Below are 41,899 nucleotides of genomic sequence, written 5' to 3'. Positions count from 1 at the left end.
CCGCCGTATACTTTTGCAAGTACGTTAGTGATTGCTGCAGTTAGTGTAGTTTTACCGTGGTCAACGTGGCCGATTGTACCAACGTTTACGTGCGGTTTTACGCGTTCAAACTTTTCTTTTGCCATCTTAAAAAATTCCTAATAAAGAAATTAAAGCCTGACTCACTATTGAGCCAGACAAGCTAAAATTATATAACAGCGCGAGCTGAAATTATTGTATCTGCGACATTTTTAGAGGCTTCAGCGTACTTCACAAACTCCATAGAGTATGAGGCACGGCCCTGTGTTGCAGATCGTAAAGCAGTTGCATAACCAAACATTTCAGAAAGAGGAACTTGCGCATTAATTTGCTTAAGTCCACCTAATGCATCTTCCATGCCTTCGATTATGCCGCGGCGACGGTTTAAGTCGCCAACTACATCACCCATATTTGAATCAGGAGTGAGTACTTCAACCTTCATTACTGGCTCTAAAAGTACAGGGTTAGCTTCAAGCGCCCCGTTTTTCATTGCCAGTGAACCTGCTATTTTAAATGCCATTTCATTCGAATCTACATCATGGAATGAACCATCATATAAAGTCGCTTTAACGCCAAGTAATGGGTAGCCTGCCAGTACACCTTGAGACATTTGCTCTTGGATACCTTTGTCTACCGCAGGAACGAATTCTTTAGGAACTGAACCACCTACGGTTTCGTTAACGAACTCGTAAATTGGTGACTCATCATCCGTAATATCCATCGGTTCAAGTTTAATCCAAACGTGTCCATATTGGCCACGACCACCTGACTGACGTATAAACTTCCCTTCAACCTTAACAGTTGAACGAATAGCTTCTCGGTATGAGACCTGCGGCTTACCAACGTTACATTCAACACTGAATTCACGTTTCATACGGTCGACGATGATATCTAAGTGAAGTTCACCCATGCCAGAGATTATAACCTGGCCTGATTCTTCGTCAGTTTGTACGCGAAAAGAAGGATCTTCAGCAGCTAGTTTACCTAGTGCGATACCCATCTTATCTTGGTCAGCTATAGTGCGGGGCTCAACCGCAATAGAGATTACTGGCTCTGGGAATTCCATACGCTCAAGCGTAATAATAGAATTCGGATCACACAGTGTTTCACCTGTTGTTACGTCTTTAAGACCAATAGCTGCCGCGATGTCGCCTGCGAAAACTTCTTTGATCTCTTCACGAGAGTTTGAATGCATCTGTACGATACGGCCAAGTCGCTCACGCTTACTTTTTACTGGATTATATACCGTGTCACCCTGTTTAACAGTACCAGAGTAAACACGGAAAAAGGTCAAGGTTCCAACAAACGGGTCTGTTGCAATCTTAAATGCGAGTGCAGCAAACGGCGCTTTATCATTAGCTGGACGTTCTTCCTCAGTACCATTTTCTAAGATACCTTGGATTTGTTTCACTTGCTCTGGTGACGGCATATATTCAACAACGCCATCAAGCACAGCTTGAACGCCTTTGTTTTTAAATGCGCTACCACAAGTAACTGGAACAATCTCATTTGCTAATGTTCGTTGGCGTAAAGCATTTTTAATTTCTGCTTCACTTAACTCTTCACCTTCTAAGTATTTATCCATTAGTTCTTCTGTTGCTTCAGCAGCGCTTTCAACTAAATGAGCGCGCCATTCTTCAGCTAATTCCAGAAGTTCTGCCGGTATTGCCTCATAAGAGAAAGTCATACCCTGGTCCGCTTCGTTCCAGTTAATCACTTTCATTTTTATAAGGTCAATAACACCTTTAAAGTCGTCCTCAGCGCCTACAGGCAACTGAATTGGAACAGGCGTTGCTCCAAGACGAGATTTCACCTGGCTGACCACTGCTAAGAAGTCTGCGCCCGTGCGATCCATTTTATTTACGAAGATCATTCTCGGAACTTCGTATTTGTTCGCTTGACGCCAAACTGTCTCAGTTTGCGGCTGTACACCAGATGAAGCACAAAGAACAACTACCGCACCATCTAGTACGCGTAAAGAACGCTCTACTTCGATAGTGAAATCTACGTGTCCTGGAGTATCAATAATATTGATACGATGGGCGTCAAATTGAGCATCCATCCCTTTCCAAAAACACGTTGTTGCAGCAGAAGTGATTGTGATACCACGCTCTTGTTCCTGCTCCATCCAATCCATAGTTGCAGCGCCATCATGTACTTCACCGATCTTATGAGAAAGACCTGTGTAGAACAGAACACGTTCTGTTGTGGTGGTTTTGCCTGCATCTACGTGAGCAACAATACCTATATTACGATAGCGCTCAAGTGGAGTTGTACGTGCCATATGATCCTCTTAAAGGTTAAAGACAGATTACCAACGGTAATGAGCGAATGCTTTATTCGCTTCAGCCATACGGTGAACGTCTTCACGTTTCTTAACCGCAGTGCCTTTATTATCAGAAGCGTCAACGATTTCTTGAGCTAAACGTAAGCCCATAGATTTTTCGCCACGCTTACGTGCAGCGTCTACTAACCAACGCATACCTAATGCGTTACGACGAACTGGACGTACTTCAACTGGTACTTGATAAGTTGAACCACCAACACGGCGAGATTTAACCTCTACCTGTGGACGGATGTTATCAAGTGCAGTTTCAAAGATTTCTAGGTGCGACTTGCCTGATTTCTCAGCAGCCACGTCTAGCGCACCATAAACAATTTTTTCAGCAGTAGATTTCTTGCCGTCTAACATCACGATGTTAACGAATTTAGCAAGAAGTTCCGATCCGAACTTAGGATCTGGAAGAATTTTACGTTGACCGATTACGCGTCTTCTAGGCATTTTGTATCTCCGGTTTATTCAGGTTTGCTCTTTCGAGTCAATCACCCAAAACAATAATTATAAATATTTAGTGCTTGGCCTTACTAACGGAATACAATTACCCTTTAGGGCGTTTTGCACCGTATTTAGAACGAGCTTGACGACGATCGCTAACGCCTGCACAGTCAAGTGCACCACGAACAGTGTGAAAACGCACACCTGGTAAATCTTTAACACGACCACCACGGATTAGGATTACACTATGCTCTTGAAGGTTATGACCTTCACCGCCAATGTATGAAGTTACTTCGAAACCGTTAGTTAAACGTACACGTGCTACTTTACGTAACGCCGAGTTTGGTTTCTTAGGTGTAGTTGTATATACGCGAGTACATACACCGCGCTTTTGCGGACACGCTTTTAGTGCAGCTGAGTTACTTTTCGTAACCTTGCTACGGCGTGGCTTACGCACTAGCTGGTTAATAGTTGCCATTTAAATAGCTCCTGAAATTAAAATTACTACTGAAAAAAATAAAAAAATCCGCCCTTTATTTACGAGCCTGCATTAAGCACACAAGTAAATGGGTGGCGGAATTTTAATGAGCAAAGTTTAACCTGTCAACCTAAACTAATCGTAAGACAGCATATAACTGCCTTACGATCACTTAATCTATTGATTAAGAACAGTTTATTGATTTCCAGACAAATCAGCATTTAGAGCGTCTGTAAGTGCTTGAGTCGCCTCTTCTGCACTTACTGTTTGCTCTTCTACTACTACTTTGCTTTGTTTACGGCGAGCCATACGTTCTTGATGATACGCAAAACCGGTACCGGCTGGGATCAAACGACCCACAATTACGTTTTCTTTAAGACCGCGAAGCTCATCGCTCTTACCATTCACTGCCGCATCTGTAAGAACACGTGTTGTCTCTTGGAAAGACGCTGCAGAGATGAAAGATTCTGTTGCTAGTGATGCTTTTGTGATACCCATTAACTGGATTTCAAACTTAGCTGGTATCTTACCTTGTTTTTCAAGATCACGGTTTGCGATATTAACGCGCGCCACTTCGATTTGTTCACCGGCTAAGAAGTCAGTATCACCGCCGTGCATAATGGTACATTTACGTAACATTTGACGGATAATTGTTTCAATGTGCTTGTCATTGATCTTAACGCCTTGCAAACGGTAAACCTCTTGCACTTCGTTAACGATATAGTTAGCAACATGAGTCACACCACGTAGGCGTAAGATGTCATGCGGTGATTCAGGACCATCGGCAATAACTTCACCTTTAGACACTTGCTCACCTTCAAACACGTTAAGTTGACGCCACTTAGGAATCATCTCTTCGTAATGATCACCTTCAGCTGGAGTAATAACTAAACGCTTCTTACCTTTAGTCTCTTTACCGAAGCTAATTGTACCAGTTACTTCAGCTAATATAGCTGGATCTTTTGGCTTACGAGCTTCAAATAAGTCGGCTACGCGTGGTAGACCACCCGTGATATCACGAGTTTTCGAACCTTCTTGCGGAATACGTGCTAACACGTCACCTGGGTTTGCTGTAACGCCGTCAATAACTTCAATCGTAGTGAATGAAGGAAGACGTGTTTCTTGCAGACCGCGCTCTTCACTTTCAATGATAAGCTTTGGTTCTTTCGTATTTACTTTAGCAAGATCTTTTACAACTACACGGGTTAAACCGGTTAGTTCATCAGTCTGTGCTTCAGTATTTGAATCATCGATATCGCTGAACGATACTTTTGACTTATGCTCAAGAACGATTGGGTGACTATGCGGGTCCCAAGTGGCGACGATGTCATTACCTTGAACTTCTGCATTGTCTTGCACTGTTAGTACCGCACCGTAAGGTACTTTATAACGCTCTTTCTCACGACCATGACTATCGATGATAGTAATTTCCGTAGAACGAGAGGTAATAACAATCTTACCGTCTGTGTTTAATACGTACTTAGAGTTATGAAGTTTTAATGTACCGTTAGTTTTAACTTGTACATTATTTTCTGCAGATGCTCTAGATGCCGCACCACCGATGTGGAAGGTACGCATTGTTAACTGTGTACCCGGCTCACCGATTGATTGAGCCGCGATAACACCCACTGATTCACCAGCGTTGATGATGTGACCACGTGCTAGGTCACGACCGTAACAGTTAGCACAAACACCAAAGTCATTATCACATGTGATAACAGAACGTACGCGAACTTCATCTACTGAGTGCTCTTCTAAAAGGTCACACAGTTTTTCGTCAAGCATAACATTACGTTCAACAAGTACAGTATTAGTACCTGGAATTACAATATCTTCTGCAACAACACGACCTAGAACACGTTCGCGAAGTGCTTCTACAACATCACCACCTTCAATAAGCGGTTTCATTGTTAAGCCATCTTCTGTGCCACAGTCATCTTCATTGATTACCAAATCTTGTGCAACGTCTACTAGACGACGCGTTAGGTAACCCGAGTTTGCTGTTTTAAGTGCTGTATCGGCAAGACCTTTACGCGCACCATGCGTTGAGATGAAGTACTGAAGTACGTTTAGACCTTCACGGAAGTTAGCTGTGATTGGCGTCTCGATGATTGAACCATCTGGACGTGCCATTAGACCACGCATACCCGCCAACTGACGAATCTGTGCAGCACTACCACGAGCACCTGAGTCGGCCATCATAAACACTGAGTTAAATGACGGTTGCTCTACTTCTTCACCTTTTGCATTGATAACTGTATCTTTTGACAAGTTAGCCATCATCTCACGTGATAAGTTTTCGTTTACACGTGACCAGATATCGATAACTTTATTGTACTTTTCACCAGCCGTTACAAGACCTGATTGGAATTGTTGGTTGATTTCAGTCACTTCAGCTTCAGCTGATTCAATTATCTGTGCTTTAATCGGTGGGATAACTAAGTCATCAATACCGATAGAAACACCTGACTTCATTGCATAATGGAAACCGGTGTACATAACTTGGTCAGCAAAGATAACTGTATCTTTAAGACCTAGACGACGGTAACACTCATTCAATAAGCCAGAAATCTGCTTTTTACCTAGCGGCTGGTTGATTGACGCAAACGGCATGCCTTTAGGTAAAATTAGAGACAGAATTGCACGACCAACAGTTGTATCGATAACAGTAACAGTGTCTTCTACTATGCCGTCTTCGTTTTTAACTGATTGGCTAATACGTACTTTCACGATTGCGTGAAGGTCTGCATTGCCGCTGCGGTATGCTTTTTCTGCTTCTTTTGGATCTTTAAATATCGCGCCTTCGCCTTTAGCGTTAATGCGGTCACGAGTCATGTAATAAAGACCCAATACAACATCCTGTGAAGGAACGATGATTGGCTCACCATTCGCAGGAGATAGAATGTTGTTTGTTGACATCATTAAGGCACGAGCTTCAAGCTGTGCTTCGATTGTTAACGGTACGTGTACCGCCATTTGGTCACCATCGAAATCGGCGTTGTAGGCCGCACATACTAATGGATGCAAATGAATCGCTTTACCTTCGATAAGCACAGGTTCAAACGCTTGGATACCCAAACGGTGAAGTGTTGGTGCACGGTTAAGTAATACTGGATGTTCACGAATTACTTCGTCAAGTACATCCCATACTTCCGGAACTTCACGTTCAACCATCTTCTTAGCTGCTTTGATTGTCGTAGCCATGCCGCGACGCTCTAATTTGCCATAGATGAATGGTTTGAATAACTCTAGTGCCATCTTCTTAGGAAGACCACATTGGTGAAGCTTAAGTGTAGGACCTACTGTGATTACAGAACGGCCTGAATAATCTACACGCTTACCAAGTAAGTTCTGACGGAAACGACCTTGCTTACCCTTGATCATATCAGCAAGAGATTTAAGAGGACGTTTGTTAGAACCTGTAATTGCACGACCACGACGACCGTTATCAAGTAGCGCATCTACCGCTTCTTGTAACATACGTTTTTCGTTGCGTACAATAATGTCTGGTGCTGCTAAATCTAGTAGACGCTTAAGACGGTTATTACGGTTAATAACACGACGGTAAAGGTCGTTTAGATCAGATGTCGCAAAACGACCACCGTCTAATGGTACTAATGGACGTAGATCAGGTGGCAATACTGGAAGTACTGTCATGATCATCCACTCAGGGTTATTACCTGATTGGTGGAACGATTCCATTAACTTAAGACGTTTAGTGATTTTTTTACGCTTAGTTTCAGAGTTAATTGTTGGTAACTCTTCACGCATCTCAGCAATTAATTGAGCAAGATCAAGTTCACGAAGCAAGTCTAAAACTGCTTCAGCACCCATCTTCGCTTCAAATTCATCACCGTGCTCTTCTAGTGAATCTAAGTATTCTTCTTCACCTAATAGTTGACCACGCTCAAGCGTTGTCATACCAGGCTCAGTTACTACGAATGATTCGAAGTAAAGAACACGTTCAATATCACGAAGCGTCATATCTAGCATTAAGCCAATACGTGACGGTAATGATTTTAAAAACCATATATGTGCAACTGGGCTCGCAAGGTCGATATGACCCATACGATCGCGTCGCACTTTAGTGAGTGTTACTTCAACGCCACACTTTTCACAGATCACACCACGGTGTTTAAGGCGTTTATATTTACCACATAAACACTCATAATCTTTCACTGGGCCGAAAATACGGGCACAGAATAAGCCGTCGCGCTCAGGCTTGAAAGTACGGTAGTTAATAGTCTCAGGTTTCTTTACTTCACCGTATGACCATGAACGAACCATGTCTGGTGAAGCAAGACCAATGCGAATTGCATCGAATTCTTCGGTCTTATTTTGTTGCTTCAGAAACTTAAGTAAGTCTTTCACCTTAGCTCTCCTGTCGGAGTTAATCTTGAGGACGGATAGTCTCGTCCCTACATTCTATTCAGCCATAACAGATGCTGCAGCGTTAACTGCAGCATCTAATTGGCTTAATTTTCTTCCAACTCGATGTTGATACCCAGTGAGCGGATTTCTTTCAACAATACGTTGAACGATTCTGGCATACCTGGTTCCATTTTATGGTTACCATCAACGATGTTTTTATACATCTTAGTACGACCGTTCACGTCATCCGATTTCACTGTTAGCATTTCTTGTAGAGTGTAAGCAGCACCGTAAGCTTCAAGTGCCCATACTTCCATCTCACCAAAACGCTGGCCACCGAACTGTGCTTTACCACCCAGCGGCTGCTGAGTAACAAGGCTGTAAGAACCAGTAGAACGTGCGTGCATCTTATCGTCAACCAAGTGGTTAAGTTTAAGCATGTACATGTAACCAACAGTTACTTGACGTTCAAACTGATCGCCAGTACGGCCATCATAAAGTGTAACCTGACCACTTCGAGGATATCCACCAAGCTCAAGCATGTCTTTGATTTCGCTTTCTTTCGCGCCATCAAATGCAGGAGTAGCTATTGGTAAACCACCTTTTAAGTTTTCAGCTAGACGACGAATTTCGTCATCAGTGAAGCTAGCAATGTCTACAACTTGGCGAGATTCACCAATTTCGTAAGCTTGCTTGATGAATTCACGTAGCTCATGAAGCTCACGTTGTTCTTTCATCATCTCTTCAATACGTTCACCGATACCACGTGCAGCAAGACCCATATGTGTTTCAAGGATCTGACCGATGTTCATACGCGATGGTACACCTAGTGGATTCAATACGATATCTACCGTACGACCTTTGTCATCGTAAGGCATATCTTCTACTGGTACGATAGTCGAGATAACACCTTTGTTACCGTGACGACCCGCCATTTTATCACCCGGTTGGATACGACGTTTAACAGCTAGGTATACTTTAACAATCTTAAGTACGCCTGGTGCTAAATCATCACCTTGGGTAATTTTACGACGTTTGTTTTCAAACTTTTTATCGTATTCAGCTTTAAGCTCATCGTACTGTGCAGCTAGTTGCTCAAGCTCAGCTTGCTTGTCTTCTTCAGCAAGGCTTTGCGTAAGTACTTTTTCAGCATTAAGAGATGCAAGTTTTTCTTCATCAAAACCAGCAGCTATAAGTAGCTTGCGTGCACGGTCTAAAACGCCTGCTTCTAAAATACGGAACTCTTCGTTGAAGTCTTTCTTCGCTTCGCGAAGCTGCATATCTTCAACTTCTAACGCGCGTTTATCTTTTTCAACACCATCACGGGTGAAAACTTGCACGTCAATTACAGTACCAGTTACAGAGTTTGGTACACGTAAAGAGCTGTCTTTAACGTCAGACGCTTTTTCGCCGAAGATAGCACGTAGTAGCTTCTCTTCAGGTGTAAGCTGTGTCTCGCCTTTAGGAGTCACTTTACCTACTAGGATATCGCCGCCTTTAACTTCAGCACCAATATATACAACGCCTGATTCATCAAGCTTGCCTAGCGCAGACTCACCCACATTCGGGATATCTGCAGTGATCTCTTCAGGACCTAATTTAGTATCACGGGCAACACACTGTAGTTCTTGAATATGGATAGTCGTTAGACGATCTTCTTCAACTACGCGCTCTGATAACAAGATTGAATCTTCGAAGTTGTAACCGTTCCATGGCATGAATGCCACGCGAAGGTTTTGACCAAGGGCTAAGTCACCTAAGTCAGTCGAAGGACCATCTGCTAACACGTCACCACGAGTAACCGGTTCGCCAACCATACAAGTTGGTTTTTGGTTAATACATGTATTTTGGTTAGAACGTGTGTATTTGGTTAAGTTGTAGATGTCGATGCCCGCTTCACCAGGGATGCGTTCTTCTTCATGTACATTTACAACGATGCGACTTGCGTCAGCATACATTACTTCACCACCACGTTTAGCAACGATAGTTACACCAGAGTCTTTCGCTAGTGTTAACTCAATACCAGTACCTACTAACGGTTTATCCGCTTTCAATGTTGGTACTGCTTGACGTTGCATGTTTGAACCCATCAATGCACGGTTAGCATCATCGTGTTCTAGGAACGGGATAAGTGCTGCCGCTACAGAGATCACCTGTTGTGGTGATACATCCATATACTGCTGGTCCATGCGACCCATAAAGGTAGATTCACCTTTGTGACGACATGGAATAAGTTCATCAACAAACTCATTGGTTTCAGTTAAGTTTGAGTTCGCCTGTGCGATAACAAACTGACCTTCTTCAATGGCTGATAAGTAATCAACTTCATCAGTTACAACACCATCTACCACTTTGCGGTAAGGTGTTTCTAAGAAACCGTAGTCATTTGTACGTGCGTACGTAGACAACGAGTTAATTAGACCGATGTTTGGACCCTCAGGAGTCTCGATTGGACATACGCGACCATAGTGAGTTACGTGAACGTCACGTACTTCAAAGCCTGCGCGTTCACGAGTTAGACCGCCCGGACCTAATGCAGAGATACGACGTTTATGCGTAACTTCTGATAGTGGGTTATTTTGGTCCATAAACTGTGATAACTGAGACGAGCCGAAGAACTCTTTAACCGCTGCCGAAATAGGCTTAGCGTTAATAAGATCTTGTGGCATTATCGCGTCAAGGTCACCTAAGCTTAAACGCTCACGTACAGCACGTTCAACACGTACTAGACCAACACGGAATTGGTTCTCAGCCATTTCGCCAACACTACGTATACGACGGTTGCCTAAGTGATCGATATCATCAACATCGCCTTGACCGTTACGAATAGCAATTAATACTTTCATAACAGACACGATGTCTTCTTTGCTTAATGTGCCTGGGCCTGTGTCTGTATCGTAACCAACACGGCTATTGAACTTCATACGACCTACAGTAGATAAGTCATAACGCTCTTCAGAGAAGAACAAGTTCTGGAATAAGGCTTCAGCCGCGTCTTTCGTCGGTGGCTCGCCTGGGCGCATCATGCGGTAAATTTCTACTAGTGCTTCTAAACGGCTGCTTGAAGAGTCAATGTTCAATGTATTTGACATGTAAGCACCGCTGTCCACTTCATTGATATATAAAGTATCAATTTTAGTGTGACCAGCTTTAACCAATTCAGCCATTAGCTCTAGAGTTAGCTCGTCATTTGCATTTGCAATAACTTCACCAGTTGACTCATCAACATAGTTTTTAGCTACAATACGGCCAATGATGTACTCATGTGGTACTTCTAATTGCTTAATGCCTTTCTTCTCGATGCTCTTGATGTGGCGAGCCGTAACACGACGACCGCTTTCAACAAATACTTCACCGTCTTCGCTCTTGATATCAAAAGCGGCAGTTTCACCACGTAAACGCGAAGGTACAAGTTCCATAAGAACTTTACCATTCGTTACTTCAAACGTAGTGTTATCGAAGAACATATCTAGGATTTCTTCGCTAGAATACTCTAGTGCACGTAGGATGATAGACGCCGGTAATTTACGACGGCGGTCAATACGTACATATAAGTTATCTTTTGCATCAAATTCGAAGTCTAACCATGAACCACGGTAAGGTATAACGCGTGCGTTATATAATACTTTACCCGATGAATGGGTTTTACCGCGGTCGTTATCAAAGAATACACCAGGGCTACGGTGTAGCTGAGAAACGATAACACGCTCTGTACCATTGATTACAAAAGTACCGGTATCTGTCATGAGCGGAATTTCGCCCATGTAAACTTCTTGCTCTTTAATGTCTTTAACTGTGCCTGGTGCTTCTTTGTCCATAACAACAAGACGCAGTTTCACGCGAAGTGGAGCAGAATAAGTCACACCGCGAATTTGACATTCTTTTACATCGAAAACTGGCTCACCAATACGGTAACTTACGTATTGAAGCTCAGAATTTCCCGAGTAGCTTTTAATAGGGAACACAGAACGGAAGGCAGCTTCCAAACCATGATCGCCATCAGCGTCCGGCACTAAGAATTTTTTAAACGATTCTAACTGTGTAGACAGTAAAAAAGGTATATCCAAAACTTGTGGACGTTTACCAAAATCCTTACGGATACGTTTCTTTTCAGAATAAGAGTAAGCCATGGGGTTCCTCAGCTTGCTGATCTTTGACCCGACCTGTTCTTGTAAGAACAGACTTAACTGGCAGCTATGCCAAGATTTTACAACATTTAACTGTTGTTCTAATTAGATCCCACTTTAACACTAGCAAACTATAAAGCGTTGAAAGTAAAGAAAAAATCAGATTTTATTTGAACTAAAAGAGTGCATCACTCTATAGCGCAAAAAGGCCGGTGATTAAATAATCACCAGCCCTTGCCTGATTTCTCAGGCAGCGAACTTAGCAAAAGCTAAATTACTTAACCTCAACTTCAGCACCAGCTTCAGTAAGATCTTTTGCAAGTGCTTCAGCTTCTTCTTTAGATACACCTTCTTTAACAGGTGTAGGAGCAGCTTCAACAAGAGCTTTCGCTTCTTTAAGGCCTAGGCCAGTTGCGCTACGAACAGCTTTGATTGCAGAAACCTTGTTAGCGCCAGCGCCAGTAAGGATTACGTCAAATTCTGTTTTCTCTTCAGCAGCTTCAGCAGCTGGACCAGCTACCATTGCAGCTGCAGCAGTTACGCCGAATTTTTCTTCCATTGCTTCGATAAGAGCAACAACGTCCATTACTGACATTTCAGCAATTGCGTCAAGGATTTGGTCTTTAGATACAGACATTACAAATTTCCTAATAATTAACGGACATTAAGTCCAAATAAATTTTACACCGAAAGTGAGATTAAACAGCTTAAAATTAAGCAGCTTGCTCTTCTTTCTGTACACGTACTGCTTCAATTGTTTTACACAATTTGCCAGCAGACGCTTCTTTCATAGCACTCATTAAGCGTGCAACAGCTTCATCGTATGTAGGTAATGTAGCAAGCATTGCTGCATCAACAACATTTCCTTCAAAAGCGGCCGTTTTAAGCTCGAATTTCTCATTCTTTTTCGCGAAATCTGAAAAGATACGCGCAGCAGCACCTGGGTGCTCTGATGAGAAAGCGATTAAGCTTGGACCAACAAATGAATCAGAAAGACACTCAAAATCTGTTCCTTCAAGAGCACGTTTTGCTAAAGTGTTACGGACAACTTTCATCCAAACACCATTTGCACGAGCTTCTTTACGAAGGGCAGTGATTGCGCCAACTGTTACACCACGAGAATCTGCAACAACTGCAGATAGAGCACCATTGGCTGCTTCGTTGACTTCAGCAACTATTGCTTTTTTGCCTTGAAGATTTAAAGCCATGGGTGTTACTCCTGGTTTAATGGGGGTACCGATTATCGGATTCCCCTGTTCTACTCTTCCCTACCAAACAAGGTAGAGATGCTTTTTACGGCGAGAGCCAGAAGGATTAGGAAAAATCTATCTGGGGTCTACACCGTCTACGTAGGTGAATATTAAGGCCGAAGCCACCTACGGTCTTGGACGGAAGCCCAATTTATCGTTAACCCCAAAGGCTTAACGAAATTATGGACTTCAACCCGAATTCTTTACTTTGCAAATTAATAAATTAATCAACAAAATGGCGCGAAATTATAGTACAAATTTCACGCCATGTAAACACTCAATTAAGCAACAATAGTGCTTAAAGTGTTTTGGTCAACAGAAACACCTGCGCCCATTGTTGTAGAGATAGTTACTTTCTTCAAGTAAACACCTTTAGCTTGAGAAGGTTTAGCCTTCTTAAGCGCAACAATTAGAGCTTCAAGGTTTTGTTGTAACTGCTCTGCAGTGAAATCAACCTTACCAATAGTAGTATGGATGATGCCATTTTTGTCATTACGGTAACGTACTTGACCTGCTTTAGCATTTTTAACTGCTTCTGCAACGTTAGGCGTTACAGTACCAGTTTTAGGGTTTGGCATTAGACCACGTGGGCCTAAGATTTGACCTAGTTGACCAACAACACGCATAGCGTCTGGTGATGCAACAACAACGTCAAAGTTCATCTCGCCTTTTTTAACTAGTTCAGCAAGATCTTCCATACCTACTAATTCAGCACCGGCTTCTTTTGCAGCTTCTGCATTAGCGCCTTGTGTGAATACAGCAACACGAACGTCACGACCAGTACCGTTAGGTAGTACAGTAGCACCACGAACGTTTTGATCAGATTTACGAGCATCGATACCAAGGTTAACGGCAACGTCAACACTTTCTACGAATTTAGCTGTCGCTAACTCTTTTAAAAGAGCAACTGCTTCATTGATTTCGTAATCTTTAGTTACTTCCACTTTTTCGCGGATAGTACGCATACGTTTAGTTAATTTAGCCATTTCTTAGTCCTCTACGTTCAAGCCCATCGCACGCGCAGAACCTGCGATAGTGCGAACCGCTGCGTCCATATCGGCAGCTGTAAGGTCAGTTCGTTTTGTCTCAACAATTTCTTCAAGTTGAGCACGAGTTACTGTGCCTACTTTATCAGTGTTAGGACGGCCTGAGCCTGACTTGATACCAGCAGCTTTCTTAAGTAAGTAAGCAGCAGGTGGCGTTTTCATGTCGAACGTAAATGAACGGTCACCGTAAACAGAGATCACTACAGGAACTGGAGCGCCTTTTTCGATAGACTCTGTACGTGCGTTAAACGCTTTACAGAATTCCATGATGTTTACACCGTGTTGACCTAGTGCAGGACCTACTGGAGGACTAGGATTAGCCATACCAGCGGCAACTTGTAGCTTGATTAGAGCTTCAACTTTTTTAGCCATTATAAATACCTCATTTGGTGGGTCTCAGCCTTGTGCGCGCGAGGACGCGTACTCTAACGGCTTCCCAGTTTAAAAATTGGTTTCGTACTTTTTGCACAGTAAAAAATAAATTTTACCTTAATACAAAAAGGCCGCTGATTATAAGTTAATCAGCGGCCTTTTTCAAGCTTCATGCCAAAATTTAAATAAAAATTAGCGAAGCTTTTTTAATCAATTACTTATCTTGCTCAACTTGACCGAATTCAAGCTCAACTGGCGTAGAACGACCAAAAATAAGTACAGATACTTTTACGCGGCTCTTTTCGTAGTCAACTTCTTCAACTACACCACTGAAATCTGCAAATGGACCATCTGTAACGCGTACAACTTCACCTGGTTCAAATAATGTAGCAGGTTTAGGTGCTTCAGCATTTTCTTGTAGGCGATTAAGAATGCGCTCAGCTTCTTTAGGGCTGATAGGAGCAGGACGATCAGACGTACCACCAATAAAGCCCATAACGCGTTCTGTGCTGTTCACTAAGTGCCAGCTTGCGTCATTCATATCCATTTGTACTAATACATAACCTGGGAAGAATTTACGCTCAGATTTACGCTTTTGGCCAGCGCGCATCTCAACAACTTCTTCAGTTGGTACTAATATCTCACCAAAGCTCGATTCTAGACCTTCGATTTTAATATGTTCAATTAACGTTTGAGCTACACGCTTTTCGTAACCAGAAAAGGCCTGTACTACATACCAACGTAACTTAATTTCTTTGTTCTCGTTCTCATCCGACATGGGATCAGATCTCCAATCCAGTTAAAAAGCCTACAGCGCGGAATAAAATGCCATCTAATCCCCAAAGGATAAGTGCCATAATCACTGTTGCAACCATTACAATTAATGTCGTGTGGGTAGTTTCTTGGCGCGTTGGCCAAATAACTTTGCGTACTTCAATTCGAGCTTCTTTAGCGAAAGCAAGAAAGTTACGTCCCTTAAATGTTTGCGAGGCAATTGCTAATCCGGCCGCTATTGCAACAACAACGCCAATAGCACGTAGTAATACAGATTGATCTGCATACATGTGATTACCAACAACTGCGCCTGCAAGTAGCGCGATTGCTACTAACCACTTTACTGACTCCATCGCACTTGATGGTGTTTCTACATTCGTGCTCATAATATTATTACCTTAACTACAGACACAACAACCCTACACTACGGCAGGGTTAATCCATTAAAATCTAAACTTAAAAACAGACTTAATTTAAACCGGTTTTTAATCTCAGACTACTCAAATAACAAGTAAAACTGGCAGGGGCGGAGAGATTCGAACTCCCAACCATCGGTTTTGGAGACCGCTGTTCTACCAATTGGAACTACGCCCCTGCAAAGTGGATGCCTATTATACTTACGCAGTTCATTAACACAAGCCTAAAAGATACCCACATTGGAAAATCTAATTAATTAATTACATTATTGTTTAAACTGCTAATAATTTAATCGGTTAGATAAACCTACAATCCAAAGATACTGATTATTTCCCTATGGTTTTATAAACGTCACTTAACAAGCTTGAAGCGCCAAACCTAAATGTATTTGCTTGCAAATAATCATCACCCATTATTGCGCGTGCTAGCGCTAAATAATCACTAGCATCGGCCACTGTTTTAACACCGCCGGCCGCTTTAAAGCCCACACGTTTATTTGAGTTTTTAATGGCTGTTAGCATAGTTTTTGTTGATTCAAGCGTGGCATTTACAGCTACTTTACCCGTACTGGTTTTTACAAAATCAGCACCGCCTTCAATTGCAAGCTCCGTGGCTTGAGTAATAAGCGCGTCGGTTTTTAGCTCGCCGCTTTCTATTATTACTTTAAGTTGCGCGCGCGACCCACATGCTTTTTTACTTTCGCTTACATAGTTAACTACAGTTTGAGCATCGCCCGCGATTAACTTTTTATAAGGAATAACCAAATCAATTTCGTCAGCGCCGCGCTCTATTGCAATAAGTGTTTCGTTAATTACATCACTCAGTGGTGCATCACCTGTTGGAAAGTTAGTAACTGTTGCGACTTTAACATGGTTAAGCTCACGCGCTGCGAGTGCTATTTTTGCATCATCAACAAAGTCGCTATAAACACATACAGCGGCAGGCGTGCCTAAGGTAGGATTTATGCTATCAACAAGTGCTTGAATGCTTTTGGTGGTATCGCTGGTGTTTAAGCTTGTTAAATCCATCAGTGCGACTGCTAATGCGGCATCTTTTTGGTGTTGTGTCATTAGAGCTCCGTTGCTTATGTAATACCAATTTTATTAAAAACATGATCATTTTAGCGTATTAAATAACGCACTAACTACGTTAAAAACTATTTATATAGAACAACTATGTATCATAATTTTAGCCTTGTAATTGAGCTATTTTCTCGTCGCTATAATAGATCACTAATTTAATGCAATTGGTATAAGTACAAAATTTGATATGCCTCCATATTAACAAATTAAACCAAACTCGCTATAGCTCATAACCAAACACTATAAGCTGGTTATTTTACTTGTAACTCGGCGCAATCCCTTGTTAACTAGCTCTTAGGCCTAAAAAGCCCACCTATTATAACTTTTGGTTATATCAACTTGGTTTTAATTATTTTTTACTTATTGATAGCCGCTATATTCTGCATATCAGAATAAAGCGTTTTCTTATATTTGAATTTGTTTAGGGGTCTTATTAACGTGCAGTATTTACCTATCTTTACCAAACTCGACAACAAACCAGTATTGGTTGTTGGCGGTGGAGAGGTCGCTTTACGCAAATGTCGCGCGTTTTTAAAAGCGAGAGCAAGCGTTACTTTAGTAGCACCTTGGTTTTGCGACGAACTAAAAGAGCATGCACATAATAATGAAGTAACGCTTATTGATGCTTATTTTGATGAATCGCACCTTGATGGCAAAATGCTTGTTATTGCAGCAACCGACCGCGATGAAGTAAACAACAACGTATTTGAACTTGCCAATGCCCGCAATGTGTTTGTAAACGTGGTTGATGACCAACCTAAATGTACGTTTATATTCCCATCCATTGTTGACCGTGACCCAATTACGATTGCTATATCAAGTGCTGGCACAGCGCCCGTACTTGCACGTCGCTTACGCGAAAAGCTCGAAACACTTATTCCACATCATATTGGCCCACTTGCAACACTTGTCGGTGGCTTTAGAGACAAAGTAAAAAAACGCTTTAAGCATTTTTCAGACCGCCGCCAATTTTGGGAAGGCGTGTTCGACTCATCTGTCGTGAGTAAAGTACAAACCGGCGATACCCAAGCCGCACAGCAGCAACTAGAGCAAATGCTCGATGCGAAAGCAGAACCTGAAGGCGAAGTATATGTAGTAGGTGCAGGTCCTGGCGATCCAGAGCTTTTAACACTTAAAGCACTGCAACTTATGCAACAAGCCGACGTCGTCGTTTATGACTTTTTAGTCTCTGACGAAATTATGGAATTAGTGCGCCGTGATGCTGACCTTATTTGTGTAGGTAAACGCTTAGGCGATCATAGTGTTGTTCAAGAAGATACCAACCAAATGCTGGTCGACCTTGCTAAACAAGGCAAAAAAGTGTGCCGCATTAAAGGTGGTGACCCGTTTATTTATGGCCGTGGTGGCGAAGAAGTACAAGTACTGGCTGCTAACAACGTAAATTATCAAATTGTTCCAGGTATTACAGCCGCTGCAGGTTGTAGTGCTTACGCGGGTATTCCGCTTACGCATCGCGACCATGCACAAGCCATTCAATTTGTAACTGGGCATTGTAAAAAAGACGGTCAAGAACTTGATTGGCAATCGCTGGCAAAAGCAAATCAAACGCTGGCTATTTACATGGGCGTAATTAAATCGCCGCACATACAAAGCGAGCTTTTAAAACATGGCCGCAAAGCCGACACCCCTGTTGCCATTATCGAAAACGGTACACGTAAAAATCAGCGTGTAGTAACAGGCCAATTAGGCGAACTTGCCGACTTAATTGAACGCAATAGCATTATATCGCCTGCGCTACTCATTATTGGTGAAGTAGCCGCCCTGCACTCGCAACTAGCGTGGTTTGGGAAAAACGAGCAAACAAGCAGCTTTGCACAGCCGCTAACAGATGTATCAAATACATAACCGAATTTTAAATTTGTAACTTTTAATCATTTTAGTAGGACGACTAACAATGGCTTTAACTCACCTTCAGCAACTTGAAGCTGAAAGTATCAAAATCATGCGCGAAGTCGCCGCTGAGTTTGAGAACCCAGTAATGCTTTACTCTATTGGTAAAGATTCGTCGGTACTTTTGCACTTAGCGCGTAAAGCATTTTACCCTGCAAAAATTCCGTTTCCGTTATTACACGTAGACACCAACTGGAAGTTTCGTGAAATGATCGAGTTTCGCGACCGTATAGCTAAAGAATATGGCTTTGATCTACTGGTACACAAAAATCCAGAAGGCATTGAAATGGGTGTAGGCCCGTTTACGCATGGCTCGGGTAAACATACCGACATAATGAAAACCCAAGGCTTAAAACAAGCGCTAGATAAATACGGCTTTGATGCTGCATTTGGTGGCGCACGCCGCGACGAAGAAAAGTCACGCGCAAAGGAGCGTGTTTATTCATTCCGCGACAAACACCACCGTTGGGACCCTAAAAACCAACGCCCAGAGCTTTGGAATACCTACAACAGCCAAGTTAATCCGGGTGAGAGCATTCGTGTTTTCCCATTATCTAACTGGACTGAGCTTGATATTTGGCAATACATTTATCAAGAAAACATCGAAATGGTGCCATTGTACCTAGCTAAAGATCGCCCAGTAGTTGAGCGCGACGGTACTTTGATTATGGTTGACGATGAGCGTATGCCTCTTAATGAAGGTGAAGTACCGCAAATGAAATCTGTACGTTTTCGTACATTAGGCTGCTACCCACTTACCGGTGCAGTTGAATCAACAGCCAGTACTTTAACCGAAATCATCGAAGAAATGCTGCTATCTACGTCATCTGAACGTGAAGGTCGTGTTATTGACCATGATTCAGCCGGCTCAATGGAGAAGAAAAAACGTGAGGGGTATTTTTAATGTCTAGCCAAAATAACGATACATTTAACGAAGTAAAAGAAATAGGCATAGACGCCTACCTAGCACGCCAACAAGACAAAAGCTTATTACGCATGCTTACTTGTGGCAGCGTAGATGACGGTAAATCAACACTGATTGGCCGCCTACTGCACGACAGCCACCAAATTTATGAAGATCAGCTAGCAGCCCTTCATAAAGATAACGAAAAAGTAGGTAATGCAGGTGAAGATCTTGACCTTGCTTTATTAGTTGATGGCCTACAAGCTGAGCGTGAACAAGGCATTACCATTGACGTAGCGTACCGTTACTTTTCAACGGCTAAGCGTAAATTTATTATTGCCGACACACCTGGGCACGAGCAATACACGCGCAACATGGTAACTGGTGCATCAACAAGCGATGTCGCCATTATTTTGGTTGATGCGCGTTACGGCGTACAAGTACAAACTAAGCGCCATAGCTTTATTTGTGACTCGCTGGGCATTAAACAGTTTGTTGTTGCCGTTAATAAAATGGATATCGTTGATTTTGACGAAACCGTGTATGAAAAAATTAAGGCAGATTACCTTAAATTTGCTGAGCAACTTAACGTATCAAACATTAAGTTTGTGCCTATGTCGGCGCTTAAAGGCGACAACGTAGTAACGCGCTCTGCACATACACCGTATTACACCGACAAGCCGCTACTAGAGTTATTAGAAGATTCGCCAGCAGCCGAAACAGATACAGGCTTTGAAGCGCGCCTACCGGTGCAATATGTCGTGCGTCCTAACTTAAACTTCCGTGGTTTTCAGGGCACACTGACATCGGGCAAGATGCACGTAGGCGATGCTATAAAAGTATTACCGTCGGGTAAAACATCAAGTATTAAAGAAATTGTTACCTTTGATGGCAACCTAGACAGCGCCGAAGCAGGCCAAGCAATTACCGTTACCCTAAATAACGAAATTGATATTAGCCGAGGGGATGTAATCGTACCTGCAAATTCAACGGCCGCTGTAACTAACCAGTTGCAAGCTAAAATTGTGTGGATGCATGAATCGCCATTAGTGTTAGGTAAAAGCTATAACCTAAAACTAGGTAGCAAAAACACCTCAGCTATTGTTAAAAAGATTGACTACACAATTGATGTAAACACGCTTGAGCACGGCACTAGCGACTCACTGCAGTTAAACGAAATTGCGATTGTAACGCTTGAACTAACCGAAACTATTTTGGCAGACGAGTACCACAGCAATCACGAAACAGGCTCGTTTATCCTAATCGATCGCTTATCAAACCTAACTGTTGCTGCCGGTATGATTGAGCAAGTACTGCAAAGCCAAACAAAGCAAAGTAACTTTAGCGAATTTGAAGTTGAATTTAACAGCTTAGTACGCAAGCACTTCCCGCATTGGCAAGCGCTTGATATTTCTAAGTTATAAGTTAACTTTAGCCTGTTAGGAATTTAAAAGCATGGTAGAACAGCTCGTTTTAACAGGCATTATGCTTACCTTAGTCGGGTGCCTTTTTGGCACCCGTATTAATCCAGCATGGTTATTTGTAAGCGCTATTGGCACCAGCTACTTAGCAGGGCTAATCGATCTTGAAAGTATGTTGATTAATTATGCTAACCCGTCGCTTATCACCTTAGTACTATTGGTGTTAGTATCGACCGCAATAGAAAAAACCACCCTAATTCAAAAGTTAGCGCAATCGCTATCTAAAGGTAGTTTAGTAAAATCGGTAACAAAATTGGGGTTATCAACCGCCTTTTTATCGTCGTTTACTAACAATACCGCCGTTGTTGCATCGCTTATTACCGCGATAAAAGACAACCCTAATCACTCCCCTTCAAAGCTATTATTACCGCTGTCGTACACTGCTATTTTGGGCGGCACTATTACGCTTATTGGTACATCAACCAACTTAATCGTCAATGGCTTTGCAGTTGATGCGGGCATGAAACCGCTAGGCTTTTTTGACTTTACCTTAGTGGGTTTAGGCGCGCTAAGCGTAGGCCTAATTACCATTTTAGTAATGCTTAAATACTTACCCGACAACGGTAAAAGCGACCAAGAAGTCGTGCCTTTTTACCTAGAAGGTAAAGTACAAGCAAACTCAAAATTAATAGGCCAAACCGTTGAAGAAAACGGCCTGCGTGATTTAAAAGACTTATTCCTTGCTGAAATTATTCGCGACGAGAGCCGCATTTGCGCAGTCACTCCGCAGCAAATTATTCAAAAAGACGACGTGCTGCTGTTTGTAGGTGACATAAAATCGGTGCCATTACTTACCCGTTTTGACGGTTTAAAAGTAGTGCACGAGAATCATCAAAAAGACATAGAACACTTAGTAGAAGTAGTCGTAAGTCAATCTTCAAAATTTATTGGTAAAACCGTAAAAGAAGCCCGCTTTAGAGAGCAGTTTCATGCTGCTGTTATTGCCATTCGCCGTGGACATGACCGCTTACAAGGCGGCCTTGGGCAAGTGCAATTACAAGCTGGCGACTCACTTATACTCGCACCAGGCAAAAACTTTTACACTTTGCCTAATTTAAAGCGCGAATTTGTGTATATTTCAGGGTTTGACTTACAAGCCCACCTTGCACCTAAGCAATCAAATATTGTGCTACTAAGCTTTGCCGCAGTACTGGGTTTAAGCATTATTGGCATAGTGCCGCTAGTTAAAGGCTTATTAGTATTACTGATTGGCTTAATGCTCAGCGGCACCATAAAACTTAACGAAGTAAAACGCCGTTTTCCTATCGAGTTATTGGTGGTTGTAGGTAGCGCCATTGGCCTTGCTAAATTAATGATAGGCACCGGACTTGCCGGGCAAATATCCGACGCCATGTTTATGGTACTTGGCGACTTTGGCCCGTACGGCGCGTTTATAGCTATATTTTTAATGACCGTATTATTTACCGAGCTTATAACTAACAACGCAGCTGCTGCCTTGTCGTTCCCTGTTGCTTACTCGCTCGCGGTTGGTTTTAATGTAGACCCACTACCGTTTATTATGGCGGTTGCCTTTGGCGCATCAGCCAGCTTTATATCGCCATTTGGGTATCAAACTAATCTAATGGTTTATAGCGCGGGTAACTATCGCTTAAAAGATTACATAGTGATGGGCTTACCCCTTTCTATTATTTATTCAATCACGGTATTAACCCTGATCCCGCTGGTATTTCCGTTTTAATACCTGCGCTCACAGCATAAGAGACTCTCACTATGGATGAAAATATAGTTTGGCATAACTACGCAACGACAAAAGCACAGCGTAGTGAGCAAAAAAAACATAAGCCCGCTATTTTATGGTTTACCGGCTTTTCAGGCTCTGGCAAAAGCACCGTAGCAAACGCACTAGAAGCGGCGCTTAACCAGCAAGATACGCACACTTACCTGCTCGATGGCGACAACGTACGCCACGGTTTGTGTAAAGATCTAGGCTTTAGCGACGAAGACCGCATTGAAAACATACGCCGTGTAGGCGAAACCGCAAAACTAATGACCGACGCTGGCTTGTTAGTACTTACTGCGTTTATATCGCCTTTTAGAGCAGAACGCGACATGGTGCGTAACTTAGTAGACGAAGGCGAATTTATCGAAGTATTTATCGATACCCCACTGGATGTATGCGAAAGCCGCGATCCAAAAGGCTTATACAAAAAAGCCCGCGCTGGAGAGATAAAACACTTCACTGGTATCGATTCAAGCTACGAAGTGCCAAACAATCCAGAAATAATTTTAGATACAAGTAAAAACACCCTAGACCAATCGGTTACACAACTGATAACGTATCTAAAACAAAAGCACATAATATAGGTTAACCCCATGAATCAAACCGAACTGCTAGAAGAAACCCTCATCCTTGCCCGCAAAGCAGGCCAAGCGATAATGGGAATTTACGAAAAGGATTTTAACGTTGAGTACAAAGCCGATGAAAGCCCCGTAACCGACGCCGATTTAGCAGCTCATAAACTGATTGTGGCAGGGCTTCAACAGCTCACACCTGATATTCCAATACTCAGTGAAGAAAACGCCGACATAAGCTGGGATGTACGCCAAACGTGGAAAAGCTACTGGTTAGTTGACCCAATCGACGGCACTAAAGAATTTATCAAAAAGAACGGTGAATTTACCGTAAACATCGCCCTAATTAAAAACGGCATTCCTATTTTAGCCGTAGTAGATGCACCTGCCCTTGGCGTATCGTACTTAGCCGCCGAAGCCATTGGCGCATTTAAAGATAAAGGCGATGAGCGAATTGAGCTTAAGGTAACTACCAAACCTAACAAAGGGTTAATTCGAGTTGTAGGCAGCCGCTCGCACCCATCACCCGATTTAGCCGAGTTTGTAAAACGCTTTGACGAGGTTGAAATGGTGTCTAAAGGCAGCTCACTAAAACTGTGTTTAGTCGCTGAGGGCAGCGCCGATATTTACCCGCGCTTAGGTCCAACTTGCGAATGGGATACAGGCGCAGGCCATGCCATCGCTGAAATAGCCGGTGCTAAAGTGACCCAACTTGATGGCAGCCCGCTTATTTATAACACCAAAGATGAGTACTTAAATCCGTACTTTATTGTTTCGGTGATAGAGGGATAAGAGCAGTTTTGTGTGGTTAGCTATCAGTTGTCAGTAAAACAAGTGATAGCTGTCATTTAGGCGTGTCGAGTGAATAAGGAGAAGTCGATAATGCTTTAAGCTGTTTGGTACAATGAAAATCAAACACACCTGAAACTTTAGCTACTGAATTAGCATATCAATAAGGTTCGCAATAGGGTTTCGGGTACTATTATAGTGATAATGCTCTTTGGCTTTAAATTCCTCTATCAATAGAGGCTCTTGCGCCCTAAATAATAGGTACTCTTTAGAGTAAATCTGAGTAGTGTCGTTGATCAACTGCACTTGTTCGCTATTTAAGGTAGCAATTGTTACTTCTGAATTTGGCTCGTAGTCACGTGCGACAACCCAAGCGAGTGACAGAAATGGAGTAAATGGTACCAATGAATAAAAATTATTAAAGTTCTGTGTATTTATTGATAAATTACTAAAAAGCCCATCTCCATATATGAATTCATCTTTTTCCGAAGTCAACACTATTAGCTTACCCTTATTTTTTGAGTTATTAATAAGTGTTTTATACTTCTGGTTAATATTAGAAGATATGAGTGATTTCATTTCTGACTTTGAAAGTTTACCTCTTAACCTTTCTATAAGAGCGCTAATTGCATTTCTATATTTAGGAGATCTTACAAGTAAAGATAATAAACACTCTTTACACAGATTCAGTTGCTCACTTTCATCTTGATTAATATTTAGGCTTTTTTCTTCATTAAGACTTACAAGGTATTCAACTACCGATGCCATAGAGTTATCAGGTTTATCAAAGAAGTCTTCAATCGTAGATTCCCAACTATTTTTTTTTGAGAATAACATATTATGCCCATCTGAAATGGAGCAAAATTCCTTAGGCTTTGATCTTATTATATGTCCATCAGCGTCTACTCGATAAACCAAGCCTGCATCGTTGGCCCAAAAATTTGAAAGAGACTTTGGCCACCAGTGGTGCTTCTCGCCTCGAATTAGTTTTCGCTTTGAATTGCTCAAGTTCTAAAATCCTCAAAGACATGCGACACCCCCTATTTTCACGAGAGAATGTTTTTATTTTGTGAATATCTATTAGTAGCAAACAGCGTATGTGATTGCCAATTATAAATATGATATTTAATTAGGGTATTTTACTATGTGTAAAAGAGTGTTGTATGGAGTAAGGCTATGTTTTTATTTTAGGGGCAAAGACAAAAAATAAGGCTTATTCCCATTTACTAATGATGACTGTTATAAAGGTTTTAGGCCGCCATTAATTGAAGGCTTTTAAAACCGATAACCCTTAACGATTTTGCTGGGCGATAAAAGCAAGCGAGTGCTGATTGAATAAGTCAGGGCGTTCCACATTACAAACATGGCCACAATGGTGAATAGTTTGCAGTACGCTATTTTTATGGCGCTTTACCATTTCTTTAACAGGCCCAAGGAACATATGATCTTCCTTACCCATAATGTAAAGAATGGGAATATCAATGTCTTTTTCTTTGAAGTATTGCATTAAAGGATTTACGTCCATGGCTAATTTAAACCATTTTATAAACTCTTTTTGGCACAAGCGTTTTGCTTCACGAACAAACAAAAGTCGAGATTCTTTATGACGCTTTTTCGGCATCATAATAAAAGCAAATAAACGATACAGCCACATATAAGGCAAGAAGTGTTTAAAAGTATTACCTAAATAAACCAATGTATTACTGCGCGTATTAAAACGAGTAACCGCTCCACCTAGCACCATGCTAGAAACATATTGCGGCGCAATTTCAGCAATATTTCGAATGAGTATTGTGCCCAATGAAATACCAACAAAGTGTGCGCTGGTGATATTGTTATGATCTAACACATCAATGATGTCTTTAGAGACATTATTAAATGAATAATTATTATCAACAAAGTTTTGTACTAAGTTATTCGATTTACCGTGACCACGAAGATCTAGCAACAACACATTATATTCTTTTTTATAGGCTTTAAGCTGACGAAACCAAATTGCCGAGCTACCACCTGCTCCATGGACAAATACAACCCATGTTTTACTGGTTTCGTGCGCAAAAGTAGTATGGAAGAGAATCTCTTTGCTCATTGCAGTTAGTGGCCTATTTACTTCGTTTGGCATATTCAATTACAGGAAGTATAACGGAGTTTAATAAAAATCTCTTATGAAGTTCAGATCAATGGCTTCTACTTAACAGCTTTTCGCTGCAGATTCTGATTTTTAAATGAAAGCCAATAAAATGACCTTCCCCTATTTTTACGTTATGAAAACCGCCTACCTCGCCTTTGTTGCTCGCGTGACACTATAGCGTGTTGGGTTTCGCTGCGCTCAAACCAACCTACTTTAAAATTATAATGTGGTGCTGCCGCTTAAGGGTTTGCTCACTTTTACACCGCTGTTTCGTATTCATGACACTTACCCTTCAATTTGGTCTAATTAATTAGTCTACAAATCCTCTCAAAACATGAAATTTTTAGCTAAAAACTATATTCTTGCGCGCGATTATTATTTAAATAATGGATAAACACACACATGACAACATCTCAAGATGCAACGCTTTCAAATGCATCAACAACAGGTGCACACACACCTTCAAACACACCCACTTCTAAATGGAATCTGCACGATACGCAGTGGACTTTAAGCCTTTTTGGTACCGCCGTTGGTGCGGGTATTTTATTTTTACCTATTAATATTGGCATTGGCGGTTTTTGGCCGTTAATTATTTTGGCATGCTTAGCATTTCCAATGACCTTTTGTGCACACCGTGGATTAGCGCGTTTTGTACTTTCATCAAAAAATAAAGATGCCGATTTTACCGATGTAGTTGAAGAACACTTTGGTGTGACTGCGGGGCGGTTAATTTCTTTATTGTACTTTTTATCTATATTCCCAATTTTGCTTATTTACGGTGTGGGCTTAACCAATACCGTTGATAGCTTTATGGTTAATCAAATGGGGATGGAATCACCTTCTCGCGTGTTGCTTTCGGGTGTATTAGTTGCAGGTATGATTAGCTTAATGATGGGCGGCGAGCGCTTAATGCTGCGTGCCTTTGCTATTTTAGTTTACCCGCTTGTGGGTATATTGTTCTTTTTATCACTTTATTTAATCCCAAGCTGGCAAATGCCAGATATGACAATGCCTGAAATGGGCAGCTTTGGAAAAACGTTGTGGTTATCGATTCCTATTATTGTGTTTTCGTTTAGCCACGCAGCGGCTATCTCAAGCTTTGTAAACGTGCAACGCGGTCACTACGGTGAACAAGCTACACATAAGTCTGAGGCGATTTTAAAGCGCACTAGCTTACTACTTATTACCTTTGTACTGTTATTTGTGTTCTCTTGCGTGCTGTCGCTTACAGGCGAGCAAATGGCAGCGGCTAAAGCCGCTAACGTATCGGTTTTATCCTACCTTGCTAATATTACTGATAACTCGTTTATTGCCACACTTGGGCCGCTTGTTGCCTTTATTGCTATTACATCGTCGTTTTTGGGTCACTTTTTAGGGGCACGTGAGAGCTTTACGGGTTTAGTAACTAAACAAACAAGCTTAAGCGCAAAAGCGGCTGATAAAATTGGTGTATTAATTATGTTTTTAGCTATTTGGTTTTGCGCTGTTAAAAACCCAAGTATTTTAGACATGATGGATCAGTTATCGGGCCCTATCATCGCGATGATTTTATTCATCATGCCAATGATTGCAGTTTATAAAGTGCCTGCACTTCATAAATACCGCAACCGTTTAAGCACGCTATTTATATTAGCGGTTGGCTCACTTGCTGTATTTGCACTTATTTACAGCATGATTAATTAATACGCTATATATTCAAAAGCCCAGCTAATTTAATTAGCTGGGCTTTTTTGTTTGTACGCTTTGTCTCAAATTATTTTTTTATAGTGTGGGTTCTGGCATGTTAAGTACAAATTAGCCTAAAAATAGCCCAACTATGCAATACAATAAATTATTACTAATAAGCGCATGTTTGCTCGCAAAACTATTTGTAAGCCCTTTAGTTCAAGCTTCAGAACCTCCAACGATTCTATCAATGAAAGAGCGCGCAGCGTTTATAGATAAAATAACTGAGCTGAGAATCAATAGCTTAATGCCCTCGTTAATGAAGCAGCACAACACTGATATGTGGCTTCTTATAAGCCGCGAATACAATGAAGATCCAATATTAAAAACAATGCTGCCTGCAACATGGCTTTCAGCCAGACGCACCACTATTTTGCTATTTGCACTTAATAAACAAGGTGGGGTTGATGCTTACGCTATTGCGCCTTATAAAATAGGTAATGTATTTAAAAAAGGCTGGGATAAGCAAACACAACCTAGCCAGTGGCAGGCACTCAATACGCTTATTGAGCAATACAAACCTCGCAACATTGCGCTTAATACTTCTACCGACTGGGCACATGCCGATGGCCTTGTGCTAGGCGATTACAAAACCTTAATGGCTAACTTGCCCGCCACTTATCACAATAAAATAATTTCTGCAGAGCCGCTTGCTGTTGCCTGGTTAGAGCAACGCATTCCTGAAGAAGTTAAAATGTATAAACATATTGTGGCTATTGCCCATCATATTATTGCAGAGGGGTTTTCGGGTAAAACAATTACGGTTGGTGAAACAACTAGCGATGACTTGGTATGGTGGTTTAGAGAGCGTGTAAAAGAGCTAAAACTACAAACATGGTTTCATCCAAGCGTTGCTATTCAGCGCGCCGATACGAAGTCGTTTAATCATGAAGAAAGCTTTACCAATGGCTACGATGATAACGTTATACAAGCCGGTGACTTGCTTCATGTCGATTTTGGGATTACTTATTTACGCTTAAATACCGACACGCAGCAGCATGCGTATGTACTCAAAGAAAACGAAACGAGTGCGCCTAGTTACTTAGTTGAAGCACTAAAAAGCGGTAATAAACTCCAAGATATATTTACCAATCAATTTGCGGTAGGAAAAACCGGTAATGAAGTTTTAGCTGCAGCACGAAAAGCCGCTATTGCTCAGGGATTAAAACCCACTATTTATACTCATCCTCTTGGCTATCATGGTCATGCTGCTGGTACTACATTAGGTATGTGGGATTCTCAGCAAGGTGTACCGGGAGATGGGGACTATCCGCTACATTTAAATACGGCTTACTCAATTGAGCTTAACAATGCGGTGTTTATAAAGCAGTGGAATAAAGAAATAAGAATAATGCTAGAGGAAGATGCTATTTTTGATAAAAGCGGTGTCTGGTATTTAAATGGCCGACAAACACAATTATTGCTTATAAAATAAAGAAAAAAATGGCGCTCACTGAGCGCCATTTTTAATTTAATTCGTTGCTATTATTCTGTATCTGGCAGGTTACGGCCATAGAATATTTCTTGCATTTCGCGAGTCAGCTTAGAGCGGATCTCGTCTTCTTCTTCGTCCGATAACTCATCAGTAGAAAGGCCGAATAAATAGGTATTTAAGTCGGTTTCTTTTAACATCATTTTAGTATGGAACAGGTTTTCTTGATACACGTTTACGTCCATCATTTGGTACGCTTCTTTTGTATCTTCTGTCATGAAGTTTTGAATCGAGCTAATAGCATGATCAATGTAGTGCTTAACACCGTTTATGTCGCGGGTAAAACCACGTACGCGGTAGTCTATTGTTACTACGTCTGACTCAAGGCTATGAATTAAGAAGTTTAACGCTTTAAGTGGCGAAATAATGCCACAGGTAGATACTTCAATATCAGCACGGAATGTACAAATACCATCATCAGGGTGAGCTTCTGGGTATGTGTGTACACAAATATGGCTTTTATCTAGGTGTGCAACAACTGAATCAGGTAATGGGCCTGGTGCTTCGTCAGCATCGTAATTTTGCTGCTCTTCTACTGGTTCTTCTGAAACCAAAATAGTTACACTTGCACCTTGCGGTTCATAATCTTGGCGCGCTACATTTAAAATGTTAGCACCAATAATATCAACAACTTCACCTAAAATATCGGTTAGTCTATCTGCACTGTACTGCTCATCGATATATTCAATATATTCTTTACGTTGTTGCTCGGTCTTTGCGTAACAAATATCATAAATACTAAAGCTTAAACTTTTGGTTAAATTGTTAAAGCCATGAAGTTTAAGTTTATCGAAGGGTTTGTTCATAATAAACCAACCTATAAATTAGTGGGTTCTGCACCTGCAGAATGAAAAGTTCGCGGATTTTATACGAATTTTCCTCGTGGAAAAAGCGTTATTTTGCTTGATCTTGCACAACTTCGTGGCTATGCGTAATTTCTACTGTTTTATCAAGCATTAATGCAACCGAGCAATACTTTTCAGCAGAGAGTGAAACTGCACGTGCAAGGTGCTTTTCAGACACATTATTGCCTTTAACAACAAAGTGTAAGTTGATTTTGGTAAACACGCGCGGTGCTGTTTCGGCGCGTTCTGCACTGAGTTGCACTTGCACGTCTGAAAAATCTTGTTTAGCTTTTTTTAAAATACTAACCACATCAACTGATGAGCAACAGCCAACTGACATTAAAACCATTTCCATTGGGCTTGGTGCTGCACTATCGCTGCCGCCATCAAACACAACATTGTGGTTAGAATTAGAACGGCCAATAAACGTATCGCCTTCAACCCATTTTACATTTGCTTGCATTGTTATATCTCAAAAAAATATTTTCTTGATTGTAAGCAACTTAGCCGTAGTTGCAAATGAAAATGCAACGCAGGGCTATAAAATGACTAAGATTGTTGTGCTAAAGCGCTATCAAAGAGGTTTTTCACTAAACCTGCAAATTCATCTATAAAGGCATGCTGTTCAACCGTGACAGGCTGTGAGGTGATGCTGCTGAGGACTTCTTCTAAATCGTAAACTATGCCATCAACTTCACGTACAATTTGACTACGCTGCTCTGTGTTGAGGTCTGTGTGCTGCTCGCAAATAAGCATCACATTTTGTGCAATAACGTCTTCGATTAATTCCATTACTGTTGGAGCGCCTGGTTTTATTTCGCCTGGCTTCTCAAACAATGCTAAATTTTGAGTTAGATACATGATCAAATCATCGTACCCTTGCCTATCTAAAACCATTATGCGAACCACCTAAATATATTTAATTATGCTGATTTAAGCAGAAAGAGTCGATAATTACTAGCCTTGTACGATAGCAATACAAAAAAAGCAGCCGAAGCTGCTTTTATAATGATTAAGTAGTATTACTACTTAATCTATTTTTAAGCCTGGGCTTAGTGTTGCTGGCATCGCTACTTTTTCAAGCTCTACTGAAGCAACTGGGTATGCACAGTAATCAGCTGCATAATACGCGCTAGCTCTGTGATTGCCCGATGCGCCAATACCACCAAATGGTGCTGCGCTTGATGCGCCAGTAATTGGGCGGTTCCAGTTAACAATACCAGCGCGAATACGACGTAAAAAATGGTCGTAATCTGCTGCACTATCACTTAATAAACCAGCCGATAAACCAAAGGTTGTATCGTTTGCTTTATCAATGGCTTGGTCAAAGTCGTCAAAGCGGAATACTTTTAAAAGTGGTCCAAAATGCTCTTCATCTGGGAAGTCACTAATATTTGTACACTCAATAATACCTGGTGTTACAAAGCCAGTATTAGCTGTGTGCTCAAGCTCTACTAATACTTGAGCGCCAAGCTCAACAAGCTCGTTTTGCGCTTTAACCATGCCCGCTGCTGCCGCTGATGAGATCATAGAGCCCATAAATGGCTGGTCTGCATCATCGTAGTTACCTACTTTAATCGCTTTAGTTGCAGTGATAAGGCGCTCTAAAATTACATCGCCTTTGCTACCTTTAGGTAAAAACAGTTTACGTGCACATGTGCAACGCTGGCCGCTTGAGATAAACGCTGATTGAATAATATCGTGAACAACCGCTTTAGTGTCTTCAACGTCAGTAATAATAAGTGGATTATTACCACCCATTTCTAGCGCTAAAATTTTACCCGGTTGACCCGCAAACTGTTCATGTAAAATATGACCAGTACGCGAAGAACCCGTAAAGAACAAGCCATCAATCCCTTTGTGAGCAGCAAGGGCTTTACCCGTTTCTACTTCACCTTGAACAAGGTTGATTACACCGGCTGGTAAGCCTGCTTTTTCCCACAGTTTAAGCGTAAGCTCGGCAACTTTAGGAGTCAGTTCAGACGGTTTAAATACAACCGTGTTACCGGCTAAAAGCGCTGGCACAATGTGGCCATTAGGTAAGTGACCCGGAAAGTTATACGGACCAAATACGGCTACAACCCCATGTGGCTTATGACGGATCATTGCACGGCCAAGTGGCATTGCGTTTTCTACGTCGCCAGTGCGCTCTAAAAATGCTTTTTCAGAAATGGCAATTTTACCAACCATAGCACCCGCTTCTGTGCGAGTTTCCCACAGTGGCTTACCTGTTTCTTGTGCGATAGTAATAGCGAGCTCTTCGCTGTTTTCTTTTAATTGCGCTGCGAATGCTTTAATTATTTCTAAACGCTCAGTAAAGCTTTTATCAGCCCATGCATAAAACGCTTCGCGCGCTGCATTTACTGCGGTGTCTACTTGCGCCGCAGTTGCTGATGATGCCTGCCAAATAACGTCGTTATTTGCAGGATTTACTGAATTAAATTCTGTGCCTTGGCCTTGTGACCATTGACCATTAATAAATTGTGCAGGATGAGTCATATACTTTCTCCTAAATTAAATCGTGGTTGCACTAACAATATCGCCAGTTTGCAAATGCAATGCATCTGCTACTTCTTGCGATAAAATAAGGCTTTTTGCGCGCTCGTCAAATGTCATTGGTGCAACGGTTGCTCTAAAATCTTCAAGCTTTTCGTTAGCTAGTAACACCATGGTGTCGCCAGTCATTTCGCCAATTTCAACGTTAAAGTTATTTGCATTACGAATCGTCGCAATGTTATCTACTTTTGCTTCAACCGTTGGGCCGCCGTCAAAAATGTCTACGTAGCCATTAAACGTAAAACCTTCGCTTTTTAATAACTCGATTGCTGGGCGTGTGTTGTCGTGTACTTTACCTATTACGGCTTGCGCATCTTTACTTAGCAAATTTACATAAATTGGGTATTTAGGCATTAGTTCAGCAATGAAAACCTTTTGGCCAATACCTGTTAGGTAGTCGGCTGTTGGAAAATCCATTGAGAAAAAGTGCTCTTCAAGCCACTGCCAAAAAGGGCTACTGCCGTTTTCGTCAGACACACCGCGCATTTCTGCAATCACTGTTTGTGCAAAACGCTCTTGATGCTGCTTTATAAACATAAAGCGCGCTTTTGAAAGTAGCTTACCGTTACAATTTTTACGATAGCCATCTTTTAAAAACAATGTGCAAAGCTCTGTAGCGCCTGTGTAGTCGTTACATAGCGTTAAAATATCAACCGCTTTGTATACGTCTAACGTGCGTGAAGAGTGAATCACTTTACTTAAGTGATAATGATAAAATGCATCATCAAGCCCTACCGCAGCTTCAATTGCAGACGTACCTACAACATCACCGGTTTCGCTATCTTCAAGAACAAACAGGTAGCCTTCGTCACCGGGTTGTGACGTTTGCTTAGCAAATGAACTTACAGAATGGTCTATTTTCTTTTGCAATAGTTCTTCGTTTAATGGCAAAGACGTAAAACCATGCCCAGATTCGTGGGCAATTTTCAGTAATGCTGAGTAATCATTTTGCTGGATTGGGCGAAGGATCATCATGAGTCCGCTTGCTCCCTTATAAATAACGGTAAATAGGAATTGCAGGGCAAGCGGTGCTTGCCCGTAATTGGTTGGCTTAAGTCGCTTATGCGTTTACTACGCTTGCTACTGCTTTTTCAAAGCGTGCCATACCTTCGCGAATGTCCGCTTCAGGAATTACTAAAGATGGAGTGAAACGTACTACGTCTGCACCGGCAACTAGTGACATAAGGCCTTGCTCAGTACCTGCCACTAAAAACTCTTTTGCACGTCCTTTGTATTGCTCGTTCACTACTGCACCAATTAATAAACCTTGGCCACGGATTTCGCTAAATACGTTGTATTTTTCGTTAACCGCGCTAAGTAGTTCATTAAATAATGCTGCTTTTTCTTTTACGCCAGCCAGTACGTCTGGGGTATTTACTGTATCAAATGCCGCTTCTGCAACAGCACAGGCAAGCGGGTTACCGCCATAAGTAGAACCATGTGTGCCTACTTTAAGGTGCTGTGCAATTTCAGTTGTTGTGATCATAGCGCCAATAGGAAAACCGCCGCCAAGTGCTTTAGCCGAAGTTAAAATATCAGGTACTACGTTTAAGCCTTGGTATGCGTATAAATCGCCAGTACGACCAACACCTGTTTGAACTTCATCAAAAATAAGCAGTGCGTTATGTTTAGTACATAAATCGCGAACGCCTTGAGCAAACTCATCAGTTGGTGAAACAATACCGCCTTCACCTTGTAGAGGTTCCATCATTACGGCACATGTTTTATCGCTGATAAGTGCTTCAAATGCAGCAAGGTCATTGTAATCACAATGTACAATGTCGCCAGGCTTAGGACCAAAACCATCTGAATATGCAGCTTGGCCGCCAACAGTTACGGTAAAGAATGTACGACCGTGGAAACCTTTGTTGAACGCGATGATTTGTGATTTTTCTGCGCCAAACTTATCAAGTGCAAAACGACGCGCTAATTTAAGCGCGGCTTCGTTTGCTTCTGCGCCAGAGTTGGCAAAGTAAACTTTTTCAGCAAATGTCGCATCAACCATTTTTTTAGCTAGGCGAAGTGCCGGCTCATTGGTCATTACGTTAGATAGATGCCAGATTTTTTCGCCTTGCTCTTTTAATGCGCCTACTAATGCAGGGTGGCAATGGCCAAGACAGTTAACTGCAATACCACCAGCAAAGTCGATAAACTCTCGACCTTGTTGATCCCATACGCGAGAGCCTTCGCCTCGAACAGGAATTACGCTTGAAGGTGCGTAGTTAGGAACCATTACGTGATCAAATAATTCGCGATTGACTGTCATTTTATTTCCTCTTAATTGTGAGCAACACAAAACATCAAAATAGGTGTTTGGTTAATATTTGTAACCAACTTTATAGGCAAGATCAGTAACCTGATAATTGCGCAAAATTGCTTTGTGGTTCAATTTTCAGACGCACATTATTTCAGAATTACTGATATCTGTCTCGTTAAAAACTTTCATGTATCCCTTGAAAATAAAGGGCTAAAGATATTATTTCATAGATAGTGAATAACTATTTGCATAGCTATTTATGCTTATTTTTAGGCAACTAACCGCATGAGTACAGAGGCGCACACGCTTTAATCGGCAAATATGTAATATAACAATAAGATGAGAATGAATGGTTAGTCGCAAAAAAATTAACAAAAAATTCAGATTTTTAGTCAATTTGAATAGCTAAATTGGTAAAATTACTCGATTGGAGGGTTTTTAGTTCCGTTTTAGTGAACTTAAAGTGCGAAAACCAGCTTAGAGCTTCATCAGGTTCAATAAGTTGATGTTCTTTTAAATTAAGATATTGAGAATAGCACCGTGCCTTTAGCATTACTTCTGTTAATGGCAGTAATGTATCGACCTTATCTACCCCATTTACTAGCTGCTGCATTACCCCTTTAAACGGTAAATATTTAAAAGCCATTTTGTCTATTACCTTAGCGCTTACTTCTATCGATTTATTGCTAAGTAGAGTGGTTAAAAATAGCGGGTCGGGCTGAAGCTCTAATAAAGCGGTGTGTAAATCTTTTTGGTTTTCATTTCGGGCTAGCTGTACTTTACGTTGCCATATTTGCTCAAACGTTTTTAAGTACAAGCGCACTAATGCAATTCGCCCTACATCTAAAAGCATACCAAGGGTAAATGCATGAACGTCATTTACATTATTAATTTGTGCAATTTTTTGCGCTGCAATCGCGTTTGCCATCGCGCTGTCGCGTAGCCGGCGTTTTAATAACGAAAATGGTTCGGTGCTATGTGGCATCCAATGGCGGGCAGCAAATGTAGGAATAACTAGCTGTAAGTTATCAAGGCCAATATAACGAAGGGCGAGCGATGGCTTATCTACTTTTACAGACGTGTTTTTACTACGTTGATTACGATAGTAAGGTAAATTAACGAGCGTTACTAACTCCCTACCCAACCAGCTTATATCATTAACCAATGGCTCTAAACGCCCTACCGACGCTGACTTTACCGCTAATATATCGAGTATATTGGCAATACCATCTTCAATACCTATGGTGCTATGAATTACGCCATCTATATCTTCGAGCTGCTTATATATAGCTGTTTCAATTGTTTTGTGCAGTTGCTCACTGGCTTGAGCGCGGTACTTATGATGTGCAGTACTGCTTTGCTGGCGTTTATTCTGTGCGGCCACTTCAACCTGCAGCAAGGTACGCTGCTTCATGGGTTCGCCGTAATCTATATCTAATGTATGAATGAAACCAATTTGCTGATGCGCAAAGCTGTGCCCAAGCAATAAGTCATGAGCTCGTTGGCTTAGTATTTTGGCAGTACGCTGCTGGGCTACAAGTTCAGTCATGACATCCATTAATAAAGTATAAAATGCTATGTGTATTATAACATTAGAAGCGAGTTAAAAAGTTATCAAGCAGTTCTAAGCCTTGAGCAGTTAAAATAGCTTCGGGATGAAACTGCACACCTTCGATAGCAAGTTCATTGTGTAACAACCCCATAATTTCGTCAAACTCGCCTTGCTCAGTTTGAGTCCATGCGGTTACTTCAAGCTCTTTAGGCAGAGTTTGCGCTTTAACCACTAAAGAATGATAACGACATACCGTTAACGGATTAGCTAAGCCTTTAAACACCCCTTTATTAGTATGAACTATGGGTGATGTTTTACCGTGCATTACTTTTTTAGCACGAATTACATCTCCACCTAAAGCTTGTGCGATAGTTTGATGCCCCAAGCAAATCCCTAAAATAGGATATTGCCCTTTTAGTTGCTCAACAACATTTAGTGAAATACCCGCTTCGTTAGGGGTGCATGGCCCTGGCGATAACACGATGTGCTGCGGGTTTAACTGTTTTATTTGTGCAATACTTAGCTCATCATTACGTTTTACTAAAACGTCTTGATCTAAACGCTGAAAATATTGCACTAAGTTGTAAGTAAACGAATCGTAGTTGTCGATCATCAACAGCATTACACAACAGACCTTATAAATTATTGACCACTACTTTACACAAGTGGTACTAAGCGCTGCATTCTACCACTATTAATTAACCAACATAAATTAGCAAAAAGCGTTAAAAATTAACTCTTTTAGCTAAAATGCTTAAAAGCCTTTAGCGGGTATTGGTTTACTAACTTGAACTCTGGTTAAGAGATTTACTAACGTATTGAATCATGATGATATTTAAATTTATTTTCTCTAGCCAGAGATTCCTTGCACCTTGAGCAATAATATCGAACCCTAAGCTTTTTACGATTAGTTAATACACCTACGTAGGCTGTATACCCCAACAATAAATTATTGACCTCTAAAGTACGTGCATTTATTGATCGCACTATTAGATACTTTGGTGAAATGCCTTACTGAGCAAAATAAACAGATTGCTTGGGCTACATCAAATTAGCGGCTCGATGGTTGAATTATATCTATGTAAGCCCCAGTGTATTATATGAAAGGCAGTAATTCACTTATACAACTCACTTACTTGTGAGCTCATTTATATCCTACTAAGGAGCGAATATGTTAGGCGAAGACCACTCATTAACAAATGACTTTCCAGAGTACTTAAAGACCATTGCCGAGTTAAATGAAAGCGATACTGAATTTGCAAAAAAAGCAGATAAGTACGACAAGCTAGATAAAGAGATTAGAGTGTTAGAGCTCAAAGATGCGCCCATAAGCGATGAACAAATGCATCTATTAAAACACGAACGTACAGAATTAAAAGATTGGCTATACGAGCGCTTGCAGCAAGAGCAGTAATGCCACTAAAAAAAGAGCTCACTGATGAGGTGAGCTCTTTAGATCAACAATGGGTATTTTCTCTAAAACTTTACAAAGCCACCCACAGGTTTCATAAATACACTGCTTGGGCCTGCAAAGGCTTGTGCAAACTCTTCTGATAATTGACTAAATACCATTACTTTATCCATATCAACTACGCTTAAAAATAGTGGGCCACTTTCGCCCCAACCAGCAAGATGCGCTTTAGCAGCATCTTCATCTTGGTAACGCTCGTAAATATGTACATTGCGCTTGTCTTCACTTACTGTCCACTCATACATTAAAGTGCCCGCTTCACTTTTAGCCAAAGTAACTAATTGTGCCATTACCAGTAAAAACTCATCGTATTTACCTTCTTTAATTTAGCCTTGTACTGTCCAGGTAACATGCTTTTTCATTATGCTTTACCTAATTTAAGCTGTGCTAAAATACTGTCTAACGTATCTACGAGTTGTTGATTTTTAGCATTATTAAGTGCATCAACATGAGGAGGCGCAAAGCGTCCTATATCGTTATCAAAATACAGGCCTGCGGCATCTTTAAATTCATCACTAAGCGCTGCGCGACAAAAAATATCTGCGCCAATTTTTAAATCCCCACCATCTATACCGTAAGCGTCTTTTACCATTTTGCTTCCCAGTAACGATTTAGGGTTTACCGATACAACTAATGGCCCAATATCTTTAAGCTCAAGCCCTAAATGACGTGACCACATAGTAATAGCCAATTTACTTTGTGCATAAGCCGCACTATCAGAAAGTTCAGTGTTACCTATAAGTGCATTTAAGTTAACGCTTGATTGCGCAGCTGATGACACATTAACCACTCGCGAATCATGACCAAGGACAGGTAATAATAGTTTTGTAAGAAGATATGGCGCAATCGTGTTTACAACAAAGCGAGCATCAAGGCCGTCAATTGTTGTAGCATCAACTAATTGATAAACGCCTGCATTATTAATAAGTACGTCGAGCTGGTTATTATTTTCGGCCATATCGGCTAATACATTTTTTGCCAAAGTTTGAACTTGGCTCATATCGCTTAAATCAGCAATATAAGTATGTGTACTTGCATTTGGGTATTGCTCGGTTAAAGCTGCTTGCAGCGCATTGAGCTTTGCTTGGCTGCGGCCATGTAATAATACGGTGTGACCTTGTGCTAATAACATATTTGCAGTTTCTAGCCCAATGCCATCGGTTGCGCCGGTAAGTAAAATTGTTTTGTTCATGTTGATCTCTCCTTACTTTATTTTCGCTATATTAGCACCCCGACTTACTGCTGATAATTAGGCCAATAGTTGAATCAGTTTATAGAATTAATTGATAAAGCTAAGCCTATGTTAGTTAATATAAAAGTATTCCTTTAAAAGGCAGATGAGTGTTTAAGCTGAATATTTTTTATGCTTTTATTTGAATTACTCAGCAATCATAACTATTGTTTTTAAACCACCTTAATAGTAGTATTTATCATATAAATACACTTTTCGAGAAATAACATGAAAGTTTTAGTTACTGGCGGCATGGGTTACATAGGTAGCCACACATGTATTGCATTGCATGAAGCAGGTATTACGCCTGTTATTTATGATGACTTGTCTAATGCAAGTGCGCGGGTACTTGACCAACTCGAAAAGATTACGGGTACTCGGTTTGAGTTTATTTTGGGCGACATTCAAGACGAGCAACAGTTTAAGCTCGCTCTAAAACACACTAAAGCCGAAGCTGTTTTTCACTTTGCAGCTTTAAAAGCCGTTGGCGAATCTACCGAGCAACCGCTGCGTTATTATCAAAATAACGTGTCGGGCACATTAAGCATGCTACAAAACATGCAAGATGAAGGCGTTAACCATATTATATTTAGCTCATCGGCTACAGTATACGGCGAGCCAGACTACCTCCCTATTGACGAAAAGCACCCTATACGCGCAACGAACCCTTATGGTTGGACTAAAGTCATGGTTGAACAAGCCATGCAAGACGTATGTAATGCCAACAGTCAATTTATGGGTATTGCGCTTCGTTACTTTAACCCAGTAGGTGCACACCCAAGTGGTTTATTAGGTGAAAGTCCTAATGGTATTCCTAATAACTTAATGCCATTTATTGCCCAAACTGCAGTAGGTAAACGTGACGTGGTTAATATTTTTGGTGACGACTACGACACCGAAGATGGCACAGGTGTGCGCGACTATATTCATGTTTTAGATTTAGCTAAAGGTCATGTTGCGGCATTTATGCAGCATAAAACAGATACCGCATTTCATGCTTACAACTTAGGCACAGGGCAAGGTTATTCTGTGCTTGATATGATCAACGCATTTAGCGCATCAGCCAATAAAGATATTCCGTATAAGATTGCACCGCGCCGAGCAGGTGATATTGCCTGTAACTACGCCGATGCTACAAAAGCGCAAAACACACTTAACTGGTACGCAGAACTAACACTTAGCGACATGACAAACGACACATGGCGCTGGCAAACTAATTACCCAAGTGGGTTGGAGAGTTAACATGGCTTTATTAGAAAGTACTCACAGACGTAAAAATCCGCTAACGGGTCGTTGGGTATTAGTGTCACCACATCGTAATAACCGTCCATGGTTAGGCGCAACAGAAGCCGTTAACGAAAACGTATTACCAAAACACGATGAAAACTGCCCACTTTGCCCAAGTAATACCCGTGCAAATGGCGACAGTAACCCTGATTATAAATACACACACGTATTTAGAAATGACTTTGGCGCATTAACACCTAATGCCAGCGAGCAATTACAAAGCTTAGAGTCAGACAGTGATTTATTTATTGCCGACGAAGCCAGTGGCGAATGCCGCGTAATTTGTTTTTCTCCAGAGCATAATAAAACACTACCAGAGCTTAGCCAAAACGCATTGCACGAAGTAGTGAAAACCTGGAAACAAAATTACACAGAGCTTGCACAGCAGTACGAATGCGTACAAGTTTTTGAAAATAAAGGCGAGATCATGGGTTGTTCGCAACCTCATCCTCACGGCCAAGTTTGGGCTCACTCGCATTTATCAACCGAAATAGAAGCCGAAGATACCCAGCAGCTCGCCTATTATAAAAAGCATGGCACAGCTATGCTTGCCGATTACGCGCAAAAAGAGCAAGCAGATCAAACACGTGTTGTATTTGAAAACGAACATTGGCTTGTTGTTGTGCCATTTTGGGCAGCATGGCCGTTTGAAACAATGCTAGTAACTAAAGATAACATTCAAAACTTTAGCCAGCTAAACGATGCGCAAACAGACTCTTTGGCTCAGGCACTTAAAGTATTAACCACTAAGTACGACAACGTATTTAATTGCAGCTTCCCATACTCAATGGGGTGGCACAATGCACCGGCTAACAGAGGCTCTGATGAGCAACATTGGCGTTTGCATGCCCATTTTTATCCGCCGCTACTTCGCTCTGCTACTGTTAAAAAACACATGGTAGGCTACGAAATGCTAGGCGAAAGCCAGCGCGATTTAAGCGCAGAAACCGCTGCTTCTATTTTAAAAGCAGCCAGTACAACACACTATAAAGATACAGCAGGACACACAGATGAAGCTTAACGAATTCCAACAACAATTTTTGTCACTGTATGGCGCGCCTGCTCAAGGTATTGCAGCAGCACCGGGGCGTGTAAACCTTATTGGCGAATTTACCGACTACAACGACGGTTTTGTTTTACCCTGTTCGTTAGAGTTTCGTACCCAAGTGATGTTTAAAGAGCGCGACGACAATATTATTACTGTGCATTCTTTAAATTACCCAGGCGAAAAAGACAGCTT

At 41.4% G+C, this 41,899-nt stretch carries 37 protein-coding genes and 1 tRNA gene (1 of these 38 only partly in view); 12 read left to right on the top strand and 26 right to left on the bottom strand.

Annotated elements, in window-relative coordinates; translation table 11 throughout:
• The 14 genes from H5118_RS13075 to deoC all read right to left on the bottom strand — a co-directional run.
• The coding region (locus H5118_RS13075) for a GTP-binding protein (protein WP_033023824.1) at positions 1-125 on the bottom strand (125 nt) is incomplete at its 3' end.
• A gap of 62 nt (positions 126-187) precedes the next feature.
• Positions 188-2,302: an elongation factor G gene (gene fusA, locus H5118_RS13070; protein WP_002958887.1), complete on the bottom strand. Its 2,115-nt coding sequence runs from the start codon at positions 2,300-2,302 to the stop codon at positions 188-190.
• A gap of 27 nt (positions 2,303-2,329) precedes the next feature.
• Positions 2,330-2,800 (bottom strand): 30S ribosomal protein S7, encoded by a 471-nt coding sequence (gene rpsG / locus H5118_RS13065; RefSeq protein ID WP_010555004.1) that lies wholly within the window; start codon positions 2,798-2,800, stop codon positions 2,330-2,332.
• Between the two features lie 97 nt (positions 2,801-2,897).
• Positions 2,898-3,272 (bottom strand): 30S ribosomal protein S12, encoded by a 375-nt coding sequence (gene rpsL, locus H5118_RS13060; protein ID WP_002958885.1) that lies wholly within the window; start codon positions 3,270-3,272, stop codon positions 2,898-2,900.
• Positions 3,273-3,467: 195 nt separating this feature from the next.
• A complete protein-coding gene (rpoC, locus tag H5118_RS13055; protein WP_002958884.1) occupies positions 3,468-7,643 on the bottom strand; it encodes a DNA-directed RNA polymerase subunit beta' in 4,176 nt (1,391 codons plus the stop codon).
• Between the two features lie 104 nt (positions 7,644-7,747).
• Positions 7,748-11,773, bottom strand: a complete 4,026-nt coding sequence (gene rpoB, locus H5118_RS13050) for a DNA-directed RNA polymerase subunit beta (RefSeq protein WP_024597281.1) — start codon at positions 11,771-11,773, stop codon at positions 7,748-7,750.
• Between the two features lie 271 nt (positions 11,774-12,044).
• Positions 12,045-12,407 (bottom strand): 50S ribosomal protein L7/L12, encoded by a 363-nt coding sequence (gene rplL, locus H5118_RS13045; protein ID WP_002958882.1) that lies wholly within the window; start codon positions 12,405-12,407, stop codon positions 12,045-12,047.
• Positions 12,408-12,483: 76 nt separating this feature from the next.
• Entirely contained in the window at positions 12,484-12,978 is a 495-nt protein-coding gene (gene rplJ, locus H5118_RS13040; protein WP_002958881.1) for a 50S ribosomal protein L10, read from the bottom strand.
• Positions 12,979-13,301: 323 nt separating this feature from the next.
• On the bottom strand, positions 13,302-14,006 hold the full coding sequence (gene rplA / locus H5118_RS13035) for a 50S ribosomal protein L1 (RefSeq protein WP_002958880.1): 705 nt from the start codon (positions 14,004-14,006) through the stop codon (positions 13,302-13,304).
• Positions 14,007-14,009: 3 nt separating this feature from the next.
• Complete coding sequence (rplK, locus tag H5118_RS13030) at positions 14,010-14,438, bottom strand: 50S ribosomal protein L11 (RefSeq protein WP_002958879.1); 429 nt, start codon at positions 14,436-14,438, stop codon at positions 14,010-14,012.
• A 214-nt stretch (positions 14,439-14,652) separates the two neighbouring features.
• Complete coding sequence (nusG, locus tag H5118_RS13025) at positions 14,653-15,216, bottom strand: transcription termination/antitermination protein NusG (RefSeq protein ID WP_002958878.1); 564 nt, start codon at positions 15,214-15,216, stop codon at positions 14,653-14,655.
• Between the two features lie 4 nt (positions 15,217-15,220).
• The gene (secE, locus tag H5118_RS13020) at positions 15,221-15,598 is read right to left on the bottom strand and encodes a preprotein translocase subunit SecE (RefSeq protein WP_002958877.1); all 378 of its coding nucleotides are present in this window, start codon (positions 15,596-15,598) and stop codon (positions 15,221-15,223) included.
• Positions 15,599-15,730: 132 nt separating this feature from the next.
• A tRNA-Trp gene (locus H5118_RS13015) sits at positions 15,731-15,807 on the bottom strand.
• 148 nt (positions 15,808-15,955) lie between these two features.
• Entirely contained in the window at positions 15,956-16,699 is a 744-nt protein-coding gene (gene deoC / locus H5118_RS13010) for a deoxyribose-phosphate aldolase (RefSeq protein WP_154903753.1), read from the bottom strand.
• A 450-nt stretch (positions 16,700-17,149) separates the two neighbouring features.
• On the opposite strand from deoC, the gene cysG reads away from it, so the two are divergent.
• Genes cysG through cysQ form a run of 6 tightly spaced genes read left to right on the top strand, consistent with a single transcriptional unit; the run spans position 17,150 to position 24,112 of the window.
• Positions 17,150-18,577 carry a siroheme synthase CysG gene (gene cysG / locus H5118_RS13005; protein ID WP_024603341.1) on the top strand — a complete coding sequence of 476 codons (1,428 nt, stop codon included), beginning with the start codon at positions 17,150-17,152 and terminating at the stop codon, positions 18,575-18,577.
• A 49-nt stretch (positions 18,578-18,626) separates the two neighbouring features.
• A complete protein-coding gene (cysD, locus tag H5118_RS13000; protein WP_002958873.1) occupies positions 18,627-19,526 on the top strand; it encodes a sulfate adenylyltransferase subunit CysD in 900 nt (299 codons plus the stop codon).
• A complete protein-coding gene (cysN, locus tag H5118_RS12995) occupies positions 19,526-20,950 on the top strand; it encodes a sulfate adenylyltransferase subunit CysN (protein ID WP_024603862.1) in 1,425 nt (474 codons plus the stop codon). The genes cysD and cysN overlap by 1 nt, the downstream gene beginning before the upstream one ends.
• A 31-nt stretch (positions 20,951-20,981) precedes the next feature.
• Positions 20,982-22,706, top strand: a complete 1,725-nt coding sequence (locus H5118_RS12990; protein WP_182749062.1) for an SLC13 family permease — start codon at positions 20,982-20,984, stop codon at positions 22,704-22,706.
• A 32-nt stretch (positions 22,707-22,738) separates the two neighbouring features.
• A complete protein-coding gene (cysC, locus tag H5118_RS12985; protein WP_182749060.1) occupies positions 22,739-23,332 on the top strand; it encodes an adenylyl-sulfate kinase in 594 nt (197 codons plus the stop codon).
• Between the two features lie 9 nt (positions 23,333-23,341).
• Positions 23,342-24,112, top strand: coding sequence for a 3'(2'),5'-bisphosphate nucleotidase CysQ (gene cysQ / locus H5118_RS12980; protein ID WP_182749058.1), 771 nt, complete (start codon positions 23,342-23,344; stop codon positions 24,110-24,112).
• A 141-nt stretch (positions 24,113-24,253) separates the two neighbouring features.
• On the opposite strand, the gene H5118_RS12975 is transcribed toward cysQ, so the two are convergent.
• Together H5118_RS12975 and H5118_RS12970 are read right to left on the bottom strand one after the other, a co-directional pair.
• Entirely contained in the window at positions 24,254-25,117 is an 864-nt protein-coding gene (locus H5118_RS12975) for a DUF4238 domain-containing protein (RefSeq protein WP_182749057.1), read from the bottom strand.
• A 283-nt stretch (positions 25,118-25,400) separates the two neighbouring features.
• Positions 25,401-26,198, bottom strand: a complete 798-nt coding sequence (locus tag H5118_RS12970; protein WP_138489982.1) for an alpha/beta fold hydrolase — start codon at positions 26,196-26,198, stop codon at positions 25,401-25,403.
• 444 nt (positions 26,199-26,642) lie between these two features.
• On the opposite strand from H5118_RS12970, the gene H5118_RS12965 reads away from it, so the two are divergent.
• The gene (locus H5118_RS12965; RefSeq protein WP_039488583.1) at positions 26,643-27,926 is read left to right on the top strand and encodes an aromatic amino acid transport family protein; all 1,284 of its coding nucleotides are present in this window, start codon (positions 26,643-26,645) and stop codon (positions 27,924-27,926) included.
• A gap of 133 nt (positions 27,927-28,059) precedes the next feature.
• Complete coding sequence (locus H5118_RS12960; protein WP_182749055.1) at positions 28,060-29,403, top strand: M24 family metallopeptidase; 1,344 nt, start codon at positions 28,060-28,062, stop codon at positions 29,401-29,403.
• A gap of 50 nt (positions 29,404-29,453) precedes the next feature.
• Here H5118_RS12960 and speD read toward each other — a convergent pair whose 3' ends face one another.
• From speD to H5118_RS12920, 8 genes are all read right to left on the bottom strand, one after another.
• Positions 29,454-30,266, bottom strand: coding sequence for an adenosylmethionine decarboxylase (gene speD / locus H5118_RS12955; RefSeq protein WP_024597058.1), 813 nt, complete (start codon positions 30,264-30,266; stop codon positions 29,454-29,456).
• Between the two features lie 88 nt (positions 30,267-30,354).
• Positions 30,355-30,768, bottom strand: coding sequence for an OsmC family protein (locus tag H5118_RS12950; RefSeq protein ID WP_002958863.1), 414 nt, complete (start codon positions 30,766-30,768; stop codon positions 30,355-30,357).
• Between the two features lie 86 nt (positions 30,769-30,854).
• Complete coding sequence (locus tag H5118_RS12945; protein ID WP_002958862.1) at positions 30,855-31,202, bottom strand: DUF3802 family protein; 348 nt, start codon at positions 31,200-31,202, stop codon at positions 30,855-30,857.
• A gap of 132 nt (positions 31,203-31,334) precedes the next feature.
• The gene (gene astD, locus H5118_RS12940) at positions 31,335-32,804 is read right to left on the bottom strand and encodes a succinylglutamate-semialdehyde dehydrogenase (protein WP_182693187.1); all 1,470 of its coding nucleotides are present in this window, start codon (positions 32,802-32,804) and stop codon (positions 31,335-31,337) included.
• A 15-nt stretch (positions 32,805-32,819) separates the two neighbouring features.
• Complete coding sequence (astA, locus tag H5118_RS12935; RefSeq protein WP_002958860.1) at positions 32,820-33,836, bottom strand: arginine N-succinyltransferase; 1,017 nt, start codon at positions 33,834-33,836, stop codon at positions 32,820-32,822.
• Positions 33,837-33,921: 85 nt separating this feature from the next.
• Positions 33,922-35,127, bottom strand: a complete 1,206-nt coding sequence (locus H5118_RS12930) for an aspartate aminotransferase family protein (protein WP_154903751.1) — start codon at positions 35,125-35,127, stop codon at positions 33,922-33,924.
• A gap of 379 nt (positions 35,128-35,506) precedes the next feature.
• Positions 35,507-36,667, bottom strand: coding sequence for an HDOD domain-containing protein (locus H5118_RS12925; protein WP_024596661.1), 1,161 nt, complete (start codon positions 36,665-36,667; stop codon positions 35,507-35,509).
• Between the two features lie 43 nt (positions 36,668-36,710).
• Positions 36,711-37,292, bottom strand: coding sequence for an aminodeoxychorismate/anthranilate synthase component II (locus H5118_RS12920; RefSeq protein ID WP_024596662.1), 582 nt, complete (start codon positions 37,290-37,292; stop codon positions 36,711-36,713).
• A gap of 549 nt (positions 37,293-37,841) precedes the next feature.
• Here H5118_RS12920 and H5118_RS12915 point away from each other — a divergent pair.
• Positions 37,842-38,084 carry a YdcH family protein gene (locus H5118_RS12915; RefSeq protein ID WP_002958856.1) on the top strand — a complete coding sequence of 81 codons (243 nt, stop codon included), beginning with the start codon at positions 37,842-37,844 and terminating at the stop codon, positions 38,082-38,084.
• A gap of 62 nt (positions 38,085-38,146) precedes the next feature.
• On the opposite strand, the gene H5118_RS12910 is transcribed toward H5118_RS12915, so the two are convergent.
• Positions 38,147-38,467, bottom strand: coding sequence for an antibiotic biosynthesis monooxygenase (locus tag H5118_RS12910; RefSeq protein ID WP_310736101.1), 321 nt, complete (start codon positions 38,465-38,467; stop codon positions 38,147-38,149).
• Positions 38,468-38,502: 35 nt separating this feature from the next.
• On the bottom strand, positions 38,503-39,333 hold the full coding sequence (locus H5118_RS12905) for an SDR family NAD(P)-dependent oxidoreductase (protein ID WP_182749053.1): 831 nt from the start codon (positions 39,331-39,333) through the stop codon (positions 38,503-38,505).
• A 267-nt stretch (positions 39,334-39,600) separates the two neighbouring features.
• On the opposite strand from H5118_RS12905, the gene galE reads away from it, so the two are divergent.
• The 3 genes in view from galE to galK are tightly spaced (at most 1 nt apart) and all read left to right on the top strand, a layout consistent with a single transcriptional unit that may run on beyond the window.
• On the top strand, positions 39,601-40,614 hold the full coding sequence (galE, locus tag H5118_RS12900) for a UDP-glucose 4-epimerase GalE (protein WP_182749052.1): 1,014 nt from the start codon (positions 39,601-39,603) through the stop codon (positions 40,612-40,614).
• A gap of 1 nt (position 40,615) precedes the next feature.
• Positions 40,616-41,680: a UDP-glucose--hexose-1-phosphate uridylyltransferase gene (locus H5118_RS12895; RefSeq protein WP_182720190.1), complete on the top strand. Its 1,065-nt coding sequence runs from the start codon at positions 40,616-40,618 to the stop codon at positions 41,678-41,680.
• Positions 41,670-41,899 carry the 5' end (the start) of a galactokinase gene (gene galK, locus H5118_RS12890; protein ID WP_024606495.1) on the top strand. The gene runs 919 nt beyond the window's last position, so the window shows 230 of its 1,149 coding nt (coding positions 1-230); the start codon lies at positions 41,670-41,672; the stop codon falls past the right edge of the window. The genes H5118_RS12895 and galK overlap by 11 nt, the downstream gene beginning before the upstream one ends.

It is taken from the genome of Pseudoalteromonas sp. SR41-1 (assembly GCF_014164015.1).
Classification (GTDB): domain Bacteria; phylum Pseudomonadota; class Gammaproteobacteria; order Enterobacterales; family Alteromonadaceae; genus Pseudoalteromonas; species Pseudoalteromonas distincta.
Note: the sequence above shows the minus strand (reverse complement) of the source record. Positions and strands in the feature narration are given on the sequence as shown.

Coding starts and splice junctions, on each gene's coding strand:
- fusA (WP_002958887.1), bottom strand. CDS start 2,302: ATGGCACGTACAACTCCACTTGAGCGCTATCGTAATATAGGTATTGTT.
- rpsG (WP_010555004.1), bottom strand. CDS start 2,800: ATGCCTAGAAGACGCGTAATCGGTCAACGTAAAATTCTTCCAGATCCT.
- rpsL (WP_002958885.1), bottom strand. CDS start 3,272: ATGGCAACTATTAACCAGCTAGTGCGTAAGCCACGCCGTAGCAAGGTT.
- rpoB (WP_024597281.1), bottom strand. CDS start 11,773: ATGGCTTACTCTTATTCTGAAAAGAAACGTATCCGTAAGGATTTTGGT.
- rplL (WP_002958882.1), bottom strand. CDS start 12,407: ATGTCTGTATCTAAAGACCAAATCCTTGACGCAATTGCTGAAATGTCA.
- rplJ (WP_002958881.1), bottom strand. CDS start 12,978: ATGGCTTTAAATCTTCAAGGCAAAAAAGCAATAGTTGCTGAAGTCAAC.
- rplA (WP_002958880.1), bottom strand. CDS start 14,006: ATGGCTAAATTAACTAAACGTATGCGTACTATCCGCGAAAAAGTGGAA.
- rplK (WP_002958879.1), bottom strand. CDS start 14,438: ATGGCTAAAAAAGTTGAAGCTCTAATCAAGCTACAAGTTGCCGCTGGT.
- nusG (WP_002958878.1), bottom strand. CDS start 15,216: ATGTCGGATGAGAACGAGAACAAAGAAATTAAGTTACGTTGGTATGTA.
- secE (WP_002958877.1), bottom strand. CDS start 15,598: ATGAGCACGAATGTAGAAACACCATCAAGTGCGATGGAGTCAGTAAAG.
- deoC (WP_154903753.1), bottom strand. CDS start 16,699: ATGACACAACACCAAAAAGATGCCGCATTAGCAGTCGCACTGATGGAT.
- cysD (WP_002958873.1), top strand. CDS start 18,627: ATGGCTTTAACTCACCTTCAGCAACTTGAAGCTGAAAGTATCAAAATC.
- cysN (WP_024603862.1), top strand. CDS start 19,526: ATGTCTAGCCAAAATAACGATACATTTAACGAAGTAAAAGAAATAGGC.
- H5118_RS12990 (WP_182749062.1), top strand. CDS start 20,982: ATGGTAGAACAGCTCGTTTTAACAGGCATTATGCTTACCTTAGTCGGG.
- cysC (WP_182749060.1), top strand. CDS start 22,739: ATGGATGAAAATATAGTTTGGCATAACTACGCAACGACAAAAGCACAG.
- cysQ (WP_182749058.1), top strand. CDS start 23,342: ATGAATCAAACCGAACTGCTAGAAGAAACCCTCATCCTTGCCCGCAAA.
- H5118_RS12970 (WP_138489982.1), bottom strand. CDS start 26,198: ATGAGCAAAGAGATTCTCTTCCATACTACTTTTGCGCACGAAACCAGT.
- H5118_RS12965 (WP_039488583.1), top strand. CDS start 26,643: ATGACAACATCTCAAGATGCAACGCTTTCAAATGCATCAACAACAGGT.
- H5118_RS12960 (WP_182749055.1), top strand. CDS start 28,060: ATGCAATACAATAAATTATTACTAATAAGCGCATGTTTGCTCGCAAAA.
- speD (WP_024597058.1), bottom strand. CDS start 30,266: ATGAACAAACCCTTCGATAAACTTAAACTTCATGGCTTTAACAATTTA.
- H5118_RS12950 (WP_002958863.1), bottom strand. CDS start 30,768: ATGCAAGCAAATGTAAAATGGGTTGAAGGCGATACGTTTATTGGCCGT.
- H5118_RS12945 (WP_002958862.1), bottom strand. CDS start 31,202: ATGGTTTTAGATAGGCAAGGGTACGATGATTTGATCATGTATCTAACT.
- astD (WP_182693187.1), bottom strand. CDS start 32,804: ATGACTCATCCTGCACAATTTATTAATGGTCAATGGTCACAAGGCCAA.
- astA (WP_002958860.1), bottom strand. CDS start 33,836: ATGATGATCCTTCGCCCAATCCAGCAAAATGATTACTCAGCATTACTG.
- H5118_RS12930 (WP_154903751.1), bottom strand. CDS start 35,127: ATGACAGTCAATCGCGAATTATTTGATCACGTAATGGTTCCTAACTAC.
- H5118_RS12925 (WP_024596661.1), bottom strand. CDS start 36,667: ATGACTGAACTTGTAGCCCAGCAGCGTACTGCCAAAATACTAAGCCAA.
- H5118_RS12920 (WP_024596662.1), bottom strand. CDS start 37,292: ATGCTGTTGATGATCGACAACTACGATTCGTTTACTTACAACTTAGTG.
- H5118_RS12915 (WP_002958856.1), top strand. CDS start 37,842: ATGTTAGGCGAAGACCACTCATTAACAAATGACTTTCCAGAGTACTTA.
- H5118_RS12905 (WP_182749053.1), bottom strand. CDS start 39,333: ATGAACAAAACAATTTTACTTACCGGCGCAACCGATGGCATTGGGCTA.
- galE (WP_182749052.1), top strand. CDS start 39,601: ATGAAAGTTTTAGTTACTGGCGGCATGGGTTACATAGGTAGCCACACA.
- H5118_RS12895 (WP_182720190.1), top strand. CDS start 40,616: ATGGCTTTATTAGAAAGTACTCACAGACGTAAAAATCCGCTAACGGGT.